At 48.2% G+C, this 57671-nt stretch carries 47 protein-coding genes (2 of these 47 cut by a window edge); 12 read left to right on the forward strand and 35 right to left on the reverse strand.

Annotated elements, in window-relative coordinates; translation table 11 throughout:
* The 7 genes from ABIE27_RS23280 to ABIE27_RS23310 all read right to left on the reverse strand — a co-directional run.
* Positions 1-1149: the 5' portion of an amidohydrolase gene (locus ABIE27_RS23280; RefSeq protein WP_429351630.1), read on the reverse strand. Its footprint begins 132 nt before the window's first position; 1149 of the gene's 1281 nt are visible here — the first part of the coding sequence; it begins with the start codon at positions 1147-1149; its stop codon lies off the left edge, out of view.
* Positions 1150-1220: 71 nt separating this feature from the next.
* Entirely contained in the window at positions 1221-2093 is an 873-nt protein-coding gene (locus tag ABIE27_RS23285; RefSeq protein WP_123064643.1) for a LysR family transcriptional regulator, read from the reverse strand.
* 45 nt (positions 2094-2138) lie between these two features.
* Positions 2139-2687, reverse strand: coding sequence for an NADPH-dependent FMN reductase (ssuE, locus tag ABIE27_RS23290; RefSeq protein ID WP_429351631.1), 549 nt, complete (start codon positions 2685-2687; stop codon positions 2139-2141).
* Between the two features lie 25 nt (positions 2688-2712).
* On the reverse strand, positions 2713-3654 hold the full coding sequence (locus ABIE27_RS23295; RefSeq protein ID WP_192895108.1) for an ABC transporter permease: 942 nt from the start codon (positions 3652-3654) through the stop codon (positions 2713-2715).
* Positions 3655-3724: 70 nt separating this feature from the next.
* Positions 3725-4657, reverse strand: coding sequence for an ABC transporter permease (locus ABIE27_RS23300; protein ID WP_429351632.1), 933 nt, complete (start codon positions 4655-4657; stop codon positions 3725-3727).
* Between the two features lie 78 nt (positions 4658-4735).
* On the reverse strand, positions 4736-6385 hold the full coding sequence (locus ABIE27_RS23305; protein WP_429351633.1) for an ABC transporter substrate-binding protein: 1650 nt from the start codon (positions 6383-6385) through the stop codon (positions 4736-4738).
* 241 nt (positions 6386-6626) lie between these two features.
* Positions 6627-7970 (reverse strand): LLM class flavin-dependent oxidoreductase, encoded by a 1344-nt coding sequence (locus ABIE27_RS23310; protein ID WP_123064647.1) that lies wholly within the window; start codon positions 7968-7970, stop codon positions 6627-6629.
* A 1170-nt stretch (positions 7971-9140) separates the two neighbouring features.
* On the opposite strand from ABIE27_RS23310, the gene ABIE27_RS23315 reads away from it, so the two are divergent.
* Positions 9141-9476, forward strand: coding sequence for a hypothetical protein (locus ABIE27_RS23315; protein WP_429351634.1), 336 nt, complete (start codon positions 9141-9143; stop codon positions 9474-9476).
* A 206-nt stretch (positions 9477-9682) separates the two neighbouring features.
* Here ABIE27_RS23315 and ABIE27_RS23320 read toward each other — a convergent pair whose 3' ends face one another.
* From ABIE27_RS23320 to ABIE27_RS23345, 6 genes are all read right to left on the reverse strand, one after another.
* On the reverse strand, positions 9683-11329 hold the full coding sequence (locus ABIE27_RS23320; protein WP_429351635.1) for a glycosyltransferase family 2 protein: 1647 nt from the start codon (positions 11327-11329) through the stop codon (positions 9683-9685).
* A gap of 64 nt (positions 11330-11393) precedes the next feature.
* The gene (locus tag ABIE27_RS23325; RefSeq protein WP_429351636.1) at positions 11394-12155 is read right to left on the reverse strand and encodes a GT-D fold domain-containing glycosyltransferase; all 762 of its coding nucleotides are present in this window, start codon (positions 12153-12155) and stop codon (positions 11394-11396) included.
* 983 nt (positions 12156-13138) lie between these two features.
* Positions 13139-13870 carry a sugar phosphate nucleotidyltransferase gene (locus ABIE27_RS23330; RefSeq protein WP_429351637.1) on the reverse strand — a complete coding sequence of 244 codons (732 nt, stop codon included), beginning with the start codon at positions 13868-13870 and terminating at the stop codon, positions 13139-13141.
* Positions 13867-14640 carry a glycosyltransferase family 2 protein gene (locus tag ABIE27_RS23335; RefSeq protein ID WP_429351638.1) on the reverse strand — a complete coding sequence of 258 codons (774 nt, stop codon included), beginning with the start codon at positions 14638-14640 and terminating at the stop codon, positions 13867-13869. Before ABIE27_RS23335 ends, ABIE27_RS23330 begins: the two co-directional genes overlap by 4 nt.
* On the reverse strand, positions 14637-15755 hold the full coding sequence (locus tag ABIE27_RS23340) for a glycosyltransferase family A protein (protein ID WP_429351639.1): 1119 nt from the start codon (positions 15753-15755) through the stop codon (positions 14637-14639). The genes ABIE27_RS23335 and ABIE27_RS23340 overlap by 4 nt, the downstream gene beginning before the upstream one ends.
* 58 nt (positions 15756-15813) lie before the next feature.
* Positions 15814-16638, reverse strand: coding sequence for a glycosyltransferase family 2 protein (locus ABIE27_RS23345; protein ID WP_429351640.1), 825 nt, complete (start codon positions 16636-16638; stop codon positions 15814-15816).
* A 764-nt stretch (positions 16639-17402) separates the two neighbouring features.
* Between ABIE27_RS23345 and ABIE27_RS23350 the strand changes: the two genes are divergently transcribed.
* Entirely contained in the window at positions 17403-18965 is a 1563-nt protein-coding gene (locus tag ABIE27_RS23350) for a M4 family metallopeptidase (RefSeq protein WP_429351641.1), read from the forward strand.
* A 189-nt stretch (positions 18966-19154) separates the two neighbouring features.
* Here the strand turns inward: ABIE27_RS23350 and ABIE27_RS23355 are convergent, their stop codons facing one another.
* Complete coding sequence (locus ABIE27_RS23355; RefSeq protein WP_429351642.1) at positions 19155-23921, reverse strand: WIAG-tail domain; 4767 nt, start codon at positions 23919-23921, stop codon at positions 19155-19157.
* A 348-nt stretch (positions 23922-24269) separates the two neighbouring features.
* Here ABIE27_RS23355 and ABIE27_RS23360 point away from each other — a divergent pair, with 348 nt between their 5' ends.
* The gene (locus ABIE27_RS23360; protein WP_123064654.1) at positions 24270-25400 is read left to right on the forward strand and encodes a YheC/YheD family protein; all 1131 of its coding nucleotides are present in this window, start codon (positions 24270-24272) and stop codon (positions 25398-25400) included.
* An 84-nt stretch (positions 25401-25484) separates the two neighbouring features.
* Positions 25485-26279 carry an archaetidylserine decarboxylase gene (gene asd / locus ABIE27_RS23365; protein ID WP_123064655.1) on the forward strand — a complete coding sequence of 265 codons (795 nt, stop codon included), beginning with the start codon at positions 25485-25487 and terminating at the stop codon, positions 26277-26279.
* A gap of 435 nt (positions 26280-26714) precedes the next feature.
* Here asd and ABIE27_RS23370 read toward each other — a convergent pair whose 3' ends face one another.
* Both ABIE27_RS23370 and ABIE27_RS23375 read right to left on the reverse strand, forming a co-directional pair.
* The gene (locus ABIE27_RS23370; protein WP_090919385.1) at positions 26715-27500 is read right to left on the reverse strand and encodes an AraC family transcriptional regulator; all 786 of its coding nucleotides are present in this window, start codon (positions 27498-27500) and stop codon (positions 26715-26717) included.
* Positions 27501-27560: 60 nt separating this feature from the next.
* Positions 27561-29018 (reverse strand): PLP-dependent aminotransferase family protein, encoded by a 1458-nt coding sequence (locus ABIE27_RS23375; protein WP_429351643.1) that lies wholly within the window; start codon positions 29016-29018, stop codon positions 27561-27563.
* Positions 29019-29275: 257 nt separating this feature from the next.
* Here ABIE27_RS23375 and ABIE27_RS23380 point away from each other — a divergent pair, with 257 nt between their 5' ends.
* The 3 genes from ABIE27_RS23380 to ABIE27_RS23390 all read left to right on the forward strand — a co-directional run bounded on the left by ABIE27_RS23380 (position 29276) and on the right by ABIE27_RS23390 (position 31764).
* Positions 29276-29893 (forward strand): pyridoxamine 5'-phosphate oxidase family protein, encoded by a 618-nt coding sequence (locus ABIE27_RS23380; protein WP_429351644.1) that lies wholly within the window; start codon positions 29276-29278, stop codon positions 29891-29893.
* A gap of 166 nt (positions 29894-30059) precedes the next feature.
* Positions 30060-31358: an aminotransferase class I/II-fold pyridoxal phosphate-dependent enzyme gene (locus ABIE27_RS23385; RefSeq protein ID WP_429351645.1), complete on the forward strand. Its 1299-nt coding sequence runs from the start codon at positions 30060-30062 to the stop codon at positions 31356-31358.
* Positions 31359-31638: 280 nt separating this feature from the next.
* Positions 31639-31764: a sporulation protein YjcZ gene (locus ABIE27_RS23390; RefSeq protein ID WP_192895109.1), complete on the forward strand. Its 126-nt coding sequence runs from the start codon at positions 31639-31641 to the stop codon at positions 31762-31764.
* Between the two features lie 171 nt (positions 31765-31935).
* On the opposite strand, the gene ABIE27_RS23395 is transcribed toward ABIE27_RS23390, so the two are convergent.
* The 5 genes from ABIE27_RS23395 to ABIE27_RS23415 all read right to left on the reverse strand — a co-directional run bounded on the left by ABIE27_RS23395 (position 31936) and on the right by ABIE27_RS23415 (position 36784).
* On the reverse strand, positions 31936-33153 hold the full coding sequence (locus tag ABIE27_RS23395) for an ABC transporter permease (protein WP_123064659.1): 1218 nt from the start codon (positions 33151-33153) through the stop codon (positions 31936-31938).
* Between the two features lies 1 nt (position 33154).
* Positions 33155-33907, reverse strand: coding sequence for an ABC transporter ATP-binding protein (locus ABIE27_RS23400; RefSeq protein WP_123064660.1), 753 nt, complete (start codon positions 33905-33907; stop codon positions 33155-33157).
* 25 nt (positions 33908-33932) lie between these two features.
* Positions 33933-35312, reverse strand: coding sequence for a DEAD/DEAH box helicase (locus ABIE27_RS23405; protein ID WP_429351646.1), 1380 nt, complete (start codon positions 35310-35312; stop codon positions 33933-33935).
* A 181-nt stretch (positions 35313-35493) separates the two neighbouring features.
* Positions 35494-36267 carry an SDR family NAD(P)-dependent oxidoreductase gene (locus tag ABIE27_RS23410; RefSeq protein WP_123064662.1) on the reverse strand — a complete coding sequence of 258 codons (774 nt, stop codon included), beginning with the start codon at positions 36265-36267 and terminating at the stop codon, positions 35494-35496.
* Positions 36268-36325: 58 nt separating this feature from the next.
* On the reverse strand, positions 36326-36784 hold the full coding sequence (locus ABIE27_RS23415) for a chemotaxis protein CheX (RefSeq protein ID WP_123064663.1): 459 nt from the start codon (positions 36782-36784) through the stop codon (positions 36326-36328).
* A gap of 450 nt (positions 36785-37234) precedes the next feature.
* On the opposite strand from ABIE27_RS23415, the gene ABIE27_RS23420 reads away from it, so the two are divergent.
* Together ABIE27_RS23420 and ABIE27_RS23425 are read left to right on the forward strand one after the other, a co-directional pair.
* Positions 37235-38137, forward strand: a complete 903-nt coding sequence (locus ABIE27_RS23420) for a LysR family transcriptional regulator (protein ID WP_090919420.1) — start codon at positions 37235-37237, stop codon at positions 38135-38137.
* Between the two features lie 32 nt (positions 38138-38169).
* Positions 38170-38979 (forward strand): histidinol-phosphatase, encoded by an 810-nt coding sequence (locus ABIE27_RS23425; RefSeq protein ID WP_123064664.1) that lies wholly within the window; start codon positions 38170-38172, stop codon positions 38977-38979.
* Positions 38980-39249: 270 nt separating this feature from the next.
* On the opposite strand, the gene ABIE27_RS23430 is transcribed toward ABIE27_RS23425, so the two are convergent.
* The 6 genes from ABIE27_RS23430 to ABIE27_RS23455 form a co-directional block, all read right to left on the reverse strand.
* Positions 39250-39888 (reverse strand): GNAT family N-acetyltransferase, encoded by a 639-nt coding sequence (locus ABIE27_RS23430; protein WP_123064665.1) that lies wholly within the window; start codon positions 39886-39888, stop codon positions 39250-39252.
* A gap of 144 nt (positions 39889-40032) precedes the next feature.
* Complete coding sequence (locus ABIE27_RS23435) at positions 40033-40764, reverse strand: metallophosphoesterase family protein (RefSeq protein WP_123064666.1); 732 nt, start codon at positions 40762-40764, stop codon at positions 40033-40035.
* 31 nt (positions 40765-40795) lie between these two features.
* On the reverse strand, positions 40796-41752 hold the full coding sequence (locus tag ABIE27_RS23440; RefSeq protein WP_123064667.1) for a metallophosphoesterase: 957 nt from the start codon (positions 41750-41752) through the stop codon (positions 40796-40798).
* 190 nt (positions 41753-41942) lie between these two features.
* Entirely contained in the window at positions 41943-42707 is a 765-nt protein-coding gene (gene sdhB, locus ABIE27_RS23445) for a succinate dehydrogenase iron-sulfur subunit (protein WP_123064668.1), read from the reverse strand.
* Positions 42708-42983: 276 nt separating this feature from the next.
* Positions 42984-44726, reverse strand: a complete 1743-nt coding sequence (gene sdhA, locus ABIE27_RS23450; RefSeq protein WP_123064669.1) for a succinate dehydrogenase flavoprotein subunit — start codon at positions 44724-44726, stop codon at positions 42984-42986.
* A 128-nt stretch (positions 44727-44854) separates the two neighbouring features.
* A complete protein-coding gene (locus ABIE27_RS23455) occupies positions 44855-45523 on the reverse strand; it encodes a succinate dehydrogenase cytochrome b558 subunit (RefSeq protein ID WP_123064670.1) in 669 nt (222 codons plus the stop codon).
* A 362-nt stretch (positions 45524-45885) separates the two neighbouring features.
* Between ABIE27_RS23455 and ABIE27_RS23460 the strand changes: the two genes are divergently transcribed.
* Positions 45886-46809: a LysR family transcriptional regulator gene (locus ABIE27_RS23460; RefSeq protein ID WP_123064671.1), complete on the forward strand. Its 924-nt coding sequence runs from the start codon at positions 45886-45888 to the stop codon at positions 46807-46809.
* A gap of 97 nt (positions 46810-46906) precedes the next feature.
* Here ABIE27_RS23460 and ABIE27_RS23465 read toward each other — a convergent pair whose 3' ends face one another.
* Entirely contained in the window at positions 46907-47578 is a 672-nt protein-coding gene (locus ABIE27_RS23465) for a potassium channel family protein (RefSeq protein ID WP_123064672.1), read from the reverse strand.
* A gap of 33 nt (positions 47579-47611) precedes the next feature.
* Positions 47612-48931 carry a TrkH family potassium uptake protein gene (locus ABIE27_RS23470; RefSeq protein ID WP_429351689.1) on the reverse strand — a complete coding sequence of 440 codons (1320 nt, stop codon included), beginning with the start codon at positions 48929-48931 and terminating at the stop codon, positions 47612-47614.
* Between the two features lie 482 nt (positions 48932-49413).
* Here ABIE27_RS23470 and ABIE27_RS23475 point away from each other — a divergent pair, with 482 nt between their 5' ends.
* The gene (locus tag ABIE27_RS23475; RefSeq protein ID WP_429351647.1) at positions 49414-51111 is read left to right on the forward strand and encodes a CPBP family intramembrane glutamic endopeptidase; all 1698 of its coding nucleotides are present in this window, start codon (positions 49414-49416) and stop codon (positions 51109-51111) included.
* Here the strand turns inward: ABIE27_RS23475 and uvrC are convergent.
* Positions 51080-53167 carry an excinuclease ABC subunit UvrC gene (uvrC, locus tag ABIE27_RS23480; protein ID WP_429351648.1) on the reverse strand — a complete coding sequence of 696 codons (2088 nt, stop codon included), beginning with the start codon at positions 53165-53167 and terminating at the stop codon, positions 51080-51082. The two genes, ABIE27_RS23475 and uvrC, sit on opposite strands and share 32 nt — an antisense overlap.
* Before the next feature lie 394 nt (positions 53168-53561).
* Positions 53562-53879, reverse strand: coding sequence for a thioredoxin (gene trxA, locus ABIE27_RS23485; RefSeq protein WP_090919457.1), 318 nt, complete (start codon positions 53877-53879; stop codon positions 53562-53564).
* A 264-nt stretch (positions 53880-54143) separates the two neighbouring features.
* Between trxA and ABIE27_RS23490 the strand changes: the two genes are divergently transcribed.
* A complete protein-coding gene (locus ABIE27_RS23490) occupies positions 54144-54299 on the forward strand; it encodes a YqzM family protein (RefSeq protein WP_090919461.1) in 156 nt (51 codons plus the stop codon).
* A 171-nt stretch (positions 54300-54470) separates the two neighbouring features.
* Here ABIE27_RS23490 and dnaI read toward each other — a convergent pair whose 3' ends face one another.
* From dnaI to ABIE27_RS23510, 4 genes are all read right to left on the reverse strand, one after another.
* Positions 54471-55421, reverse strand: coding sequence for a primosomal protein DnaI (gene dnaI / locus ABIE27_RS23495; RefSeq protein WP_090919464.1), 951 nt, complete (start codon positions 55419-55421; stop codon positions 54471-54473).
* 276 nt (positions 55422-55697) lie between these two features.
* A complete protein-coding gene (locus ABIE27_RS23500; protein ID WP_429351690.1) occupies positions 55698-56552 on the reverse strand; it encodes a carbohydrate ABC transporter permease in 855 nt (284 codons plus the stop codon).
* A 90-nt stretch (positions 56553-56642) separates the two neighbouring features.
* Positions 56643-57572, reverse strand: a complete 930-nt coding sequence (locus tag ABIE27_RS23505) for an ABC transporter permease (protein WP_123064676.1) — start codon at positions 57570-57572, stop codon at positions 56643-56645.
* An 80-nt stretch (positions 57573-57652) separates the two neighbouring features.
* On the reverse strand, positions 57653-57671 hold the 3' end of the coding sequence (locus ABIE27_RS23510) for an ABC transporter substrate-binding protein (protein WP_429351649.1). It continues 1454 nt past the right edge of the window; only the last 19 of its 1473 coding nucleotides appear in the window; its start codon lies beyond the right edge, outside the window — the gene reads right to left on this strand; its stop codon occupies positions 57653-57655.

Raw genomic sequence — 57671 nt, forward strand, 5'->3', positions numbered from 1 at the left:
AAACAGGCCCGGCACTTCTTTTTGATAAAAGGAAAAATCCTCTCCTGCCGGCGAAGGCAGCGGTCTGACATGATTCAACTCCAGCTCACGCACGACTTGTTCCGCATCAAGTACCAGCGATTCATCATTGACCACAGCAGGTGGCCCCTGAATCCAGCGTACCGTCGCCGTTGTGCCGTAGGCTGCGGCCACACCGGATACGACCTGGTTGAAACGTTCCCGGATACGGGCGCGTACCTTCTCATCAAATGTACGTACTGTGCCGTCAAGTATCGCTTCCTCCGGAATGACGTTCCAGGCCGTACCGCTGTTCAATTTCGTAACGCTAAGTACAGCACTCTCCTGAGCGCCTACATTCCGGCTGACAATGGCCTGCAACGCGATGACGATATGCGAAGCAACCACAATCGGATCAATACCTGCCTCAGGTACAGCCGCATGAGTGCCCACACCTTGCACTTTAACTACAAATCCATCCGCTGCCGCCATCAGTGCCCCCTCACGAATGCCCACTGTGCCTACTCGCAGATCCGGTTTATTGTGCAAACCAAATATAGCCTGAACATTGGCGAGTGCGCCGCTCTGAATGACTTGCCGTGCACCTGTTGCTTTCTCCTCTGAAGGTTGAAAAATAAACCGCACCTTCCCGGGCAAACTGGATTCACGCTGTTTCAGCAACCTTGCAGCTCCAATCAGAATAGCTGTGTGCGCATCGTGCCCGCATGCATGCATTCGGCCCGCGATCTGTGAAGCAAACTCCAGCCTGGTTTCCTCCTGGATTGGCAAGGCATCAATGTCCGCTCGCAACGCAACGACTGGGCCATTTCCCTGCCCTACCTCAGCAACAAGCCCTGTCCGCAGTTTATACTCATCGGCAAGGTGAACACCTTCCTCATCCAGCCAGCTGCGAATGGCTGCTGTCGTTTCCTTTTCCTCACCAGAAAGCTCCGGGTTGCGATGAAGATGCCGCCGAATCGCGGTCAGATGTGCCGCGAACTCCTGCTCTTGCTCCGCATTCTGTACCCATGGCAACACATATTGGTGATCCAAAGTCTGCGCTGCTTCCTGTTGCACTCTCTGCTCAACTTGCTGTTGCTCTTCCTCCCGCTGCACAAGCTGTCCTCTCGTCTGCTCCAGATCACTTTTCATCCTGGGCCCTCCTTTCAAGCTTAATTTATCCGATTTATAACGGTGAAATCTGATTCGACTTGTCAGTCCATCTATAATTGCCGCAGCAGTTCTCCAAATGGCTCTGCAAATGGCGAATATTCTTCTTTTAAGGTCACCACACTGATCTGTAGCGACACACCTGCCACCTCATGGACTTGAATCGGGAACAGTTCCTGGCGCTGTACCTCTTTCTTCACCGTTAACCCCGGGAGGAAAGCGATGCCCGCACCTTGCATGACCAGTTTTTTCGCTGTTTCCGAATTATCCACATGATATGTAATATCCGGCGGATACTCCAGGGAGTCGAAGGCCCGGTGAATCCGAAGCCAGTCCAGTGAGCCACATTCAAAAAAGACCAGCTGTTCATTCCGGATTGCCTCCATGCTGACATGTCCGCTTTCAATGAAAGGATGCCCCCTGTATACGTACAGCTGTATCGGATCTTCATAAAAAGCAACGGTACGGATCGCAGGGTGCATGACCTTGCGTACAAACGCCAGATCGATCTCCTGACCGAGCAGCTTCGCAATCAGTTGATCCGTTGTTGCTGTTGTCAGTTTAATGTTGACTTCGGGGTACGACTCCTTGATTCGGGGCAGAAAATCGGGGATGACATAATTGGACACCGACACGGTACTTCCGAGGCGCAGCGCCTCAGGTGTTGTTCTCCGCTGCTGAATTTTCTGTTTACCCTTCTGGATCACTTGAAGCACCTGCTGTGCATACGGCAAAAATTTGCGTCCTTCATCCGTCAGCACGATCTGCTTGCCCAGTCGGTCAAACAGCTTGCACCCCAGCTCCCTTTCGAGTGATTGAATACGTGCTGTAACTGAAGGCTGGGACAAGAAGAGTACTTCAGCCGCCTTATTGAAGCTTCCGTAGTGATTGATATATACAAACGCTTCAATGTTCTCTATATTCATGGGCGCCTCCGTATCCACTTATTTTTCCTATATAAAAACTCGGTTTTAGGATATCGTAATCCCATCCTTTTCCAGTGTCAATCTTAATTCTTCCAAAGAACGATCCAGACGTGCGGTAATGTCTGCCGCCAGTGTAAATGTTCCGTCCTCATTGCGTTCAATCGCCTGATCCACTGCGTATACGCCGCCAAGAATATGGCGTCCGCCGAGTGCTGTAAGCACAGGCTTCAATGCATAATCAATGGCAAGCAAATGTGCAATTGAACCTCCTATGACAAGGGGCAGAGTCACCTTATCTCGTAATCCTTCCTGTGGAATCAAGTCGAGAAAAAGCTTGAGCACACCGGAATAGGCTGCCTTATATACAGGGGTAGCCACAATAACGGCATCCGCTGCTTCGATAATGGCAAGTGCATCCTGAATGGCCGGGCTGTCGAACTTGGCCTGCACCAGGTCTTCAGCCGGCAAATCGGTCACCTGAATCACTTCAACGGAAATACCCGCTTTGCTTAACGTATGGCTGCTATAATCCGTAAGTCCCGTCAAACGTGATCGTTTGGACGGGGTTCCAGCAATGATAACAACATGAGACATCCTGTTCTCCTCCTTGGAATAGCGGTCAAGCCGCTCCTTTTACTTTTGGATCAAGCCTGTCGCGAATATCGTCCCCAATCAGATTTACAGCCAGAACAAACAGCGTAATGGCCAGACCCGGGAATGTACATATCCACCAGGCTACCGTCAAATAACCTCTGCCTTGGGACAGCAACGCACCCCAATCCGGAATTTCTTTCAGTACCCCGAGCCCGAGGAAACTGAGTCCAGACCCAGTCAGGATGGATGTACCTACACCCAGCGTTGCCATCACGAGCAGCGGTGACAAGGAGTGTGGCAGGACATGTTTCCAGAAAATGCGGGCATTGGAACCGCCCAGTGAACGTGTTGCTGTAATGAAGGGTAGATTTTTGACGGACATCACCTGACCACGCATCACCCTTGCATAGCCTGGTATCGAGGCTACTGCAACAGCCAGTGCAATATTCAGCAGTCCTGGCCCAAGCGCAGCAGCAACAGATAGGGCGAGTAATACACCTGGTACGGCCATAAGAATATCTACCGCCCGCATCGTTATCGTATCAACCAGTCCTCCTGCATATCCCGCAAGGATGCCAAGAGCACTGCCGACGAGACCGCCAACAAGCACGGAAGCAAAACCGATCAGTAACGAATCCCGGCTGCCATGCACAACCACACTGAAAATGTCCCGGCCGAAATAGTCTGTACCGAACAGGTGCGCAGCAGAAGGAGCCTGTAGAATGGCATCCGTCATCATCTGTGTTGGTTCATAAGGAGCAATCCAGCCAGGCACGATGGCACAAGCCACAATGAAAATGACGATAAGCAGGGCGGTATACAAAAACAACTGCGATACTGCGGATGAAACACGGCGCCGCCAAGGCAGGCGATTCCATCTCCACAGACGAGCTTTCCCGGCACTTCCAGCACTTCCGGTATTTCCTGCCCATGCCTTTTTGTCACCAACCAAAGGTTTCATACTCATAAAAATGAACGCCTCCTTCTCCTGCCTCTTCACATTTTGCAAGCTCCTGACGTGGTGTTCCTGATCTGGATCATGTGCGGACAGCTCGCCGAACCCGAGGATCAATGTACGAATACGAGATGTCTACAAACAAATTCAACACGACATAGATGATGGATGTAAAAAACACAACGCCCTGCACCACCGGCAGATCCTTCGCCATCAGCGCGTCAGCGATAATACGACCGATCCCCTGTCTGGAGAATACCGTTTCTACCACCACGGTTCCTGCCAGCAAATCCCCAATTAGCATACCGATGACCGTTACGGCGGGGATCAGTGCATTACGGAGCGCATGACCATACATGATGGCCCGTTCAGACAATCCTTTGGCCCGTAAAGCAACGATAAACGGTTCATTGATCACTTCAAGCATACTGTTACGCACCATCCGCACAATAAATCCTGCACCGACAAGTCCAAGCGTGGCTGCCGGAAGCACCAAGGTACTGAATCCGTCCGAACCCATCGCCGGGAACCAGCCGAGCTGCACGGAAAACAACAGAATGAGCAGAATACCGGTCCAGAAGGTTGGCATCGAGATACCGAACAAACCAACGAGCCGAGCCACAACATCAATCACACCATTCCGGTGAATGGCCGACAGAACGCCAAGTGTAATGCCGATGGTGATGGCAATTAGCGAGCTGAGTGCCGTTAATGCCAGTGTTGCCGGGAAGTGCTCCACAATCTTGGGCAGTACCGGATCGGAGTTGACCATGGATTGACCAAAATCCCCGCGCAGCATATCGCCAAAATAGTTCGCAAACTGGATATAAAATGGTTGATCCAGCCCAAGCTGTGCCCGGAGATTGGCAATCATCTCCGGGGTAGCCGAGGATGGGTCCAGCATTAGCAGCACCGGATCACCCGGCAGAAGATACATGATGCAGTACACCAGCACCGAAGCTCCAAATATAACGAGAAGCGACGTTGCTAATCTTGACAAGATCAGTTGAATCATACCGGGATGGCTCCTTTCTGAAACCGGAACAGGCTGTACGCCGTGTTGGAATGATGAGACTGGATAACGCAATTTGCATTATGGCTGGATACGCACATCATTGAAGAGTGGATAACCGAGTGAATCGAACTTGATGCCTTCAACGTTTTTGGATGCAGCCACAGTATACGGAAATACGTATATTGGCAAAATAACCGCCTGTTCAATGAGATATTTCTGAATCTGACTGTAGATCTCTACCCTTTTCGCCGAATCCGTCTCTACCGCTCCCTGCTCCAGCAATTGGTCGATCTTTGGATCTGATAAACCGGATAATGTCGGACGTTCCCCTTCCGCACTGGTATGATAGAAGGCGTACAAGGCATTCGGATCTGAATTGACCTGGCTGTTGCCATACAGATCATAATCCCAGTTCTGATAGATCACGGTAGCAATGTCTTTGGTAATCACCACTTCTACCGCAATGCCCAGCGGTTTCAGCTGTTGCTGGATGATGGCAGCAATGTCATTGCGTTTCTCCCGGTTAGGGGAGCCATCTACATAACGAAGGGTCAGCTTCTTCCCGTCTTTGACACGAATCCCGTCAGTCCCCTTAACCCAGCCCTGCTCTTCCAGTAGCTGGTTCGCGCGGTTGATATCCGGTGTGATGCTTCCTTCAAGCGCCTTGTCATAGCCGAGAATGCCTGGAGACAATGCAGACCATGCGCGCTCGTAGTTACCCAGGTACAAGGTTTTCACAATGGACTCTACGTCTACGGCGGATTGTACCGCTTGCCTTACTTTTACATCATCCCACGGTGCCTTGCGCAGATTGAAAAAGAGGGTATACGGCAAACCAACCGTGTTGGCTTGCAGCAATTGCTGGTTCGGATCACTTTTGAGCGCAGCGATATTTTGCGGCGGTACGGTCTCTGCGGCAAGCACCTGCTTGCTTTGTACACTTCCGATGCGTGTTGCTTCTTCCGGTACAATTTTAAACGTGATTGTATCGATATAAGGAGCGCCTTTGTTTTCGACTGTATCCGGGCCCCAGTTATAATCCTTGTTTTTGGCTACAACGATATCCGCATTTTCATCCCATTTCACAAAGGTATACGGACCTGTGCCTACCGGATTTTTGCCCAATTGATCCCCATATTTCTTCGCAGCGGTTGGAGACACGATCCCCAGCAATGCCTGACTCAAGTTACCGAGAAATGCCTGCGAAGGCGCACTCAGATTGACTTTGATCGTATATTCATCAATGACCTCGGAGGAGCTATAAGGTCTAATCAGGGCAAGGGAATTGGCAGCTTTGGTGGCCGGATCAATGACCCGATCCAGATTGTACTTCACCGCTTCGGCGTTAAACGGGGTTCCGTCATGGAATTTCACGTCTTCACGCAGCTTGAAGGTATAACTTTTGCCGTCCTTCGATACACTCCAATCCTTGGCAAGCCAAGGTTTGATGGAACCATCGGACAGCTGAACCACCAGATTGTCGTAGATCGTGCGAATCGCTCGTACGGCTACGGCAAGACCGCTGCGATGCGGGTCGAGCGTATCCGGTGAAGTCGCCAGCGCAAAGGTGAGGTTACCCCCTTCCGCTTTTCCGGCCTGCCCCCCGCCGGCGGAAGCCTGTGCCGCACCGCTCGTTTTGCCTCCTGATGCTGCTCCGCATCCGGACAAAACCATCACCAATGCTACTGCCAACGCCACCACTTTTGTCCATGAGATAGACCTGTTCATATCGCTTCCCCCTCTGTGTATACAGGTGTCATTAATGTGTTACGCTAAGCAAACTTGTATATATTTTATATTTCCTATGAGAAAAGTAGGTTTTAAGGCAAGAAGGATTCCTTAACTTCATTAACCCTATGATTCAAAAGAATTCGTGCTTCAATTTACGCAGGTTTGAGTCACCGCATTTAATTAACATGAAATAAAACCATTGAATGATGTTCGATTTAGAGGACATTCGGTATTCGTTTTAGATAACGTTAGGCTGTTCCTGTGTTCTGGCTGCTGTATAGCGGTTCACAGGCACCTGAACACCCAGATTGCCACGCAATGTGTCATGCTCATACTCCGTACGATAGATACCGCGTTCCTGTAGTATGGGTACCACCAACTCCACAAAGTCGGACAATCCGCTAGGCAGCTCCGAAGCAATAATGAATCCGTCTGCCGCTTCCGCCTCGAACCATTCCTGGACTTTGTCTGCCACCTGCTCCGGTGTGCCCAGGAATTGACTTCGTGGCGTTGCCGCCCGCAAAGCGACTTCGCGCAGGGTTAACCCCTGTTCTTTGGCATCTTTTTTAATCTTGTCTGTTCCACTGCGGAAGCTGTTGCTGCCTATGCCATCCAGTTCAGGGAACGGTTCATCCAGCGGATACTGGGAGAAATCATGATGCTCGAAGAAACGTCCCAAGTAGTCAAGTGCTTTATCAATAGTTACAAGGCTTGCGATCTCCTGATATTTCTGTTCCGCTTCCTCTGCCGTCCGTCCCACAATCGGGTTAATGCCTGGCAAAATAACAATATCTTGTGCTGAACGCCCATAGGAAGCTGCCCGTGTTTTGACGTCTTTATAAAATGCCTGTGCATCTTCAATGTTATCGTGTCCAGTGAATACGGCATCGGCTTCCTGTGCCGCCAGCGTTTTGCCATCCTCCGAAGAACCTGCCTGGAAAATAACCGGCTGTCCCTGCCGTGAACGAGCGATATTCAATGGCCCCTGTACAGAGAAGAATTCCCCTTCATGGTTCAGGGTGTGCAGTTTGGAAGGATCGAAGAACACACCGCTCTCCTTGTCTCTTACAAATGCATCGTCTTCCCAGGAATCCCACAATCCTTTGGTCACTTGTAAATATTCCTTTGCAATACGGTAACGCTCCGGATGTGTTGGATGATGACTTTTGCTGTAATTTTTCGCGGTACCTTCCAAGGGGGATGTCACCACGTTCCAGCCCGCACGACCGTCACTGATCAGATCAAGAGAACCGAACTGTCTGGCGACTGTAAATGGATCACTGTAGGATGTGGAGAGTGTGCCCACAAGACCAATGCGTGAAGTTACCGCAGCAAGAGCGGAAAGAATGCTGATCGGCTCGAAGCGATTCAGGAAGTGAGGAATGGATTTTTCCGTAATATAGAGACCGTCTGCAATGAATACCAGATCAAACTTGCCTTCTTCTGCCTTCAGCGCCTGACGTTTGTAAAATCCAAAGTTGACACTGGCATCGGATAGAACCTCCGGGTGCCTCCAGGTTGTGTTGCTTCCTCCAACGCCATGAATGATGGCTCCAAACTTCAAACTCCGTTTTGCTGTCATGTGCACTCCGCCTTCCTTGAAATAAGGTGATTTTATGAAACTATAATGTAGCGCATCTAAATCAATGATTGAGCATCAAAATCGAAAAATCGATTATTCCTATGAGTTTGGTTTGTTTTAATTTCACACAGCTTATCACTGCCCCGGCGAACCGGTCAACCGTGCTTCTAATAGATTTTTTCTATAACGATATCAGAGGTGTAAATAAGCGTTCATATAAGCTTTCCTTAAAAGAGAATGAGCATGATTGAAGGAAGACTGGTCGCCGATCTCTAAACAAGCAGACCTATCTGAATTGAGCTGACTGATATGGTCAGGACTTACATCATGCCGCCCATATCATCCATAGCACTCATGTAAAAAAACCGCTACGATCCTACTCCATTAGCCCTGTTAGACTTAATCCATTCCGTTCAGAGAGCCACTGCTTCATCCTGCCGCCCCAGAAGTTCTGCAGAAATGGCAACCCTTTTTACTCCATAACACTACTTTTTTAGCTGATGACATCGACATACCTCCGATTTCCATAATGGAGTCCTAGGTGCTCAGACAGACCAGCTCCACCTAGACCATGAATTCCTATCTGTTAAATAAGGATTACGGCTATAAATGTACTCCCGACCCTTTACATCGTCAATGGTTCTGCTAATAGAACAATCCTATAACAAAATAGAAAAAATAAATTTAAATTTTGAAATTAGGTAATGTCAGAGAGAGGGATCACAAAAGATGTTTAATGTTATTCTTTGAATTGCTTGGAGTAGTGCAGTGGAACACACTCCATCACAATAAACCTATCTATCAATAAAAAATGCTTTTATTATGTAATATAAACTTTTCATTTAAACAAAGGAGTGAGCTCAGACTCAATCCAATGCTTTTAATCTCTTCTCAAATCTTTTTTTCTGTAAACTTGATGCAAGAGAAACTTATAACCAAACGTTCATTCTTTCATTTTTCATTCTTTATTTTTGTATATAGTTCAGTGATACGTTTTACTGAATATGTTCTCTTCCTTTCTTTATTGAAATATCAATTTTATTATTGCGAATCTAAATAAAGTTCACATATTTTTCATATAACATAGTAATTCCAATCTTAAATGTCATATACATTTGGATTATTTTTATATATTATGTAAATGTATTCCAAAAAGAGAGGATGATAGAAATGAAGAAAAAATTAATTACCGGCTTGTTAACTGTCGTTGCTTGCTTTACCGTAGCCTCAACGTCTTTGGCGTCTAGTCCTGTCATCATTAACACTGGTAACCATACATCTGAGACATCTAACATTGTATCTCCACATTCTTCTTCAAAGTGGGTTGAGCAGTATGTAACATATAATAAGCTACATTATCCAAATAGTTCTGATGTTCCTTCCACTTACTATTATGATGATGACCCATATTATGGATATATTACGCTTATCTCACTTGTGACAAGAACTACGGAAACAGATCAGTTTTGGATTGCTAAGTACCAAGGATTCATCTACAACTGGTAAACATTCTATGCCCTCCTGTTACAGGGGGGCTTTTCCCTTCTCCAATTAGTAGTATCACACTTCCCAAGTGCGTTTGAAAAATTGATCCTGCTAAAACTTCATGCGGAATAAACAGATCCGTGCGAACGTTTTGTAAAAGCTGCATAGCGTGCCGCGTTATTCATTCCGCATGTTTACATGTTGCTTCAAACCACGAACGGTAATCATCACAGATCCTGGTTCAGCAATTGAGGCGGAGCAATAATCGGCCATCCTTCCGGGATCGAATGGAGTTGTTCGGTTGATATTTGATGCACATGTCTGGAGCTTATCCCCCAACGTTCCGCTGCATAGGTGGATACAAATTTCCTGCGTTTTCCTTCGGTTACCAGATACCAAACTTCCGGTGCATCGGCAGCAGCTACAATGCTTGCGTGCATAGTTGCCATGTCGGGATCAGAAGAAGCTACAGCAAAAGGAAGGTCAGGTTCATGCGATTCGTTCCATATGTCTCCGGCGGACACCAGTGGTTCACCCGCAGGTATGCCCAGCAGATCAGGTTTGGCTACCAGCACCGGCGAGATGCCGCGTGGAACAGGAACGTTCAGTTTTCGGCGCTGATCACCTCTTAGTACGTAAACATCCCCCTTAAGATCAACAAGGAATGCACCTTCGGGATAGAAATCACCGCTTCGTCTGAACGGTGATGTTGCAGGACTGTTTTCAGAAGAGAAACCCGCGGCCCGCTGGTGTCGCTCTCCCTTTCCCACTGACGAAGATACGCTCGCTTGAGCTCGAGTTTGAGAGTATGAGTACTGAGTCTGTGCCAATCTGGAGGTTTCCAGGATGAGTGCTTGGGGATCTCCCCATTTTTGACTGTACAATTGTTCATTGCTCTTATTCACTGTATTAAAGTCCTGCTCCCCGAGCGCCTTCATGCTGACACTTCCGAAATGATGGATAAAGGCGTCACCTGCTACAGCAAGCTGGTATCCCAACATACGCACCCGTACAATCCAATCGTCATCCTCAAAGTTACCTACGGCGTAACCCTCATCCAGATACCCTACACGCTCAAACAGATCTCTGGAAAACAGCCAGCAAAATCCGACGAGCCGATCTGTCACTCGATGTTTCTCTGCGTCGGGACGATTGTGGTTGGCAGCGAAAGACCACATCTCCTCTACTTCACGATAAGGCACTTCAATCTGCTGATCTCCGCCAATGTAGTTCGTGACAGGACCCACGACACCAATCTGTGGATCGCTGTTAAGACACGTCATCATATTTTCCAGCCAGCCCGGGGTAACCAAGGTATCATTGTTCAGCACAACGATATGCCGTCCCTTTGCCATCATCAGACCCTGATTAACTCCTCCAGCGAATCCCCGATTTTCATCCAATGCAGCCACCCTCACCATACCGCCTTTGCGAAGCAGTGCGTCGGCCGTACCATCTTGAGAAGCATTGTCTACAACGATGATTTCGTAAGGAGCCGGGGTATATTTCTCAATGCTTGACACACATTGCAGTACATAATCCCGCTGATTGTAGGTCGGAATAATGATGCTGACCCCTTCAAACACAATTCCGAATGAATTCTGTCCCTGAAGAACACCATCTTCGTAACCTCGGTTATATCCCTGCTTGTATAACTTGGTGTTTCGAAGGATACGATGACTTCTTTTGCCTTTCCGTGAGGCGTTACGCCGATTACGACCACCGGCTGCATGAAGAAAAACCTTAGCAGATGTACCCGTACGATGAGGATGGCTACCCGATAATTGTGTACCCACTCTAAGCTGACTGCTCTTCTGTAAGCTGCTCTGACTATTTTTCCGTACACGATGAGGCTGTATTTCCGATTTCTTCATGTTGCTTCCTCCATTCCACTCGTGCCAGAGGCAGGGTTCTGGTACCCCCGCCCCATACGACTCACTAGAATTGAAGCTCCCCTGTCACTAATTTGTCTGCCAAATGTCCGAAATCGAAGGCAACGCTGCCAAGTTCTCCCGCAATACGCCTGCATAACACGACCGCTGGAATGCCCGCTGCCACCAGAGCGATATCAAAGGTATGCTCGGCCGTTAGCTGCATCACCCTCGGAATATCCGCCATGCCTGATACTACAGGGATGATGCCCGTAACCTGTACCCCATGCAGTTGTAGCAAGGCTCCAAGCTCTGCCGCTTGGCTGCCGATAAGCAGCACACGCCGTCCTTGCAGAATCGGCAGCAACAGTCGGGACTGATGCAGACTGTAATTGATCGTGGAACTGGTCAATTTCAGATGGGACCAGTCGATCCCGAAATGGCGCAGCACCGGGAATAATAGTCCCTGAAACGTCGGAGCACGTGAGATGGGCACACCCACCCAGTCTGCACCCCGAATAGCTTCCGCAAGCGTCGCGCGGATGTCTGGCGTGGAGCACGGCACCCCTGCATAGGGCAGAAACGGTGCCAGCTCCTGCACTTCTGCAGCTGGCAGCACTGTATCTGCTGCCAGCGTAAGCAGTTCGCCATCCCCGAGGCGAACGACAGACAGGGGGCGCTGTGCATCCAGCGCCGCCATGATATGACCAGCCATCTCATGAGGGCTGGTTAGCCGGGTTAGGCTGGGCGCATACTGGCGGAAGCCCGCCGCGATCAAATCTGCCGCCGCTGCGGGCAGAATATGATCCGGCGGGATGTGCTGCGCCACCAGCGCCTCGCCCCCGGCGAATACGCCGTCGCGGTAGCCCGCGGCGTAACCGCCGGGCCCTGCCGCCTGCACGGCATGCTCCGCAGCCGGCAGCGGCACGCCGTTTGCGCTGCCCGCACTCGCGGCAGCGCCTTCCCGCCCCGCGGGCACGACGACACCCTGCGGGTGTGTCGTCTGGCGCGGGGCGGGGCCAGCACCGCTGGCAGGCATCGCCTGTGGCGAGCTTGCGTGCGGTGCTGGCTTGGGCGCACGGCGCATCGCCGTGCGCTGCTTGGCGCGGGCCGCGGCGCGCCGGCCCAGCGCAGAAGCGCGCCTGCGCGGGGCGGGGCCTTGGCGCAGGCGGCCTTGGGCAGAGCCAGCCAGGGCTGCCCCGCTTGCCTGGCTCGCTCTATCACCTGCGGCTCTGCTGCTTCTTCGCGCTTTGTCCGCCTTTCCCTCTCCACGGGCTCTCGCAGCTTTGCCCGCCCTAATCCCGCCTCCGGGCCGACTTGCCTTGCCCACATTGACCCTATTTCCAACCCTGTCTGCTTTGCCAGCGACTATCACACTTCCAGCCATACTGCCCTTTCCCACTCTTCCAGCCGTACTTGCCGTGCCCCTACTCAACACAGCTCCAGTCCGGCCTGCCTTACTTATTCTGATCCCACCACCCGCACGGTCTCCGCCCTTCCTGCTCCCTGCTCTTACGGTACCTTTCACATGCCCCACTTCCCTGCATTATTCACTTGCACCGCTCTGCCTCCACTCTTCACAACACTCGCATTACCCAGACCTCTTCTATTCTCTACTCTCCCCTACCTTGCACATCCGACATCACTTCCCTGTAATCTGCACCTTCACTGTCTTGCCCGAATGGCCGCTGTCGCTGCACAAAACGCCGGAGCTTACTTCAAGGCTCCGGCGAGGATTCTGTTTCCATCATTTGCTTCAATCATCGGTTTCGATCCACGCACCGCACCGCGGCTGTATCGTGTTATTTCCGGTTAAGGCAGCTGCCCTTTCATACGTACAGCGGCCTCCTGGAGCGATTCAAATGTCCCGGCATCGCTCCAATAGTTTTGCAAAATGTCATACTCCAATCCACCGCCGGATGCATAATGGTTGTTTACATCGGTAATCTCCAGCTCTCCACGTGCAGACGGTACAATGTTATGAATCAGGCTAAACACATAATCATCATACATGTATATGCCCGTTACACAGTAAGAGGTCTTCGGCTGGCTTGGCTTTTCTTCGATGTACGCGATACGTTCCGGATGGTGTTCATCAAAGACAGGCACCCCGTAGCGACGTGCATCGTCCACCCCTTTAAGCAGTACTCGCGCCGTCCCCGCAGGTTGCTGCATATATCGTTCTACATACGGTTTCAAATCATCGCTGAACAGATTATCACCAAGCAGCACCACAAATTTTTCGCCCGGCAGAATAAACGATGATGCCAGATCAAGCGCTTCGGCAATGCCACCAGCCTTTTCCTGGATACGATACGTTAACCTGACCCCATGATCCGCTCCGCCACCAAGATACTCGGTATACAAACCAGCGGAATGTTTATTGATGACAATCAGAATATCCTCAATCCCTGCCTGACGAAGCCTGTCGATGCCATACATAATCATCGGATGTTTACCGACGGGAAGCAGATGTTTGTTAATAAGCCGGGTCAGAGGGTACAACCTGGTCCCTGTGCCACCAGCAAGAATTACACCTTTCATTCCTTGTTCCCTCCTTCATCGGATATGTCCATAAATTCACGCGGATCGACTTGCCACTTATTTATGAAAATGGAACGGTTACGCTCCAACAATTGTTTCCATTCCGTATGATCTGTCTTTTGAAAACTCGCACTGCCTTGATGATGTACAAGGACATCACTGCATACCAGCAAACGGAAACCCTGCAGCCTTGCCCGATAACAATAGTCGTCATCTTCATAGTGTCCAGGGGAATACGCTTCGTCAAACCATCCTACGGCCTCCACTACACTTCGTTTCATCAGCATACACAGCCCTACGATTCGGCGTACTTCCTTCCACCTGGACACATCCGAAACATTATTGCCAGCCGCTAGCTCCTGAAAATGCTGCACATCCCGAAACGTCATATGCACCTGCTGAATACCACTGGCATAGTTCGTGACTGGACCGATGATGCCAATATGCTCATCACTGTACAGTGCTATGCGCATATTTTCCAGCCAGCATGATGTAACGGTAACATCGTTGTTCAGCAACAGCAGCTCATCTCCGCAGGCAATCCGAAGCCCAGCATTACAAGCGGCAGGGAATCCCCGATTTTCGGGTAAACGGACAAACCGGATGCGCTCCTTGGCACAATATTCGGCAGTACCGTCCCTCGAACCATTATCCACAACGATGATCTCGTACGATGTCGCTTCTCCTGTGTATGTTCGGATGGCCTCGACACAAGGCTTCAGCAATGAGAGTCCGTTATAAGTGGGTATAATGATGCTTGTCAGCGTCATCTCACATTCCTCCTGTACGCTACCTCTGCGCGGGAAGGAAGGTTGGTCCGAAGAGCATGTTCACTTGTACCCATCCACGACGCGAGTGCCTCCAGATGATCCCCAAGAATCAGTCTGGCAACATCATTACCGCTACCCGTGTTTCCGGCACGCAGTCGGTTTGAGCGAATGACATCCACCTGGCATGGAGCGGATACCTTGAGTCCCTGCTTGATTGCAAGCATCTGTGCCTTCGGCGGAACGACCAGCGAAGCAGGTTTTACAGCCTGAATCATTCGTCTCGATAGGGCATGGGGCACAGCGGTCATCGAATTCGAGCCAAGGTCCCGCCGACCTAAAGTATGATTCAAATAAGCTTTGATACGGCTGACTTCGTCCTGCTTGGCAAAAGGAGGAAGCAAAGAAGTCAGGTCATTTAACGCTACATCCTGCCCCCGGTCAATCGCGAACAGGAACGGCGCCAGTTGTTCCGCAGGTATAACCATATCTCCATCCACAAACAAAACGCTCTCCGCATCTGTCATTTTGGCTCCAAGCGCCCGCCCCACATCATGCCCGGCTCGTTCCGGTTCATATACAAGTGTAATGCCGGGTTGCTCCAGCACGCGTTCCAGGCTGTTATCCGTCGTGCCGTTTAATACAACTACAATATCACGGAGGGGTAGACGCCCTAGTTGTACCAACACTTGCCCAAGTGTGCTTTCCTCATTACAGGCACAGACTACGGCAGCAGCAACATGTCGGAGGGGTAGCGGTACAATCTCTGGTAAATGGCCGGAGGACTTCGCATAGCCTTGAACAAACGCCCTGCCTGCCTGCAGTGCAGATTCGTAGCTGATCTGTTCCGGCAGATTCGCCGCGTGTACTTGCCACGTATCAGAAGCATGTTTATTCAGGTTGTCAGCATCTTCCCTGAATTGGTTGCCTGCAAGCTGGCCTGCCCGCCAAAATGGACGCAGATCCGGCATCACCTTCCGGACATTCCGCCGGCTCCGCCCGAAATTCGTACGTGGCGCGCGTTTCCCCTCAGCCTGATTTCTGCTTAGGGGTCTACTCGCCGCCATTCGCTTGGCTCGCGTCTGTCTCTTTGCCCTTACTCCTGGTCTTGTTTTCATCGCTGTCACCTCCGATGTTGCCGTTTCTATCGTATAATCCCCCATTTCTTACAACTTCCTATTGAGCCAGACTGCGAACACGCTGCAGATCAGGGTAACCCCCCCGTGGCCCCCGTGTATCTGTAATCCAGCGGATCGCCTCCAGATGATCGTTCAGTACGACTTGGCTAAGTGGATCAGCGCCGCCTCGTTCCCTCGTGCGCACAGCATTCCATTTGCCTACAGGCACATGATGAACAGCGTGCACCCGAAGGCCGCCAAATATCGCTTTGGCATGAGCAAGTGGCGGGGTTTCCAGCGAAGATACGCCAATGATCTCAAGTGCCTTACGGCTGAGCGCATGAGGAATGGCTGTCATAGAAGCACCGCCAAGATCGGATCTGGAGAGCAGACTGTTCAACATATGTTTTGCTTCAACGACCGGATGAACAGGGCTCCGTGTCACCGGACCGTTGTAATTGTTCAGTGCAACATCGACTCCGTTTAGCACAGCCTGAACGTACGGTGCCAGGTGTTCGGCCGGGATCGGAATGTCTGCATCCGTGAACAGCAGGATCTGCCCGCGGGCTGCTGCTGCCCCTATTCTTCGTCCTGCATCATGTCCCAGCGCTTCAGGATAATGGAGTACACGTGCCCCAGCCCGGTCAGCTTCATTCGCTGTGCCATCGGTTGACCCGTTTACAATAACCAGCACTTCCGCATTGCGGCATATACGTTTCGCTTCACGGACTACAGCAGCAATGGTGCGTTCCTCGTTCATCGCTGGAATAATTACCGACAGCACAGGTTGCCGGGGAACTTCTCTGTCTTGTTGAACAACTTCCCCAATCATCTCATGGGCTTCTCTCCGATCGTTCGCATGAAATGAATGGTTAGGAGGCAAGGAGATGACATAGGTCTTTGTACCCTTTTTCCTTCTCGATTGGATTCGTCTTTTTCCAGATATCCATCTGGTACGCTTTTTTCTTGTTTTTGTTGCAAAACTGGCTCTATTACGTTGTTTCCGCAACAAATTCACCTCCCACAGTCCATCCTGATCATGCCAAGGGAGTACACGTTATTCTATGTATTCGTGGAGCAGTGGAAACGGCGTATGTCCTTATCTTACTTAGGTTCTGGGCGAGAGTGTAAGCACACCTATTCTGTAGCCCGACAAGATTCGTCAATATTTTCAAAAATGACATCTCTTCCCTGTCTTTAGACACAATTTTCAAAAAAAATTAAAATTGCATCTTTTCCAATCTTTTACACTGTGATACTATACGATTCAAGCCACACAATTTACATTTTTAACCTTGTTAAGAACTTACGTTCCCAAAACCTCTTTCTGTCCATTTATTGACCTTCGGTTAGTTCAGACGTTTGATCTCCCCATTTAGTATCACAAACAGACCATGAACTTGAAAGGAGTGATGCCGTTCCCAACCCGGCTTCTTCTTCCCGCATTCCACACACGGATTGAACATCCCGGTTCTCCGTAGAACCTTCGGTTTGCCGCAATCACTAGGGGGACAACCCCTGCTTCTTAAACATACTTCTGTTTGAGCCCCTCACTCCGCCCTGCCAGATGCAGACGGAAATCCAGCCGAGTTAGGCATAAACCCTTTTTTTCCAAGCAAAATCTAAATGAGAATGGGAGAGTTAACAATGAAATTTGCCAAAGTTATGCCAACAATTCTTGGAGGAGCTCTTTTGCTCGCTTCCGTATCCTCTGCCGCTGCAGCGCCATCTGATCTATCCAATCCGCTTGAGGCCCCTTATGCCTCCGAGGAGAGTATCCTTTTGAACAACAATCCTGACGAAACGATCTACAATTACCTTGGACAACAGGAAGAGTTCCTGAACTCTGATGTCAGAGGCCAACTCAAAATCATTAAACGTAACACGGATACTTCCGGCGTAAGGCACTTCCGTCTGCAACAGTACATCAAAGGTATTCCGGTCTACGGTGCTGAACAGACCCTTCATCTGGACAAAACGGGAGCTGTGACTTCTGCTCTTGGTGAACTTCCGCCTGTTGAAGAACAAGCGATTCCTAATGACGGAATCCCTAGTATCAGTGCAGAAGACGCGATTAAAGTAGCTTCGGAAGAAGCGACTTCCCGGATCGGCGAGTTAGGTGCACCGGAGCTTGAGCCGAAGGCTGAACTCCAAATTTATCACCATGAAGATGACGGCCAGACCTATCTGGTTTACATTACCGAAGTGAACGTGCTTGAACCTGCACCGCTGCGAACCAAATATTTTATTAACGCCGTGGACGGAAGCATCGTATCTCAGTTTGATATCATTAACTTTGCCACTGGTACAGGTACAGGCGTACTGGGTGACACCAAAACGCTGACGACAACGCAATCCGGCAGTACCTACCAACTGCAAGATACCACTCGGGGCAAGGGCATCCTAACCTACACAGCGAATAATCGCTCCTCTCTGCCAGGCACGCTGCTTACAGATTCCGATAATGTATGGACAGACCGCGCAGCTGTAGATGCACATGCTTATGCTGCCGCTACTTACGATTTTTACAAAAATAAATTTAACCGCAACAGCCTGGATGGTAATGGACTTTTGATTCGTTCCACAGTACATTACGGTTCCAACTATAATAATGCCTTCTGGAACGGGGCACAGATTGTATTTGGTGACGGCGACGGCTCGTTGTTCCGCTCATTCTCTGCTGACCTGGACGTTGTCGGTCATGAATTAACTCACGGGGTCATCGAATATACGGCCAACCTGGAATATCGCAATGAATCGGGCGCTTTGAATGAAGCGTTTGCCGATATTATGGGGAACACCATTGAAAGCAAAAACTGGCTGCTGGGCGATGATATCTATACCCCTAACATCCCAGGTGACGCACTGCGCTCCCTGTCCAACCCTACGCTGTATAATCAGCCCGACAAATATAGTGACCGCTACACAGGTAGTGCGGATAACGGCGGTGTGCATACCAACAGCGGTATCATCAACAAAGCTTATTACCTTGCAGCCCAAGGGGGCACTCATAACGGTGTAACCGTTAGCGGCATCGGCCGGGATAAAGCAGTACGTATCTTCTACAGCACACTGGTGAATTACCTGACACCGACATCCAAATTTGCAGCAGCCAAAACGGCAACCATTCAGGCGGCCAAAGACCTCTACGGTGCGAATTCTGCCGAGGCTACTGCCATCACCAAAGCTTATCAAGCTGTAGGACTGTAATCGTTAACCGATTATGTGCAACGTCTGCGTCCATTCCTAAAAAGTAAAGTCGAACTAATTATTATCTCATCTATATTTGTGTTAAAAAAAGCAGTATCGTTCCGACACCCCTTATGTCCGAACGGTCAGGCTCGCCAAGCAAAAGCGGTGTCCGGGGGACATACTCTGGACACCGCTTTTGTATATTTTTTAAGCCGATGGCCCCGCTGCGATCCAGGACAGCAAGCCATACGTATGCTTGCATTCCGCTGTTCGCGTTACTTCCAGCACCGCCTCATCCTCGCTTTGGGATAACAGCGACACCTGGAATCCACGGTCATTGCTCATCGCGACAATGACATAATGCTCCGAAACAAATGACTCTTCAAACACAATCGTCACTTCGGTACACGTCTCATTCTCTGGCAAAACAAAAGCTTCCATGCCAAACTGCTGCACAGCAGGCTGTTTACTCACACTGCGTACCGGCTGGAATGCCAGATGTTCGGCTTGAACAGCACCAGTCTGCAACTGTTCACTGCCTACAGAACCATCACACAAATGCTCTTGTTTTACCGACTGAGGCTCAAGGGTATAGGAGACTGGCACCTCCATATTAGACCCTTGAGGGGTGATAGCGTTGGATAAGTCTGTGACAGCTACATCCAGCGATAATGCATTTTCTCCATCCAATGCATTTTCAGCTTCAGTGACTTCCGTAGCAAACTCGCCTTCTGTTAATACGGCATCTATTTCCGAATCATTGTGCAGTCCAAGCAGTTCTTGAAGATTAAGAGTTCCGGCTTGGAACTGAGCAGGCGCATCCGGCGACGATTCCGCATCATCTCCCCAGGCAAACAGACCTTCGTTAGGCAGGCCAACCGACTGTATAAACTGCTGGACTTCCTGCATCGCTTCCTGCCTTTTGAACTCGGCAAGCTGTTCCAGCGTTTCTGCACTGACCTGGCGAATCGCATTCCAGATCTCTTCACTTAGATGCGATGTGCCCACGATTCCATCATTTAAGTGACTGGACGTGATACTTTGCTCACTTAATTTGCTGCCATCAATAGCACGATCAGCCAGATGCACAGACGATATCGTGCCTTCTGTCAGTTTACTGCCGTCCACACTGCCATCCGCCAATTTAGACGCAGTGACTGCACCATCTTGCAGATGAGCTGTGCTTACAGCTTCTTCGCTCAAATGGCTTGCCGTGATGCTGCCATCCTCTATATGATCCGCACGAACGGCACCTTCTGCGATATGCGCAGACTGCACACTCGCTTCGGTCAAATGAATGCTGGATACCGCTCCTTCTGTCAGTTTACTGCCGTCCACACTGCCATCCGCCAATTTAGACGCAGTGACTGCACCATCTTGCAGATGAGCGGTATTTACAGCTTCTTCGTTCAAATGGCTTGCCGTGATGCTGCCATCCTCTATATGATCCGCACGAACGGCACCTTCTGCGATATGTGCAGACTGCACACTCGCTTCGGTTAAATGAATGCTGGATACCGCTCCTTCTGCCAGTTTACTGCCGTCCACACTGCCATCCGCCAATTTAGACGCAGTGACTGCACCATCTTGCAGATGAGCTGTGCTTACAGCTTCTTCGTTCAAATGGCTTGCCGTGATGCTGCCATCCTCTATATGATCCGCACGAACGGCACCTTCTGCGATATGTGCAGACTGCACACTCGCTTCGGTCAAATGAATGCTGGATACCGCTCCTTCTGCCAGTTTACTGCCGTCCACACTGCCATCCGCCAATTTAGACGCAGTGACTGCACCATCTTGCAGATGAGCTGTGCTTACAGCTCCTTCGTTCAAATGGCTTGCCGTGATGCTGCCATCCTCTATATGATCCGCACGAACGGCACCTTCTGCGATATGCGCAGACTGCACACTCGCTTCGGTTAAATGAATGCTGGATACCGCTCCTTCTGTCAGTTTACTGCCATCCACACTGCCATCCGCCAATTTAGACGCAGTGACTGCACTATCTTGCAGATGAGCGGTATTTACAGCTTCTTCGTTCAAATGGCTTGCCGTGATGCTGCCGTCCTCTATATGATCCGCACGAACGGCACCTTCTGCGATATGCGCAGACTGCACACTCTCATCGGTCAAATGAATGCTGGATACCGCTCCTTCTGCCAGTTTACTGCCGTCCACACTGCTATCCGCCAATTTTGACGTAGTAACTGCACCATCTTGCAAAATGACGGATCGGACAGACTCTTCCTCCAGATGCTCTGTTCCAATACTCCGCTCCTGAATATGGTGGGAGAAAACAGCTCCATCCTGGATATGACGAGATTGAACTGCACCTTGCTGCAGGTGTGCAGCGCCCAGGGATTCCCCTTGCAGATGCAGTCCGCTGATCAGCCCTGGCTGCAGATGCGCTTCTGTTATGCAGAGTGGAGACAAATGTTCTGTCTGCACCGCTCCGGCCATCAGATGATTGGAAGATATCGCCTGCTCGGTGATATGCTCACTGCGAATCACCTCTTCTCTCAGATGAGCACTATGGACAGCCTGAGCAGTCAAATGATCTGATTTTATACTGCCTTCAGCGAGATGTATGGAATCAACGGATGCTCGTTGCAGATGTTCGCTCCCCACTGCCCCGTACTGTAATTCCTCGCCGGATACCGAGTCGGTGGCCAGATGTTCTGTCGTCACTGTTCTTTGACGAAGCTTGCTGCCAGGGATGCTGCCGTTTGCAAATAATTCTGGCGTACGCACCTCATCGGACAGATGCTCCAGCGAGATTGTATGCTGCTTCAGATGATATCCACGAATCGTTTCAGCAGGGATATGTTTTGCAACGATGCTTTCTGCCATAATCTTGGCGGAAGTGATACTGCCGTCAGCCAGTTTGGCCGAGGTGACCGATAGATCAGCCAGCTTATCTGTAGAGACACTTTCCGGTGAGAGTTTAGGTGATGTCACAGCATGATCTGTAAGATGTGGTGGAAAAATGGAACCGCCTGCCATCTGTGCTGAAGTCACGCTGCCCGGAGCTATTTTGTCCGTAGTAATTGCCGCACGTGATATGGCATCGGTCTGAACGCTGCCCGGCTGCAGGTGAGGAGCACCCACGGCATGCTCTGTCAGGTGCTCGGCTTTCACTGCATACGGCCTTAGCGCTTCGGAATCAACACTGCCGGGAGCCAGATGAGTCGTTGATACGGCTGCTTTGGCCAAGTGGGACGAATTGACCGTACCTGAGGCTATAGCTTTGCTTGTAACCGCACTTGGAGCAAGTTTATCAGCCGTTACACTTTCTGATGCCAGCTTTGCGGTTGTGACTGCTTCATCCTGTAATTGGAATGATCCTACAGAAGATTCTGCCAGATGTTTTTCCAGCACAACACCTGAAGCCAGCGCATCTGCAGATACACTTCCCTCGGATAGATGTGTTGTCTCGATGCTGCCACTCGCAAGATGTATCGAATGTATAGCACCATTATCAACATGAACTGGTGTAATGCCTCGATTGGCAATATGTTCCCCGCGAATCGCACCTTTGGCCAGATGTTTTCCAAGCACAGCTTCATCTGATATTTTGGAAGCGACAACGCTTTGATCTGCCAGTTTCGAAGCCGTCACTGCCTGCTCCAGCAATTTCGCTGTTCCCACCGATTGGTCCGCCAGTTTGCTGCTAATGATGGCTCCATCGACCAGATGCTCACTGCCAATTTCGGCATTGCCAATCTGTTCGCTGCCTACAGCAGCAGCTCGAATCTGTACTGAACCGATCGAACCATCCACCAGATGTCGCCCATTCAAGGCATGTTCCGCAATATGCCGTGTATGAATCGAGCCATCCTCAATCTGTTCACTGCCGATGCTGCTTGCCAGCAATTGATTACGTCCAACGGACCCTTCAGCCAAATGAGACTGTTTCACCGAACCGGCCTGAATATGGCGTGCATCAATAGATTGCTCTTCAATCTTGCTGCCTGTCACCGCTCCATCACGAATCTTGGCACTGGTGACCGCATCATCCGCCAATTTCGAGGTATGGACGGCCCCACCTGCTAAATGACGGGTCTCAATCCCGCTAATCGCGATTTTCTCAGCAGTAACAGCTTGATTCTGAATTAATTCCTCCGTGACGAGCAAGCGACTCAGATGCCTTGTGCCGATGGAGCCATCCGCTATTTTGGCTGCATCAATGACCTGATTGCCCAGCTTCTGTGAGGTAATACTACCATCCCGGATTTTGTCTCCAGCGATAGATGCATTTCTGATTTTGTGACCTGATACAGAGCCGTCAATCAGATGTTCTTCTGCAATCGAAGCCTCAGCCAGCTTTGCAGAAACAATCGCACCGTCCGCAATATGAATGCTCGTTACTGCATAATCCTGGAGAGCCTCACTCCCTACGGCACCGGATTTCAACTTGGAGGCATCCACCGAAAAAGGAGCAAGCTTACTTTCCGTGACAGCAAAATCACTGAGGTCATCTGTATAAATATACTGTCCTTCATAGCCTGGCATCTGGTTCTGGTTTAATTGTTCAAGCCGCCGCTTGCCTGTTAAATGGCTGTCGTTATCCTGTTCTTTTAATGGAAGGTGAGCAATGCTTCTGATCTGAAACTCTTTTTCTACGCTTTCTTTTTCCACACTATTCTTTTCTGCATTTAACGGGGAAATTTGCTGCTCCTGCACCTGGTTCCGGTCTTGGGCTTGCTTTTGCTCCTGCTCCACATCTTGCACTTCCACAACCACGTCGGGTTTATTCATTAATGATTCGGACGTGATTTGTTCGGATGTTGCTGCGGTATCAGCAATAACTTCCTTGGAGGCAGCACTATCCGAAGTCGAAACCTCCTCTTTTTCCACTGTTTTTTCCGGCTTGCTGAATTCCAGCCGCCGATCCATCAGATCCAGCTCCCTGAATTTGGGACTGATATGACGCAGTTTAGGCGTCATAACCTTTTTTTTGCCTTTTTTACTCATGAGGCCAGCTCCTTCCCCTAACGTTCATCTCCGGCATCATATGCTTTGAGCTGGGCATCTGCCACTTTTCCGGCCTACTTTTGCACATCGTTGATCAGATTCATGCCTATTTAGGTTAACGTTATATCTGCTCTGACGTAATTAGGCAGTACGAAGTGAAGAGACAAGGCAGCTGTCCACGCCCCGTTTCCGCTCCTTTCATAAGATATGATGTCTGAACATTAACGGATGTATAAAAGTGCGTCTGCACACCGGTCTGCGTTATCGCGATGTTACAGCCATGCATTGACAGGCCGGCATACTAAAAAAGATTCATGGTTGCGCGATAACAACGAAGGAGGAACGGTCATGCTCCAAGAAACGATCGGCATTATGTTCGATTCACGCATGTACCGGGGGATACCGGCCGGAAGGACCGGTCAGGAATCACTCGCCAATTATGAACAGGCTGCAGCCTGTTACGGATTAACGCCTTGTTTTTTAAGGCTGGAGGATATCGATCTGGATCGCAAAACATGCGTGGCTTATGTGAAAAAAGAAGGTCGTTACGTCCGTGAGCGTATACCGCTTCCTTCCGTAATCCATAACCGTTCGCTCCAGCTTCGCCGTACGGAGCAACGACAGATTACACGTTTGCTCCTGCAAGGCATTCAAGTGTATAACGTGCGTAATCGCTATCGGAAGGACCATGTGCATGATATGTTGCGGCAAGACCCTTTTTTAAAAGATCATCTGCCGCACGCAGTCAAAGCAACGCCCGAATCCCTCACTTACATGATGGAACATTATCAAGATCTCGTCATTAAACCGTGTAGCGGCAGCATCGGTCATGGCATTATGCGGCTTTTCCAGCAGGAGGGAAATTGGAAACTAACCTGTGAAACCAGAGCATCGCGCAAAGGCTGGGCAACCTTCAAGTTAAGCCGGGGACAATTGCCTTCCGCTACACTAAGAAGGATATTCCGCCATGCTTATCTGATTGAAGAACGGATTCCACTAATCCGGTATGAGGGAAGGCCCGTTGATCTGAGAGTATCCGTGCAGCGCGGGGTAGATGGGGTATGGAGTGTCACTGGCATGTTTGCCAAGGCAGCTCCGGCACATACGTTTGTCACAAACATTGCGCAAGGCGGCAAAGTCATGACTGTTGCTGGAGCACTTGGTCTGGCTGAACCAAGTACGGAGCTGTTCCAGCTACAAGCCCGAATAACTATGGTTGCCCTTCGTATTGCTCACACGCTGGCTTCCAATTTGCCTCATCTGGCTGATCTGGGCCTCGACCTCGGCGTGACCCAAAACGGAGGAATTTACTTTATTGAATGCAATGGCAGAGATCAGCGATATGGTTTTCGTAAGGCTGGCATGCAGGAACATTGGCAGATGACATATAACAAACCAATGGCGTACGGACGTCTGCTGGTCAATCACAACTCCAGCATTCCAAGACAGCCACAAACCTATGATCGTGGATTGTATTGATTTCATTCGTGATTTGTGTCAATATTATGCAGAATGGCCGCTTTTGCGGCCTTGAAGTTTGTATTAACCCTAAGGGGGATATTCATGGCAAAAACGCTGTTGCGATTAATGACTGAGCTTTCTTCGCGCAAATGGATCTCCCGGACCGTGGGAGCTTTCTCCAAAAGCCGGGGAAGCAAAGCATTTATCCCTTATTTTGTCCGGACCTACAACATCCCTGTACAGGAAGCCGAGAAGGATTGGAAAGAATATCGTTCCCTGAATGATTTCTTCACTCGCAAATTAAAACCCGGGATGCGCCCGCTAGACCTTTCGGAACATGCGTTGATCAGCCCTGTCGACGCCAAAATTACGGCAGCAGGCCCGATTTCCGCAGGAACCATTCTGAATGTAAAGGGACAAGATTATACACTAGCTGAATTGTTAAACCACTCTCCTCATCTGGAGAAGTACAAGCATGGTTATGTGTTTGTGCTCTATCTCAGTCCGCGCGACTACCACCGCATTCATGCACCTGTCAGCGGTCGTAAGATGGAGAGCGAACATATCAAAGGCAAAGTTTATCCTGTGAATGATTTCGGACTCACCCATATGAAGTCCGTGCTCAGCCGCAATGAACGGCTTATTACGTATATTCAGCATGATTATGGTGAAGTAGCTGTCGTCAAAGTGGGTGCAATGAATGTCAGCAGCATTCAATATGCCGATATCGACACCCAAGCTTGGGCTCAAGGAGATGATCTGGCTTATTTTGAGTTCGGTTCTACCGTTGTACTGCTTATGCAGAGCGATACCTTCGAACCGCTCCCTGATTTGAAACCTGGAGATTCTGTTAAAATGGGCGCTCTACTTGGTCGTCTGAAACCCAAACAACCCTAATCTCATACGTAAATAAAGAGGATGGCTCAGCACCTGCAATCAGGTGTTATGCCATCCTCTTTATTCTTTATCTTTCATGCCTATCATTCATGATATGAAATGTTGCCATTCTGAATTACCAACGAAATATCATTTCATGTATACATGCATGGCGTAGCCTCTCTCCGGCTGGCTCGCCAGTTCATTATAAGGTAATAGCCATATCTCCAATCGTCAGAACCATACGTCCTGCAGTTCTTCAACGGGTCTCAGCCGGCGCATACGTTTCCGAAAAACACTGCATCCCTTAATGGAATTTCTGCGGCTACGAACCCGTCTTTTTCCGTTCATCATCACATGTTCCTCCTTGTAAGGTCATCTGGAATGCTAGTTACTTACCCTAGCCATCCAGCATTGAAACGTTGTGATGTTTGCGAACGAGACGCTGACGTGTCTTTAACGAATCTCTGACGGACTTTTGCCCGTATATTGCTTGAACTGACGACTGAAGAAAAAGATATCCCGATAACCTAGTGCATCCGCAACTTCGGTCACATTCATACCGGTATGTACCAGAAGATGTTCTGCCCGTTCAATACGCATACGAATAATGTAGGATTGTACCGATGATCCGACAAGTTCCTTGAACTTGATCGAAAAATAACGCGGTGACAGACCGGCTCGTGCAGCCAGATCCTCTACGCGATGTGTAATTCCGGGATGCTGGCGAACATAATTCGCCACCTCCTGAATCACATCGGACAACTGATTACTTACCTTTTTCTCCACAGGTTCTTCCGTATCCGCCCGCAGCAAATGGATCATCAACTGCTTCAGAATCAGCCTGCTCTCTTCATCACGCCCGTACACATCGGACAAAAACAGCCTTACGTACCGTGCAAGCAAATGCTCAAACTCCACGGTCTCCTGCACTTCACGGTAAGACTGAGGCACATCCACAACAGGCTCGTCCACATCAAAATGAATATACGTCAGCACCAGTGGTTTCTGCCTGTTATGCGTTGCGCTTGTATGGTCTCCCGGACGAAACAGGAAACAGCTTCCTTTGCCAACCTCGTAAGGCTGATCATTCAAAATAACCGTGCCTTCACCGCTCCACACGTAAAATAAATCATAATTTTGCATCGGTTTTTCCCGCTTCTGCCATTTCCAGCCCGGTTCACAGACTATTTTGGCGACAGCGGGCAAAATTACAAATGATGACGGCGATGCCTGCAGCATGTCGCCACTCCCCCTTGACAGTTAATCTCTTTAAACACTTATCCCATTATACAGCGGAATTCACTGAAACGAAAATGTACACTTCTCCCACGCGGCTTGCATCCGCTTTATCCCTTCGCGAATCTCCTCTTTTTGCAGATGAGCAAACCCGAAACAAATCGCTGAATGCCCCGGAATCAAGCGATACTGCTCTACATCCCGGAACAAAACTCCTTGCTTATGGAGCTCTTTGGTAAACCGTTCATAACTTGCTTGGTCACCGTTCCAGATCGCATAAATGGTCAAACCAGCATCCCCTGGCTGCATCGTGAATGCTTGTGGCAACCACCGATTCATCTCCTCCACAAAAAAGTCATGACGCTCCCCATATAGCCGGGTTAACCGACGTAAATGCCGCATATATCCACCTCGTGTCATAAATCGGGCTAGTGCACGCTGTTCCAGTAGCGCAGGTGAAACCGGTTCATACAGAGCTTTGGCAGCCAGCAATGGTTCGACCAGACTGCTTGGCAATACCGCATAACCGAGCCGGAACGAAGCTGGCATCGTTTGGGAGAAGGAACCAATGTATACCACGCGTTGCTCACGATCAAGCACCTTAAGTGGTTCAATCGGTCGTCCGCCCCAGCGGAACTCACTGTCGTAATCATCTTCCACAATAACGGCATTTTGTTTTGATGCCCAGTTCAATAAGGCTCGCCTTCGTTCCAGCCCTAGCACCGCTCCGGTCGGGAACTGACGAGTCGGCGTGACAAATAACGTCTGTGCTTTCCAATGCTGCGGGATAATACCTCCTTCATCAACCTCTGCGGGTATCACCTGACCACCGCAAGATCTGACCGCATGTACAATGCCTTGATAACCCGGACTTTCCAGCACCACCGGGCTTCCCTCATCAATTAGTAACTGGGACAAAAGCGTAATGCCTTGTATCGATCCACTGAACAGTACGATCTGGGAAGCTTCCGTTTGAATGCCACGTGTCCAGCGAAGATGTGCGGCAATCGCTTCCCGCAGCTCGGGATAACCGGCTGCACCACCTACATCTCGCCAGCCACTGCGATGAACCGCAGCGAGTGCACTTTTCCACTCGGCTTTTGGAAAATGTTCTGGAAGCAACCGCTGCATCCGAAAATTGATGACCGATTCCTGTGCCAGTTGCACCTCTTCACGTAAACGTTTGTGTTCTGTAGTTAATGCGCGAAGACGCTCTCCCCATGGAGATAAAGACAACACCGCTTCGCTTTGATCGTTGTGATGCACGGACAAGGATTCCGTTACATAGGTTCCTTTTCCCGGATAAGCATGGACATATCCATCCGCAAGCAACATATCGTATACCTGGGCTACCGACCCGCGCGACATGTCGTACTGTTTCGCCAGTAAACGCGTAGACGGCAACCGCGCTCCTGCTTCCAGTGTACCTGAATGAATCGCATCACGCAGTGCGTGATATAACGCTTGATATTTGTATCGATATTGGAGCTCGTATGAATCAAGTGGCAGCCATAATTCCATGTGATTCTCCCCCTTCGTTAACAAGCCTTCTTTAATCTTTACTTCTATCTTTTCTTCGTCTTACTTCTAATTTACGATGATCACTCATTCCAATTGGCCTATAAAAATGAATCTAAATTGGATCTATTTTACTGTCAATATTCGTTTTATGGTTATCTTCATGGAATGACAATGCTGGAATCATATTTCTGACATGTTCTAATGGTTTCTACATTCAGACCTGTCCTAACAATTTCTAAAATAATGGGGGAAATCACATGAGACGCAAAGAATTTTCAATAGAAGAGGAACAGGAAATCATTACATTTCTGGATAAGTGCTCTTTCGGATTTCTGGGTACCGTCAGCCCGGATGGAGAACCGAGAGTCACACCGCTGAATTTTGTATATATGGATGGTTGCTTTTATTTTCATGGAAGTTTAGCCGGGGAAAAAATGAAACAGATCAAACAGCACTCGTCCGTCAGCTTTACCGTAGCGGAGGAGTTCTCGCTGATTCCTTCTTTTTTCAGTGACCCCGAACTGGCCTGTCCTGCAACCTCTTTTTTCAAAAGTGTCATGGCTTCAGGTCTGGCAGAGCCTGTAGAAGATCTTGATATTAAAGGCAAGGTTCTGCAGCGATTTATGGAGAAACTCCAGCCGCAAGGCGGTTATGCACCGATTGATGCACAAGACTCCCGGTACACCGGAAGGCTTAAGGCTGTTGCTGTCGTTCGAATCGTACCAGAGCGACTCAGCGCCAAGTTTAAATTCGGGCAGAATTTGACCCCTGAACGATTTGATCATATCAGCGGTGAATTGCATAAACGAAACGAAGGCCGGGATCATGAAACGGCTGAAATGATGCGAAAATATTGCCCGTACCACCAGGAGTAACTCGGCCAGATCCGGCCTTAAATTCATGCTAATGTTGCATTCTTTCCCTGCGCAACAACGCGGTGAAGTGATATAACTGTCATATTGCGTAATTTCCGTGACGGGGCCATGTCAAGGTGTTATAATGTTAGGCAGTGAATCACAAAGACTTGGAAGGATGAAAAAAATGAATCCACTGGCTGAACAGTTGAACGAAAGTATTCAGGCCGGCAGCAGTCACGTCTACTCCATGCTGTCACAACTCGGCAAAGAAATTTATTTTCCTAAAGAAGGTATCTTAAGTCAATCTGCGGAAGCAGCAAGCTTGGCTAAGACCTATAATGCAACGATCGGTATCGCTCTGGAGGGTGGAGTGCCAATGCATCTTCCGGTGATTCAGGAAAAGTTGTCCGCATTCCAGCCGAAGGATCTGTATCCTTACGCGCCGCCTGCAGGCAAACCTGAATTAAGAACCGTTTGGAGAGATAAGATGCTGAAAGAAACTCCTTCTCTCGAAGGTAAATCTTTCGGGAATCCAATTGTAACGAACGCACTGACTCATGGACTCAGCATCGTAGCCGATCTGTTCACTGAAGAAGGGGACGCTGTTATATATCCGGATAAAAACTGGGAGAATTACGAGCTGACTTTCGGAATTCGTCGACACGGCCAGTTGATCCATTATCCATTGTTTGATGATCAAATGAACTTTAACAGCAACGGGTTGCTTCAGGCGTTGCTTGCACAGAAGGACAAAGGGAAAGCCATTGTTCTGCTTAACTTCCCGAACAATCCGACGGGTTACACACCAGGCGGTGCAGAAGCAGATGCCATCGTAGATGCCATTCGTCAAGCTGCAGAAGCGGGTGTAAACGTCGTGGTGGTTACAGATGATGCATACTTTGGCCTCTTCTTTGAAGATTCCATTCATGAGTCTCTTTTTGGTAAACTGGCCAATATTCATCCACGTGTATTAACGGTGAAGATCGACGGTGCAACGAAAGAAGAATTCGTATGGGGCTTCCGTGTAGGATTCATTACATTTGCTCATGAAGATGCTGCTGTTTTGCATGCATTAGAGCAAAAAACACTTGGCATCATCCGTGCAACGATTTCAAGCGGTCCACATCCTTCACAGACTTTTGTTCTGGATGCGCTGAAAGCACCGGAGTTTGAAGCACAGAAACAAGAAAAGTTTGAGATTATGAAAGGGCGCGCCAACAAAGTTAAAGCGATTCTAGACAGCGGTAAGTATGGAGACGTATGGGATTATTATCCATTCAACTCAGGTTACTTCATGTGTCTGAAGCTGAAACAAGTCGGTGCTGAAGCGCTCCGTAGCCATCTGTTGCACCAATATGGTGTAGGCACGATTGCACTCGGTGAATCCGATCTGCGGATTGCCTTCTCTTGTATCGAGGAAAATGGTCTCGAAGAACTGTTCGATACGATCTATCGTGGCGTACAGGATCTGCAAACGACATAAAATATAAATATTAACCGTCTAAATTAGACGGGTTCAAGAATAGAACCCTTTGCGGCACATTGCGAAAGCTAATGTCATTGCCGAAGGGTTCTTTCGTTTTATTTCATTCATATTTTCAGAAAACTTCAATCAGCGTCCACTAAGTACTTCTCCTCTCCTACTGGACAGATGCCCAAAACACACATGCACGGGCAGAGGCCCAATCAGCCTAACGCCATGGCACATAATATACGATGTACGCAAGGGCGTGCCAAACCATCACTCGAAAGGGGTATGACCCATGTCCCAAGTTGAAGATACAAGAGGCGGATACGGATACTGTGGCGTTGGAGGATTCACAAACATTGGTGCCATTCTCGTACTGTTTATCCTGCTCGTAATCATCACAAAATCCTTTCTGTGCTAATACGCCTTCGCTATGTATACGCGCATGACATCACGAGTTACATCACACATTAAAAAGAAGGGTATTTCGGGATTCAGCCCGAAATACCCTTCTTCTCTTGCTCCTACGCATGATTCACTTGTGTTGAATAAACCTGATAGCTCAACGAAGGCTTAAGCTAACTTGGTTCTTCTACTCATCCTCTTCCTCTTTGAGCCATTTACTGCCCTGCGAACGACGCATCAGCACGATGACAAGTACACCGAGTACGAGTGCAACGCCTGTCATGCTCAGTCCCTCCATTCCTGCTGCCAGCATCGGCAACCACATGAGCAGCGCCCCTATAGCATGCAGTTGGAAGATAAAACCGAGTACCTGTGAACGGCGGCTCTCTCCTGAGATCGGATAGATCATGATCCAGAAGGATTCACTGTGACTGCGGCGCAGCACCCCCAGTTGAATGCCTGTAAGCAGCAGGAAGAACAGATATACCCCGATTCCGAAGTAACTGCCTGCCGTCCACCAGGAAAGCAGCATACCCAGGATGATCAGACGCAGAACAATAGTGAATACTTCCGTTCGAATAAATGTTTTAGTCATGAGATATCGGTAAGCCTGCCCCGCATTCCATGGAAGACCATTGCCCCATTTACTGAGCCAGCGGCGAGAGTTTACCTTTTGCCCAGAAGATGGCACATCGACAAACCAGCCTAATGTACGCATCACTCTGCCTCCCTGCGTCTGCTCCACCTGAATCAGACGTTCCCAAGCAACTCGGTGTTTAACAGGTACACGCAGTGCAACGATATAAACAGCGGCCAGCAGCAACAGAAACCAAAGGCTGCGTAGTGGCGGCTGCCATAACCAGGCGGCAACGGCAAGGATAGCCAGTGCCCAGCGTAGTATCCGATATCCCTTGGACGCCCCGGCTTGAACCATCCTTAGTTCTTGCCATGCACCATAACTGGACAACACTTTCCATAATACGAGGAACAACATCGACCAGCCCAATGGTTTGGCATCTACATCTGCCCTTACATAGAGTGGCCACAAGGTAAGAAAGACGAAAAGCAGCAACAGCATTTTATAAATAACGCCACGCACGAAGCTGTTTTTCAAATAATCCTGCATTCGGTACTCCTGCGGCCGCAGGAAGACAATATCTGCCGGAAGCAAATATGTACGATAACTGCTAAACAGTGCAAGCGGAGCCAGCAATAATAAAGCAATCCAGCGAATAGGAAATCCCGCAGGAATATTCTGTACAAAGGATGTATACCAAGCGGAGAAAGCGATAACGAGAAACAGAAAAACCATCGCTACACCGCTCTGGATGACATAGCCCACATAAGGTAAAATTCCATTCCAGAAACCTGTCCGACGTTGCTTCCATAACAGCTTGAGATCCATACTAATCCCTGCCTTGCACGAGGGAGTAGAACATATGCTCCAGCGGTGTATCTGGCTCCCCGAACTTCGTACGCAGTTCGTTCAGTGTTCCTTGAGCAATGACCTGTCCGCGATGCAATACAACGAAGCGGTCACAATAATTTTCAATCGTGGACAAAATGTGTGAACTCAGCAGAATGGAAGACCCGGCTGCTTTCATCTCCAGCATAAAATCAAGCAGTGAACGAATACCCAGCGGGTCGAGTCCAAGAAATGGTTCATCGATAATATAGAGTGGCGGTCCTGCTACAAAAGCACACATAATCATGACCTTTTGACGCATCCCTTTGGACAGATGTGTGGACAGACTTGTACTTTTCTCATTCATGCGGAACAAGTCCAGTAACTTCTCTGTCCGTTGTTTAAAATCCGCTTCGGACACATTGTACGCCCTTGCCGTAAACTCCAGATGCTCCATGACGGTCATTTCATCATATAATTCGGGAGATTCCGGTACAAAGGCCATCGCAGATTGGTAGATCTGTGCATCCTCATCCCGTTTTTTGCCCATTACCCGAACTTCTCCCTGTTGCGGAGTCATCAGACCGAGAATATGTTTCATCGTTGTACTCTTGCCAGCACCGTTTAATCCGATCAATCCGACCATTTCTCCGCGGCCTACTTCCAGATTCACGTCATGAAGCACTGGCCGTTTGGCACTGTATCCACCACTAAGCCCGCTGATTTGCAGCACAGGCGATTGAACATTTTCCATCTATCCCTGCACCCCTTTCATCCGATTATTCCTCAGAGCGCGGCGCTCTGTCTTTTCTCCATTTGGGTGCTCCCTTGTTTTTGCGGTTCTGGTCACTATCTGTGCGGCCTCCATTACCACTAGGTTTGCCGCTTGCGGGACGCTGACCCGAATTCGAAATGGTTGCTCTCGTACCCGGTTTCCGGTTCCCTTGAGCTGGCTTGCGATCACGAGACTGGCCCGGTTTCCGCGAGAACGAATGTCCTTCAGGACGCGTATCCGGCCGTGGATCAGCCACCAACACTTTACCGCCGAAGAGTGTACGCTCCTGCAATTCAATACCGAGTTCCCGTGCAAATTTGCGCATGATGAAAATTTGCGTTTCATCGACGATGGACAGCACAATTCCTGAACGCCCCATCCGGCCTGTCCGGCCTGCGCGATGAACATAGTGCTCTGAGTCAAAAGCAGGGTCGTAGTTGATGACCATTGGCAACCCTTCAATGTCCAGTCCTCTTGCCGCTACCTCGGAGGCAATCAGCAATTGAATTTTGCCGTTACGGAAGGCGGCGAGTACGTTGCTGCGAGTCACTTTGTCGGCATCTCCGTACAGCGCAGCTGCGTTCAGCCCGAGGTGATTCATTTTTGCCTCAACCTCACCGATGTCCTCCGTTGCATTCACAAAGACGATAGCCCGATCCGGGTTATATTGTCTAACAAGACGACGCAACATATCGATCTTGTTGCGACTCTCTTCTACAAAATAATAATGTTCGAGTCCGGCAGCCGTCGCACGATCCGGTTCAATACCGATATGAACAGGCTCTTTCATCTCGCGCTTAGCAAGCGTAGCCGTATGTTCGTCAATTGTAGCTGACAGGAAGATTAACTGACGGTCGCGCAGAGCACTTTTGAGCACAAATTCCACGTCACTTACACCGCCGAGCTGGAACACCTGATCCGCCTCGTCGATAACAATGGTGGATACATTGTGCATTTTCAGCTTTTTAAGTGTGATCAGTTCCTTCAACCGTCCAGGCGTACCAACAACCAGTTCTGGATGCTCACGCAATTTCTCGATCTGACGTTTCACCGCCGCGCCACCAATAAGACCTTGTACACCGATGCCACGATCCGCACCGTAACGCTGCGCCTCACGTACGATTTGCATTGCAAGTTCCTGCGTTGGTGCAATAATCAGTTTTTGGGTTCCTTTAATATCACTTTTGATGGATTGCAGCAGCGGCAGCAGATACGCCAGCGTTTTGCCTGTTCCCGTCTGCGACTTGGACACCACATCTTTCCCTTCCAAAATAACTGGAATGGTCTGTGCCTGTACCGGGGAAGGCTCGTTAATGCCGTGCCCAGCTAACAAAGCTTCCAGATCCTCTGCTACGCCAATTGATGCAAAAGTTTGATTCGTCATGTATTCCATCCTTTAAATTTATTCGTAAAAAACAAAGCCTGTCATCACATTACCTTTCATTATATGCGAAAAAAGCCCGCTTACCAAATCTTATTGCCGAAATGTTCAAGTCTGCGCAAAAAAAAGAAAAGCCCCTCGGCGGAGCCCTTCTTCATCCGATATATAGTGCACTCGTTACATTCTACTTCTGATTCATTACACCGTGAGACAATCGATCGGCAAGCCGCGGGAATAATTGATATAGCCAGATGCCAGCTGATGCGAGCCGCGGCAGATTCACTTCTTCCTTGCGTTTCTTCATAGCCCGAATCATGTGGCCTGCTACATTCTGAGGTGTCAGCATGAGCCAGCGCACATTGTTCACGTAATGCCCTGAAGGATCAGCACGATCAAAGAACGGTGTATCTATAGGGCCTGGATTAATCGTCGTGACGGTAACTCCTGTCTTGCGCAGTTCCTGACGTAAAGCATTGCTGAATCCAAGTACAGCATGCTTTGTGGCCGTATATGATGCTGATTTGGCTGTCCCTATTTTACCAGCCATCGAAGCAACGTTTACAATCTGGCCTTTGCCCCGTTCCAGCATATGTGGAAGCACCGCTTTGGTACAACGGACAATGCCCATGTAATTTACGTCCATCATCTCATCGAATTCTTGTACAGACATGTCTGCCATCGCAGCAAATTTTCCGTATCCGGCGTTATTCAGTAAAATATCGATTCGTCCGTATTTATGTAACATTTCATCTACAGCCGTTTGAACCTGCTCACTGTCTGTAACATCCAGCGTAAGCAGTTCATGCCGTCCCTGTAATGAAGCACCAATCTGATCCAGCTTATCCCGCGAACGGGCAGCCAAAATCGGGATGGCTCCTTCCTCGATCAGCATTTGTGCACAGAGCGCACCAATTCCACTTGATGCTCCTGTTATAAAAACAACCTGATCTTTCAGCATGGTTGATGTCCTCCCGTAATAAAACACATTGGGCCTCCTGAAGGCCTATGCTTCTATTTTACGAGATCATCACCTGAATATCCATCTCGCCAATCCCATCCATCAACAAAGGAATGCTAAGCGCCTTCGTTGCAGTAAATGTGGCTAAAATTTCAGATTGCATAACCTGAGGAGGCGTAATATCCACGACAACGCCTTGGTTGGACAAAATTGTACTTGCATTGCCACTGATCATGTTACCGAGCTCAGAGATCGCACTTTTGCTCATATCGTCCATCTCGGTGATTACAAAACCACCCATCATAGCTGAAACGATTTTCAATGCCACCGTTTCTTGTATACCAAAAACAATATTTCCGCTCAACTGTCCCGTCATTCCAATCACGATCCATACATGGTCAGCAATGTACTCTACATTCTTGACGCCAAGATTCCCGGTGGAAGGCGAAACCTGGATGAGCTGTTCAAAAACGTTGCGTGCAGATTCCAGGAATGGGTTAATTACTTCCGCTTTCACTGTATATGTCCTCCTCACACTGGGTTATTGGTCACACACCAAAAGTCCCATATTCATTAAATTTATTATACTTTATCACGTACGAGAATTCATCAAGAATTCAGGAAACCTTGTGTACTATAATTTATCGTCATTAGAATAGCAAATGTTTATAGCTGTTTTTGTCGCTTTACACTTTTGGAAAGAAATATTATTCCTTCGTTGACACTGTAAAAGGGGTATAGGACTTTTATACCGGTTGTGTATATAGTTAAAATTTAAAATTTTGGCTTGCTACACATTTATTCCATTTATTTAGTCCGTTAGTCTACTTTCTAATAGGCGCATGCCCTTCATTGCTCTGATCTCCGTAATCCCCTATAATTTAAGATAAAAGAAACATAACCCGTCACGGAATTCACTGCATGACACATGACATACAGAGGATATTTTGTTGCAAGGAGGCCGTATATGAACATCAGCCAACTCGAAACGCTGATTACTATTTCCAAAACGATGAGTTTTCGTAAAGCGGGAGAACTTCTTAACCTGACACAGCCGGCTGTCTCCGCTCAGATCAAAAGTCTGGAAGACGAATTCAACACCGTTCTCGTCGATCGGAATCAACCCGTAACCCTCACAGATCGCGGACAGGTTTTTCTGGAACATGCTGAACGGATGCTCGATATTGTAGACGAATTGAAACAAAAGCTGTCCGATCTTGATGAAACGCCACAAGGACGTATTGTACTCGGAACAACAACGTCCATTGCGATTCAAATATTGCCAAGGGTGCTCTCTTACTTTCAGGATCAATTTCCACTCATTAAAACAAGCATACAATCTCTGCCTTCCGCGCAGATTTATACACAGGTCGAGAACGGTCTGGTGGATATCGGAATTGGATATCTTACCGAACGGAATCCTAACCTCAGTACATCGGTGCTGTACTACGATACATTCGAACTCGTTGTATCCCCTTCCCACCCGCTGGCGAAGAAAAAACATGCCGCAGTTGATGTACTGCGAAGCACACCTCTGATTCTACTGTCTCCGGATACGGTTGGGCGCAGGTTCACAGAAGCCGTGTTCAAAAAATATAACATCGAACCCAATGTTGTCATGGAGTTGTCGAGTAGTGAAGAAGTGAAACGAATGGTTGAGATTGATCTGGGTGCAGCCATTATCTCCAAACAATCTGTTGCACAGGAGCTGCGGCAAGGTACACTCCGCATGATTCCTTTAAGTGAGCTGGAGGTCAGCCACCCTGTAGGTGTCATCTATAAATCCAGTCGTTATCTGAATTCGGCGATGCATCAGTTTCTGAGTGATCTCAAAGGCATGCCGGAGACTCAATTTATCAGTTCGGAATAAAAACATAGGATAAGAAAGGGTAGGGATTCCATATGAAATTTGATCTTCATACACACCATTTTCGCTGCGGTCATGCGGACGGCAACATCAGGGATTACATTGAAGCAGGGATTGAGGCAGGACTTCAGGCTATTGGAATCTCGGATCACACCCCTTACTTTGGAAGTGAACTGGAGCAGGCGCATCCACGGATTGCAATGGGTAAATCTGAATTACAACATTATGTAGCTGAAGTGCTCGCGTTAAAAGAAAAATATGCCGGTAAAATTGACGTTTTGCTCGGAATCGAATCCGACTACTTTCCAACTCATGCTGAATTGTACCGGACAACGTTGGGACAGTACCCGTTTGACTACATTATCGGTTCCGTTCATCACACGGAAGATATCAGTATTTTCAACAAAACCCGTTGGAACGGACTAAGTAATGCTCGTAAAATTGAAGTGAAAGAAGGCTACTATGCGTTAATCGCAGAATCGGCCCGCAGCGGCATGTTCCAGATTCTCGGACATATTGATGCGATGAAAGGCAATTATCCGCCATTCTCCGAAATTGTTGCAGACCATGCGATTGACGAAGCTCTTCAGGTGATAGCCGATGCAAACGTTGCGATTGAGATCAACACCTCAGGCAAGACCAAGCTTAGTGGCGGTTGGTATCCATCCGATGCTATTCTGGAACGTGCCAATCATTTCGGTGTAAAAGTCACCTTTGGTTCAGATGCTCATATCCCCGGCCGGGTAGGAGATGAGCTTGACCTTGTACGCACACGTCTGCGGGAGATCGGTTTCACCGAGTGGGTATATTTCAAACAAAAGCAAATGCAGATTGTTCCTCTATAAAAGTTAACGAAACACAAAGATCCCCACGTAACATGAATATGCGTGAGGATCTTTTCTTTTCTTGTTTTATCTATTCCCTAGTAGATCAGGCACAATAACTTTAAACAAAAAAATGAACCCGCTCATCGCGGGTTCCAACAGCATTATCTATTATCAAAAAGGGGGTCATGAGATAAGTTTACCCCTTGTCTGTTAGAGTTCAATTGCAACTATATTTCAATTGTGTAACAAATGATTGAAGTTTGTTTCAGTTCCTTATCCTCTATTACGTTATGATATTCCTGGCTTGTTCGATGCCAGTTTATGAAGCTGTCCCCGATACAGATCATGCTGGAACTGTTCGCGGTACATGCCATACACCTTAACATCCATGGGGCTTTCGAATGACTTGTCTTCTCCATCGTTCAGGCCATATGACGGAAGATTCCGCTCATAGGTCATACCCATTTTAAGCAGTACCCGTTCAGAGGAACCATTGGCCTCATAACAGCGTGCTTCAACTCTCCACAGATGAAGCTCATCAAAACCGAATGTCAGCAGGCGATGCACCGCTTCTGTTGCCACACCTTTCCCCCAGCACGCCTTGTCCAAGATGTAACCGATCTGTGCGGTCCCTTTTTGATCATTCCAATGTTGAAAAGAGGTAATGCCGATTACTTGCTCTCTGCCTTTCCAACAGATACCGTAATGCAATGAATCCAGTTTGGCACTGCTGCTCCGAATCTGGTTTAGTAGTTTTCTCGCCCGAATGGGTGGAGGTTGACTCCCTCGATTGACGTAACGAATCACCTGAGGATCGGATAAGAGTTCAGATAAAGTGATATAATCACTTTGACGTAATGACCGAAGTACAAGACGCTCTGTCCATAAGGCTGGCAGCCCTTGAATTAGCATATTTCGATTAAGCATGACAATCACTCCTTTGCCTAACGGGCTCTAGTCCGGTAAGACAAGCAAGCTCTAAGGATGATCCGGCATGATACTACTGATCGAATGACATAAATTGTAGTATGTCCTGTAATTGTTCAGCTTTATTCGGTCAAGATACTACATTTACTCTTGTAATCCGCGATAAATACCTGAGCGTATTTCACGAATATATGCCTCAAGTGCCGGTACTTCTGCTTTTTGTGCAATCCGTACTTCATGTTCAATGTCGTAAGGAACCCGAACAAACTGAAGGTTAAACGGTTTTTGGCTATCCTCGCCGTATTCCCCTTCAAGAATACAATATGAGGCTTGTGGCAGATCAAGCGGATTCCCTACGCTTCCTGTGTTAAACAGCATTTTCCCTTCAAGATATTGAAGGAAAGCATTATGGACATCACCATACCCGACCACCTCAGCCACACCTGTCCCTGAATCATCCGTTGGAGGATCAAACATGGCCAGCCGCTTATCCATCTCATCCCATGGCTGTACGCGATGGTAGACACTTTGCGGTGAAGCATGGACTAATCGAACGGTCCGTCCGCTTAATTTGAACTCATAACTGAAAGGAAGACTCGCCAAATAAGCCACTCTGTCGGCTCCCAGTCGCTCAGCTTGCCATGTGAAATCACGGACATCCTGATTCACTGCGATCAGTTCATCCCAGTTGCCACGAATGACCACTTCACATGTTGCTCTGACCTGATCCACCACTTCGGCTGGTTGCGGCCCTTTGCCCACAAGATCACCCAGACAAAATATCCTGTTCAAACCACGACGCTGCATATCTTTCATCACAGCTTCCCAGGCAGTCATGTTGCCATGAATGTCGGATACAATCGCTATACGTTCCATCTGATTAACCCCCATTCATGTTTGTTAAGCCTTATCTTTCACTTACATCATCCCGGCTTAAACGAAGCACGGTCAGTTCAGGTCTGCATAGAAAACGAATGGGAAGCTGCGTCATGCCAAATCCCCGATTCACGTAAACGGGCATCTGGGGCTTAGATGTATAATGCAATCCCTGAACATATTTGCGTGACCCCCGTGGAGTTGTCATTGCACCGAACCAGGGAAAACGAACTTGACCACCATGACTGTGACCGGAGAGTTGCAACCCAAATCCATGCGGAGCGGCATAATCGGCATAATCCGGTTCATGCATAAGTAGCAGTTTCCATGCACCCTCACTTAACCCTGTAACGGCCTCGTCCAAGTTGGGCTCGCCTGTTAACGCATCATCCAGACCTACTACTGCAAACTTCCCGTTTCCACGTTCGATAACGGCATGCTCATTCAGTAACAGGGTAAAGCCCGCTTCACGGAACATAGCTATCACGTCCTGTTGTTGCCGTCCTCGATAATCATGATTCCCGAGCACAGCAAACTTTCCGTACCTTGCTGTCATAGAGGCTAGAATCGGTACGCACTCACGCATCGGCTCGGATTGTCTCTCAACGATATCTCCGGTAAAACAGATGAGATCCGGTTGCTGATCCTTGATCTGTCCTGCCAGCTTGCTCAACTTTTTCTGCCCTGTATGAAAACCAAGGTGTACATCACTGAAATGAACGACACGCAGTCCATCAAACGCTTCGGGAAATGACGGGAACTTAAGATCAATATGATTGACTTGTAAACGCCGAGGTTCCCAAAGTGCGTATCCCAGTGTCAGCACACTCGCTACTAAAGTCATCACATGTTTTCGTAGTTGGAACATTCGACGAGAAGGGTCATGATCCTTTTCTTTTCCAGGAAAAAGAGGTTCATTCGAACCGTTTGGCCTGTTTAAGTGCCGGGACGGCGAGCTGCCGCTGTTCAAACGTGGTGTCTTTCCCATCATTCCCCTCCTCGGGTCGGTTTTCTTAATAGTTGTTATAGGCTATATCCATCCCTGTAGTATACCATATTTTGCACAGGATGCCCGCTTACTTCGGTTGATGACAAAAGAAGCCGTGACCCGCCAAACTCTGCGCGGGACCACGACTTCTCCGAGAAGCAGCGTGAACCTCTGCTTCGCTATTACACCATTATACACCCAGCCAACGTTTGAACATATGCTTGGTGGTTTGTTTATTCATCTCAGCGATAGACGTAGTGAGCGGGATGCCTTTTGGACATGAACGCACACAGTTCTGGGAGTTTCCGCAACCTTCAATACCGCCATCGTCCATCAACGCTTCCAGACGTTCTTCTGCGTTCATCTCACCTGTAGGGTGAGCGTTAAACAGACGTACCTGGGACAGCGCCGCTGGACCAATAAAGTCGGTTTTTTCGTTAACGTTCGGACAAGCTTCGAGACATACGCCACAAGTCATACATTTGGACAGCTCGTAAGCCCACTGACGTTTCTTCTCAGGCATCCGAGGCCCTGGACCAAGGTCATACGTGCCATCGATAGGAATCCATGCTTTAACGCGTTTTAGAGCGTTAAACATCCGAGTGCGGTCAATGACAAGGTCACGTACCACCGGGAAAGTTTTCATCGGTTCAATACGAACGGGTTGTTCAAGCTTGTCGATCAAAGCTGCACACGCTTGACGCGGTTTGCCATTAATAATCATGGAGCAGGCGCCGCACACTTCTTCAAGACAGTTGGATTCCCAGCACACCGGAGCGATGGACTTTCCATCTTTATTTACCGGGTTCCGCTGGATTTCCATTAGGGCACTGATCACGTTCATGTTCGGACGGTACGGAAGCTCAAACTCTTCGGTGTACGAAGATGACTCCGGGCTGTCTTGACGGGTGATAATAAACTTGACGGTTTTGCTTGCTGTTGCTTGTTCCGCCATATCGTTGTCCCCTCCTCTGGTGACGATGATTGTATTGCTGGTGCGCAAAGCTATGTTGGTACTCGGGGTAGGCGCTCCAGTCGTGGAATGCCCTTTGGATCGCCATTATCCTCGAATTTGTTTGATCCACCCTTACTAGGTTGAAAATTCGATGATAAACGCGAACGCTTCGCTTCTTTCGGGCATTTCCACTCCCTACGCTACGCCGTGCACCTCGTGCTGCTTTGCTGGAAACTGCAATCCATTCATCTGGATTGCTGTAATTTTTGTGGAAGCTTAGTCTTTTGAGTAGTCCCGGATACGCGGTGGAATCAGGGATACGTCAACAGGCTCGTACGAGATTTGCGGGCCTTCTTTTGACCAGCTCGCGATAGTTGTTTTTAGGAACTCTTCATCGTTACGCTCTGTGAATTCCGGTTTGTAGTGCGCTCCGCGGCTCTCATTACGCAGCAATGCGCCGAGTGTCATCGCTTCAGCAAGTTCAAGCATGTTCCACAACTGGCGAGTAAATGCCGCACCCGGATTGTTCCAGCCGGAGTTGTCATACATGTTGATTTTGCCATAACGCTCTTTCAATTCCTTGATTTTGCCAATGGTTGCTTCAAGCTTGTCATTGTAGCGAACCACCGTCATGTTGGCTGTCATCCACTCACCCAACTCTTTGTGAATCACATAAGCATTTTCCGTACCTTGCATTTTCATGATGCCTTCGTATTTGTCGGTTTGACGCTTCGTATAACCATCAAATACGGAAGAAGAGATATCCGCAGAGGACTTCTTAAGTCCTTTGATATATTCAGCCGCTTTTGGCCCTGCCACCATACCACCATAAATTGCGGATACGAGTGAGTTTGCACCCAAGCGGTTTGCACCGTGATATTGATATTCACATTCGCCAGCTGCAAACAGCCCTGGAATGTTAGTCATTTGATTATAATCTACCCACATGCCACCCATGGAATAGTGAACAGCCGGGAAGATTTTCATCGGAATTTTACGCGGATCGTCACCCATGAATTTCTCATAGATTTCAATGATTCCGCCCAGTTTGACATCCAGTTCCTTCGGATCTTTGTGAGAGAGGTCGAGATATACCATGTTCTCGCCATTCACACCTAGTCCCATGTCTACGCAGACGCTGAAGATTTCACGTGTCGCGATATCACGCGGAACAAGGTTACCGTAGGATGGATATTTCTCCTCAAGGAAATACCAAGGTTTGCCGTCTTTGTATGTCCAGATCCGTCCACCTTCACCACGCGCCGATTCGGACATCAGACGCAGCTTATCATCTCCTGGAATCGCTGTCGGGTGAATCTGAATGAACTCACCGTTGGCATAATTCACGCCTTGCTGATATACCGCACTTGCAGCTGTACCTGTATTGATAACGGAGTTTGTTGTTTTACCGAAAATGATACCCGGACCACCGCTCGCCAGAATAACGGCTTCGGCTGGGAACGTTTGTACCTTCATCGTTTTCAGATCCTGCGCGACGATACCGCGGCATACCCCTTCATCGTCCACAACGGCTTGAAGGAACTCCCAGTTCTCATACTTGGTCACGAGACCCGCTGCTTCCCAGCGGCGTACTTGCTCATCCAATGCGTAAAGCAGTTGCTGCCCTGTTGTTGCTCCAGCAAATGCTGTACGGTGATGCTTCGTTCCTCCGAAACGGCGGAAATCGAGCAAACCTTCCGGCGTACGGTTGAACATAACGCCCATCCGGTCCATCAGGTGAATGATGCCTGGTGCTGCTTCACACATCGCTTTAACGGGTGGTTGGTTGGCAAGGAAGTCTCCGCCATAAACCGTATCGTCAAAGTGTACCCATGGAGAGTCGCCTTCCCCTTTCGTATTTACCGCACCGTTGATACCGCCCTGGGCACATACGGAGTGGGATCTTTTAACAGGAACCAGTGAAAATAAATGAACATGGACTCCGGCTTCAGCCGATTTGATCGCCGCCATCAATCCCGCGAGACCGCCGCCCACAATAATTACATTCGATGATGCCATTGCTAGTTCACTCCCTTATAAGTAAGCATTATTCATTAAGATTTAAGATCTCAGAAAGTGTTCATTCATAGACTCAATCTCTACTTGTTAATTCAAAAATCGAGTCTATAAGTATTCATTCTCCAAATTTAAACCAAAACAGATTTTACCGCATCAATCATTGACGTAGCTGTCTGGAAATCTACATTCCGGAAAGCAAACAATGAAGCGATAAACATGATGGATACCAGTGCGAACAAGCTCATGCACACATACGAGGACACGCGCTGTGCACGAGGCCCCACTGTAATTCCCCAGCTAACGAGGAACGACCAGAGTCCGTTAGCAAAGTGATATGATGCCGCCACAACACTGATTAAATATAGAATAAATGTTACCGGATTCATCACGATGTTATGGATAACACCGCCCAACTCTTCGTGAGTTACGTTGCCGAGAGCCACTTGTACGCGCGTCTCCCATACGTGCCAGATCACAAATACAAACGTGATGACACCACTGATCCGCTGCAACGTATAACGCCAGTTGCGCTCATTACCGTAACGACCCACGTTAGGCTTGGCCTGATAAGCAATGTACAGACCATATACACCGTGATAGAACAGCGGCAGCCAGATCAGAAACGTTTCCAAAACAATGACGAGCGGAAGGCTGTTCAAGAAGGCAACCGCACCGTTAAAAGCTTCTTTGCCGCCTTCAACTGCCGAGAAGTTCGTCACCAGATGCTCTAGAAAAAACAGACTGAGCGGAATGACGCCAAGCAAGGAGTGCAGCTTTCTGGAGTAAAACCCTTTCATAAAATGTCGATCCCCTTTCGCTAAATACAACGTTTTCATAAAACCATTCGTATATCATGACACGTATCCTTCTTGCATGAGAAGGTTCGACAAATTGTTCCGTTTTGATCAGGTGTGAACAACTTGTGTCACGATTCATGTTACTCCTTTTTTTCTTATAAGGGAATTGCAATATAATTATTAAATGTTATAACCTATAGGTATAAGTGTTGAAACAAAGGTTTTGTAAGGGTTATACCATCGCAACGATGCGATTGTAACCTAATATATCAATGAAGGCAGCAAGTTGAAGTGCCATACAATAAGGCAAACGATTAATCAAGGGCAAGAATCACACTCATAATGAAAAGAGGTTTGTGTTCATGTTCGAAGACTTAAACGCATTTGCAGCGGTTGTAGAGCAGTCCAGTCTAAACCGAGCATCCAAGTTACTGAATCTGTCTCAGCCTGCACTCTCTCGTAAAATTTCCAAGCTGGAAGATGAACTGGGCGTATCCCTCTTTCATCGCCGCGGCAAACGACTGGAATTAACCAGCGTAGGCCAACTCGCCTACACCTTTGCCGTCGAGCAGAAACAACAACAGCAGAAATTTCTCACCATGTTATCTCAATACAAGGATGAGGAACAGAGCACTATTACGCTAGGAGCGAGCCTGACGACACTTCAGACCACCTTACCCCCACTCGTCAACGCTTTTATGGAGAAGCATCCTCATGCAGAATTAAAGTTGCTAACAGGCAAGACCCATGAGATCGTTTCTTTTGTACGTGATAAAAAAGCCGATGTGGGCATTGTAGCCTCGTCCATTAGCGAAACGGGACTCAATTGCGTTCCACTATTTGATGATCATTTGGAGCTGGTTGTGCCGCTAACGCACCCTCTTGCAGGTAAGGAAGCAGGTATGGAGCATCTGCAGGACCTGCCCATGATTACGTTTTCCAAAGGAACATGGTACCGCAAGCTCACAGACGATCTGTTCCAGCGCTGCACCGTAATGCCTGACATTCGCATGGAGATTGATTCATTTGAAGCCATTATCCGTCTTCTGCCGACCTGTAAAGCCGCTGCCCTGCTTCCCAAATCTTATCTTCGTCCACAGCTGCTGGCAGATAACGATCTCGTTGCCGTGCATTTACCTCAGTTGAAACAGACCCGAAGAACAACTTGCATGATCTATGGGGAAAAGGAAAATCTCAGCGAAACCGCGAGACAATGGGTCAGGGAGACTGCTGCATTTTTTACAGCAAAGGCGTCATTGCCCTCACGAAGGACAACAACGCCTTGATTTCATTAAGAAGGAGTAGCTTTTCTATTGATCAGGACAAGCTTTTAAAGCTGTTTATTCTCTTGAAGGAGGATAACGATCAACATAACTGAGCTACTCAACTCTCCTCACTAATGACTTCTTCTTCAAACCGGTCGATGTCATCATTATTGCCAATAATGACCATAATATCCCCCATTTGCAGCGAATCCATTGCCGTCGGGGCAATAATGACCCCGGCTTCTTTTTGCAGGGCTACAATGCTGCAGTTAAAGCGTACACGTGCATTCAAGCTGGAGAGGGTTTTATTGTGCAGACATGCAGGTACTTTCATCTCTACAATACTGTAGTCATTGGACAATTCGATGTAATCCAGCAGGTTTGGCGTAACCAATTGGTGAGCGACCCGGATGCCCATATCCCGTTCAGGGTACACGACACGGTCTATGCCCAGCTTGTCGAGTGCTCGTCCGTGAAGAACAGAGATGGCTTTAGCGACAACCGTTTTGACCCCCAGCTCTTTGAGCAGAATCGCGGTAAGGATACTCGTCTGAATATCGTCACCAATGGCAACGATGCCACAATCAAAATTACGAATGCCCAGTGAGCGGAGCACTTCTTCATCCGTAGCATCCGCTACGACAGCGTGAGTGACCAGGTCACTCATGTCTTCGACGAGCTCTTCATTTTTATCAATGCCGAGCACCTCATAACCTAGTTCCATTAATTCCTGTGCCAGACTGGAGCCAAACCGCCCAAGTCCAATGACCGCAAACTGCTGTTTTTTCATCGTTCTTCACGAACCCCTCTATCCTAGTAATCACTAACCAATTATCATTTTGCCTTCCGGATACCTGTATAAATCCTTACCCTTTTTCTGCCCCAGTGCATACGCCAGCGTGATGGGTCCAAGCCGTCCTGCAAACATGGTAAAACAGATCATTAACTTGCCAAATGTGGTGAGTTTAAGCGTCAAGCCAAGAGATAGTCCTACGGTACCAAAAGCGGATGTCGTTTCAAATAATATCATCAGAAAATTACTGTCCTCCGTCGTACTCAATATCATCGTTACCGTGATAATGAATAACAGTGCCAGTAGTGTAATGGTGAGTGCTTTGAAAATCCGTTCCTGCACAAGCCGGTATCGGAAAAAAACGATGTCCTCCCGGCCGCGCATCATGGCAATGACTGCTCCGGCCATAATCAGAAACGTTGTTGTTTTGATGCCGCCCCCGGTTGACCCTGGCGATGCACCGATAAACATCAATATAATCATGAAAAATTGCGTAGCCTGCCGCAGTCCGGCGATATCCACCGTGTTTGCCCCGGCCGTTCTTGGTGTCACAGATTGGAAGAAAGACCCGAGTAACTTACCGCCCCAGTTCAAGCCGCCCAGCGTTCGCGGGTTGCTGAACTCGAACACAAAAATGACCAGTGCACCAAACATAATTAACAAAGCCGTCATCAGCAAAACAACTTTGGAATGCAACGATAACTTCTTTGTTTTATGATATTCCACCAAATCGGACAACACCACAAAACCGATCCCACCCGAAACAATGAGAAACATGGCGGTAAAATTAACAAGCGGATCATAGACATAACCCGTCAGACTGCTGAAATGACCAAACATATCAAACCCGGCATTATTAAACATGGAGATGGCGTGCCAATAACCGTAATACATAGCCTGCCCAATCGGCATATCAAGTGACCAGCGCAGTGCAAACAATGTACCGCAAATCCCCTCCAAAATAAGCGAGTAGATCACAACCTTGCGAATCAGCCTCACAATGCCTTCCATCGTGCTCTGATTCATCGCTTCCTGTAAGATCAATCGCTCCTTGAGCGAGATTTTCCGTTTGAACGCAATCGCAACCAGCGTAGACATGGTCATAAAGCCGAGTCCGCCGATCTGAATCAGAATGGCAATAATCACCTGACCCAGCACTGTAAAATAGGTTCCCGTATCCACAACAACGAGCCCGGTTACACAGACGGCCGACGTTGCTGTGAAAAGTGCATCGATGAATGCAAGACTTTCACCACTTCGGCTCGATACCGGCAACATCAACAGCAGTGTGCCTAACATAATAATGCCAGCAAATCCTAATACCAGAATACGCGGCGGCGATAATCGCATCCATTGAACATTTGCTTTCACTTCTGTATCATCCACCTCTGCTAAAAAAAGAAAATAACTCCACCCTGTGGAGCTCAAGTATGATTCATAAAAAACATCATATAATTGGAATTGATATGCACCCAACTGGAGTTAGTATCCACCCTTGTATATGATGATATCTCAGTTAGCTCTAGCTCTGTTAGTTCTTTCCGTTCTATTCGTTCCCTTGTTAGACCCTAGACATGCGGATTTTTGCATATTTGCTTCAAAATTATAAGCGCTGCAGCGAATGCACACAAAACGATTTTCGGGTAAATAACATCGAATTTGTTCAAAACGGGAAAAACACCTACACCCGGACGGCAAGATCAGATTTTTTCGATCATTTTCATGCATTTTCAAAGATTTACACCTGTTTTCGCCCTGTCATTAGCATTAAGGACATACCCTGTGCTATCTTTACATTACGATGTAATTGAAAAAAGGAGGAACACCATTCCATGAATCCCTTAGGGCAACCTTTGCAACTTAAGGCTAACTTCAAGCGTTTGGGGTTGCTTGCGGTGATCGGCCTGATTTTATTTTTTGTCTTTCAGATCTTTCCTGCGACTTCATCACAAACGACAGAAATTTCGTCAACATCCTTCATTAGCAAGGATCAAGCGATCCAATCTGCACGTTCATTCGCGGCTTCTGTTGATGACTATACGCTCCCCAGCAATGCCAGTAAACCCCTTGTAACGTATCAGACCCATTCCGATATTTACGGTTATATGGCGAAGACGAAACAGCTTGCCACGTACAATAAAAAATGGGAAGCAACCTATCCTTACGATGTGTACCGCGTACGTTTGCTTGATCAGAACAGCGGGGGTTACCTTAACGTTGACGTACATATGAAAACAGGCAAGGTAGTCGCTTTCAAACGGGTATTACCTTCCTCCCTGTATACGGCCGTTGAATCAGAGCAAGAACAGGGCATTAGAAGCACTTCAGAGTCGCTTGCAGAAGGCAATATGCCATTGAACGAAAAAGAAGAAATCGCGGCTGGAGTTTTGAAAGAATTCGGATATGACATCCCAACGCTCCAACTGGATACACGAGATGGCGAGCCGGGTCTGAAGTACACGGATACAAGTAAAACGATTGGCAACTCCAAGCTAGAATTGAATTTTACATTTGAAAATGGAGCTGTCCGTTCGTTCGATTCGGAGTTCTCCGTACCGGAATCCCACACGGATTATGTTAAAGACCAGACCCAACTGGCTAATTGGTTAACTTACGGTGGTTACGCTTTTCTGACGTTTGTTCTTGGTGTACTTGCCATCATATACAGCATTCTGGCTCGTGCAAATACATCGTTCAAACGAGGTATAGTCTTGTCACTGGTGTACTTTGCAGCTTCTATGATCGGTACACTGAACATGCTGCCTCTCTTCCAGGCACAGGGGCTCTCAAGCTTCATGTTAGTGTTCCTCATGCTCATTCAGACCGGCATAACCATCGTGATGAGTGCTACGATCTATCTGTCGCTTGTCGCTGGGGACGGCATGTGGCGCAAAATCGGATTGAATCCATGGCCTCGTGCCAAGGAGCCGGGTTATGGCAAGTATGTGCTGCATAGCATGTACACCGGTTATCTATGGGCTTTTATTCTGCTAGGTGTACAATCGGTTCTGTTCTTTATTCTGGAACGCAGCATCGGTACATGGTCTACAACCTCGGCAGATCAATCGACGTATAACATGACATATGCCTGGATCTTCCCGATTATGGCATGGATGGCCGGTATTGGCGAAGAAGCGGTATACCGACTGTTTGGTATTCGAATGATGCAAAAGGTTGTGCGGAACACGTTCATCGCCTGTCTGATTCCTACAATTATTTGGGCACTCGGACACACGCTTTATCCGATCTATCCGGTCATTACACGCCCGATTGAACTGACTGTCATCGGATTGCTGTTCAGCCTGATCATGTTGCGTCACGGCTTTATTGCCGTCGTTTTTGCACATGTCATCTTCGACAGCCTGCTGATGGGACTCAGCTTGATTTTCATGGGAGACGCGCTGAACATCGGAGCCGGAATCTTTTGGATTGTGCTGCCGGCTATTGTTGGATACATGGTCTACCGTTTCAATCCAAAACAAAAAGAGAAGCCGTATGTCACGACTCCTCATCACGAAGTGCTGCAATAATTTGATTTGCCAGTTTATCACCAATCGACAGAGGCCGGAAGTCTTCGACGCTGGCCTCTTTTATTTTGCGCAGAGAGCCAAAATGCTTCAAAAGCAGCTTACGCCGCTTCTCCCCGATACCCGGAATCGCATCGAGCCTAGACGTAACCATCGACTTACCGCGTTGCTCACGGTGAAACGAGATGGCGAACCGGTGAACCTCTTCTTGAATCCGCTGTAACAGATAAAACTCCTGACTGTCCCGCGGCAGAGCAATCACCTCTGGTGGATTACCAATCATCAGTTGTGATGTTTTGTGTTTGGCGTCCTTCACCAATCCACACACCGGAATGAATAGCCCAAGCTCGTTCTCAAGCACGTCCACAGCTGCGGAAATCTGTCCTTTACCACCATCGACTACAATCAAGTCAGGCTGGGTCAAGTTTTCCTTAAGCACTCGCTCATAACGACGACGAATAACTTCACGCATCGTTTCATAATCATCCGGCCCCTCGACAGAGCGGACTTTATATTTACGATATTCCTTCTTATCCGGTTTACCGTCGGTAAACACAATCATGGCAGACACCGGATTCGTACCCTGAATGTTCGAGTTATCAAAAGCTTCAATTCGTCTTAACTGCTCCAGACCGATCCAGCGCCCCAATCCCTCGGAAGCCTTAGATGTCCGCTCTTCATTACGCTCAATAAGACGGAACTTCTCCTCCAATGCCACCCGTGCATTGTCGAGTGCCATCGTAATCATCTGGCGTTTCAGTCCGCGTTGCGGGATGTGTACTTTAATGTCCAACCACTCTTGCAGAGAAGCAGCCATCTGGGAAGGGTCCTCCATCTCGGATGGCAGTTTGGTATTGGATGTATCCTGCAATTCGTCTGTATTGTTCTTTTCTTCCTCGGTTGCATCCGCCCCATAAGCTGCAAGTGTCTCGGCAACAACTGGCATCGAAGCAGCGGTCTGATTCATCCCGACTTGTAATTCCTCCTGCATGGATTCAACCGTTTCCTCCGAATGTTTGTCCTCGGATGTATTCGCATGATCCACTTTTGCGGAATCGTTTGTTGCCTCGTCAGAGAGCAGTTCTTTCGGCATCTCCGGTAGTAATATTTCCTGTGGCAACGCCGGATTATCACTGTAATACTGGGTTACATAGGACATGAAGTCATTGTAGGCCTCACCGTAGAACGGGAAGGTGGATACATGACGTTCAATCATTTTTCCCTGACGCATATATAGAATCTGGACACACATCCAGCCTTTATCAATCGCAAATCCAAAGACGTCGCGGTCTCTGGCATCCGCCATCGTAATTTTCTGTTTTTCCATGATCGCATCAATCGCAATCACCTGGTCACGCAGCTCTTTGGCACGTTCAAAATACAAATCTTCAGCGGCTTCCTGCATCTTGCGTTGCAAGTCCTTTTTAATCTCTTCATGCCCGCCGCTCAGAAATGACCCGATCTCCTGCGAAATCTCGTCATACTGCTCTTTGCCAACTTCCTTCACACAAGGAGCAAGGCATTGGCCCATATGGTAATAGAGGCAAACTTCCTTTGGCATTACACCGCATTTGCGGAGCGGATACATCCGATCCAGCAGTTTTTTCGTTTGGTGTGCCGCATACGAGTTCGGATATGGACCGAAGTATTTGGCTTTATCTTTCAGCACTCGGCGAGTCACTTCGAGCCGCGGATGCTTTTCATTCGTTATTTTAAGATAAGGAAACGTTTTATCATCTTTAAGCAATACGTTGTAACGAGGCATATGTTTTTTGATCAGGTTACACTCCAGAATCAGTGCTTCCATATTGCTGCCTGTCACGATGTATTCAAAATCACGGATTTCGGATACAAGACGCTGTGTTTTTCCATTATGACTGCCAATAAAATAAGAGCGCACGCGATTTTTAAGCACTTTGGCTTTACCGACGTAAATAATCGTACCCTCACTGTTTTTCATCAAATAACAGCCCGGCAGGTCTGGAAGCAATGCAAGCTTGTGACGAATCTGCTCCAATGCCTTCTCCTGTGCGTCTAACTCCTGCATAAATGGATCCATAATTCGGTGGGTCCTCCCTTCCGAAAAATTGAAGCCTTCACCTTACATGTTACACTCCAATGACAGAAGAACCTGGAGAGTAGCTGTTATCCCCAGATTTTTTTGATCCCTTTTCAAAGGGAAAATCCGGTGATAAAGGCTAAAGCGTATGCTTCCGATGCAGCTTTCTTTCAGAAAGCTTTTAGCTTCGCTTCTCCTGTTCATTTCTGTCCTCTCCGTTAATCATGTAAATTTCCAGTTTCATTTTATATTCAATTATATAATATAAATAATTTATCACATCATTTATATATTACTTTTATATTGTCCTACATATCGCTTATCGACGCAAAACGCCCCCGGCATGTAAACCGGAGGCGATGTGTCAGCCTGCACTTATAAAGTGTTTTACATCTTATTGATGTTTTTCGATGATTCCTTTAAGTGCTTCTTTGGAGTTCAAACCAACCACTTTATCAACCGGTTGACCATCTTTGAAGAAGATCAGTGTTGGAATGCTCATTACGCCGAAACGGGAAGCAGACTCTGGATTCTCATCCACGTTTACTTTAGCAATTTTTACGGAATCGCCAACTTCTGTGGACAGCTCTTCCAGGATTGGAGCGAGCATTTTGCAAGGACCACACCAAGGCGCCCAGAAATCAACCAGAACCGTTCCTTCTCCTTCGACTTCTGTGTTAAAGGATTGATCGGATACGTTAACAATAGCCATGAAATTGTCCTCCTTATATATACTTACGGTTTTATTTTAACCTGTAACGTCGTGAACGACACTTCCAGTATAACACATGTGCGTTTGACATGTGAAATGAACAGCTAATGTTCATCTTCCCAACATGAAATCTTCACAATTACAGGTATAGCAGGTCGTCTGCAAAATCTTTACAAACGCTTTCTTTTCCAAGTATACTAAAATTACTCCGGATTGTAGCCCTGCTTGCAGGTCAAGCTGTCAATCCTCAAAGGAGGCAACACAATGGACGCTAATATTCGGATGACCGACCCGCGTGAACATGTGAACGAAGAGCCGCGTAGCGATCTCTTTGATCTGATTATGGGCGTTGTCGGCATGGGCGGCCTGATGACTGTTATCTTTTTTGGTATGGTAATTTTTAAATTCCTGACCGAATAGGATGTTCAAGGCAGTTTCAGGCTCTCGCAGACCAAAAAAGCCCGGTTCTCGCATATTGCGAAAGCCAGGCTTTTTTGGTTCATCTATTTTTAACGTAAGATCACAATGATTCCAGCTGTTAATGCAATGTAACTTTCCGGCATGAGGACTTGTCTTAAAAAGAAAAATGACTTAACTCTTCCCCCGCTGATTTTCGCCCCGTACCTGAATAACATCCACAAATGGACGAATCCGATCCATCAGACGTTGACCTTTGTTCGATTCCTCGCCATCCCGGTTCGTAAAGCTCAAGTGTTTCTCAAGCCCTTCCAGATTGTAATTGGACGTATAGAACGTTGGCTTGCGATTCATCCTATAGTTGAGAATAGAGCCCATCACATGATCCCGTACCCATGGGTTCAGGTTCTCTGCACCAATATCGTCAAAGATGAGCAGGTCACAGCTTTTCAGAACATCCGTCATTTCCTTGAGCTTCTGTCCTTCACTGATCATGGATTTCAAATCCTCTACAAAGTCAGGCATATAAATGATGACACCTGTATGCCCCGCAACCGCGAGTTCATGTAGCAAATAACACATCAGAAACGTTTTGCCCGTTCCAAACGAACCTTCCAGATATAACCCCTGCGTTGAAAGTCCATTGGCCTTGGTCTCGCTAATGTAACGAAGCACACGGTTCACCGCTGGCGCACGCATACGATCTTTACCCATAATTTCCACATCATTATATCCAGCACTTAGGGCACGTTCATCCACGTAAAAACTGCGAATCCGCTGTTTGATGATATGTTCATTTTGCCGGGCGATCTGTTTCGAGCAAGGTGCTTTAATATCTATAATTTCGGGTTTACCGTTGAAGTTCTCTACTTCCAGTTTGCAGAAATGACCCTGAAAATCGTTGGGACAGTTGTCGAGTCCCGGACAATTCGCGCAGTTCTTCGAATCTTTGGCATACTGAAACAGCTTGCTCAGATCGGGCATGAGCTGTGTATCTTTCAGTTCAGGATGACCTGCGCGGAACTCGCGCACGTACGGGTCTTCCAACAAATCCGCCATAATTCGCCGCGACTGCTCACGAAAGGAAGGGTTCAGCTGCTGAAGCAGTCCTCCCAAGGATTCCATGGCTTCAAGCCCCCTTTTGGTTGTTTAATACTGTTCATTCTATAGAAAAGCCACCAATAACTCAACAGATACATCTGGAAAATCGTCGAACTCTATAATTGGCGTAACCTCTCGGTTACAATCTCACTCGGGTTGGATTTTGATTGTGTCGTAGCGGTAGTCCCCCTCTTTCAAATCTTGTTGTATAGTCTCCTGCCCGACTCATTCGGTAACGTTTCTTCTTTCATACTTGTATAACATCAATTTATAACTCTCCATTTCTTAAGAGGACTCCGGTTATTCTTTCACTGCACCCACCGTCAGCCCCTGCACGAAATAACGCTGGAAGAACGGATAAGCGAATATGATCGGCAGTGTGGCTAGCACAACCATGGCCATCCGGGATGTATCCTGCGGAATGGACTGCATGGCAGCCAGACTCATCGAGCTGCTAGCCGAGTTCTGCTGAATAAATTGAATGCTCGACTCAATTCGCATCAGCATCGATTGCAGCGGCACCAGATTGGGATTATCAATATATAAAAGGGCATTGAACCAGTCGTTCCAATAGCCGAGTGTACTAAACAAACCAATCGTGGCCAGACCCGGCAGCGACAAAGGAATGACGATTTTCAGAAACGTATAAAATTCTCCGGCACCATCAATTCTCGCCGATTCGATAATTGCATCCGGTACACTGGTCGAGTAGAACGTACGCAAGATCATGATGTAAAAAGCGTTCATCGCCAGCGGCAGAATTAATGCCCAGATCGTATCCTTCATGCCAAGTAGCTGAGAAACCACCATATATGTCGGGATCATGCCGCCGTTGAACAGCATCGTCAGGATGGCAAAGATGGAGAAAAACCTCCGATAACGGAAACTCTTGCGAGAGATCGCATAGGCATACAGTGACATCAGAACTAGACTTATGATCATGCCCAGTACCGTCACCAGAATGGTCACGCCATACGCCCGCAACAGCGTATCCCCGCTCTGCCACACAAACTGATAGGCCGCGAGGCTCCATTCCGCCGGAATCAGACGATACCCGTCACGAGCCAGCACCTTTTCATCCGTAAACGAGATGATGACAACAAAGACAAACGGAAATACACAGATTAATGCAAAGAGTCCGGCGATGATATTCATAATCACGTTCCAGGCAGCAGATACGTGGTGGAAGTCGCGTTTTTTGACAAGCCTAGCATGAGCCACAGAAGTTCACACCTTTCTTGTTTCCTAGAATAAGCTGCTGTCTTTATCGATTTTGCGAACCACATAGTTGGAGATGATGACAAGCACAAAGCCTACAACGGATTGATACAAACCTGCTGCCGTGCTCATGCCGATCTCGCCGCTTGTTTTCAGACCGCGATACACATACGTATCGATCACGTTTGTAACGGAATACAGCGTTCCCGAATCTCTCGGCACTTGATAAAAGAGGCCAAAATCCGCGTAGAAAATACGTCCCACAGCGAGCAGGGTCATAATCGTAATAATTGGAGACAGCAACGGTATCGTAATGTTGCGAATCTGCTGCCATTTGCTCGCACCGTCAATCATGGCGGCTTCATACAGCGACTTGTCGATACCCAGAATGGAGGCGAGGTAGACGATACTGCTGTATCCGATCGTTTTCCACAACGCCACAAAAATCAGAATATACGGCCAATACTTGGCCTCCGAATACCACTGAATCGGTTCGAATCCGAACCAGCCAATCATCTGATTCAACATGCCGCGATCCATACTCAGGAAGCTGAATACGAAGTAACCAACAATGACCCAGGATAGAAAATACGGCAGGAACATCCCGGTTTGATACAGCTTGGCAAGACGTTTGTTGATCAGTTCGGAGAGCAGGATTGCAAGTCCAACCGCACAGACCAGACCCAGAAAAATGATGGCGATATTATACAAAAGCGTATTGCGTGTAATCAGCCAGGCATCATTGGTGCTGAACAAAAATTTAAAGTTGTCCCACCCTACCCACTCACTCTTCCTCAGGCTGGCCCAGAAGCCTTCACGACTGAAGCGGTATTGCTTAAAGGCTGCGACGGTGCCTACAAGCGGCAGGTACGAGAAGAAGAAAAACCAGATAGCGCCGGGTAGCACCATGAGCAGCATGACTCGGTTTTTGATCAGATGTTTAAAAAATGTACTCATTGCGGGGATCCTCCTTCAGGCTATGAATGAGAAAAGGATCGAACGCTACAAACAGCCGCCCGATCCCTCCTCTCATTTTCTTACTTGTTTTCTGCTCTC

The sequence above is a fragment of the Paenibacillus sp. 4624 genome (genome assembly GCF_050435065.1).
GTDB lineage: Bacteria > Bacillota > Bacilli > Paenibacillales > Paenibacillaceae > Paenibacillus > Paenibacillus amylolyticus_D.

Coding starts and splice junctions, on each gene's coding strand:
- ABIE27_RS23375 (WP_429351643.1), bottom strand. CDS start 29,018: ATGGAATTATGGCTGCCACTTGATTCATACGAGCTCCAATATCGATAC.
- ABIE27_RS23370 (WP_090919385.1), bottom strand. CDS start 27,500: ATGCTGCAGGCATCGCCGTCATCATTTGTAATTTTGCCCGCTGTCGCC.
- ABIE27_RS23460 (WP_123064671.1), top strand. CDS start 45,886: ATGTTCGAAGACTTAAACGCATTTGCAGCGGTTGTAGAGCAGTCCAGT.
- asd (WP_123064655.1), top strand. CDS start 25,485: ATGGCAAAAACGCTGTTGCGATTAATGACTGAGCTTTCTTCGCGCAAA.
- ABIE27_RS23300 (WP_429351632.1), bottom strand. CDS start 4,657: ATGATTCAACTGATCTTGTCAAGATTAGCAACGTCGCTTCTCGTTATA.
- ABIE27_RS23320 (WP_429351635.1), bottom strand. CDS start 11,329: ATGAAGAAATCGGAAATACAGCCTCATCGTGTACGGAAAAATAGTCAG.
- ssuE (WP_429351631.1), bottom strand. CDS start 2,687: ATGTCTCATGTTGTTATCATTGCTGGAACCCCGTCCAAACGATCACGT.
- sdhB (WP_123064668.1), bottom strand. CDS start 42,707: ATGGCGGAACAAGCAACAGCAAGCAAAACCGTCAAGTTTATTATCACC.
- ABIE27_RS23435 (WP_123064666.1), bottom strand. CDS start 40,764: ATGGAACGTATAGCGATTGTATCCGACATTCATGGCAACATGACTGCC.
- ABIE27_RS23420 (WP_090919420.1), top strand. CDS start 37,235: ATGAACATCAGCCAACTCGAAACGCTGATTACTATTTCCAAAACGATG.
- ABIE27_RS23500 (WP_429351690.1), bottom strand. CDS start 56,552: ATGAATATCATCGCCGGACTCTTTGCATTAATCTGTGTATTTCCGTTT.
- ABIE27_RS23490 (WP_090919461.1), top strand. CDS start 54,144: ATGGACGCTAATATTCGGATGACCGACCCGCGTGAACATGTGAACGAA.
- ABIE27_RS23405 (WP_429351646.1), bottom strand. CDS start 35,312: ATGACGAATCAAACTTTTGCATCAATTGGCGTAGCAGAGGATCTGGAA.
- ABIE27_RS23440 (WP_123064667.1), bottom strand. CDS start 41,752: ATGGGAAAGACACCACGTTTGAACAGCGGCAGCTCGCCGTCCCGGCAC.
- ABIE27_RS23335 (WP_429351638.1), bottom strand. CDS start 14,640: ATGACGCTGACAAGCATCATTATACCCACTTATAACGGACTCTCATTG.
- ABIE27_RS23505 (WP_123064676.1), bottom strand. CDS start 57,572: ATGAGTACATTTTTTAAACATCTGATCAAAAACCGAGTCATGCTGCTC.
- ABIE27_RS23465 (WP_123064672.1), bottom strand. CDS start 47,578: ATGAAAAAACAGCAGTTTGCGGTCATTGGACTTGGGCGGTTTGGCTCC.
- ABIE27_RS23305 (WP_429351633.1), bottom strand. CDS start 6,385: ATGAACAGGTCTATCTCATGGACAAAAGTGGTGGCGTTGGCAGTAGCA.
- ABIE27_RS23315 (WP_429351634.1), top strand. CDS start 9,141: ATGAAGAAAAAATTAATTACCGGCTTGTTAACTGTCGTTGCTTGCTTT.
- ABIE27_RS23295 (WP_192895108.1), bottom strand. CDS start 3,654: ATGAGTATGAAACCTTTGGTTGGTGACAAAAAGGCATGGGCAGGAAAT.
- ABIE27_RS23385 (WP_429351645.1), top strand. CDS start 30,060: ATGAATCCACTGGCTGAACAGTTGAACGAAAGTATTCAGGCCGGCAGC.
- ABIE27_RS23350 (WP_429351641.1), top strand. CDS start 17,403: ATGAAATTTGCCAAAGTTATGCCAACAATTCTTGGAGGAGCTCTTTTG.
- dnaI (WP_090919464.1), bottom strand. CDS start 55,421: ATGGAATCCTTGGGAGGACTGCTTCAGCAGCTGAACCCTTCCTTTCGT.
- ABIE27_RS23380 (WP_429351644.1), top strand. CDS start 29,276: ATGAGACGCAAAGAATTTTCAATAGAAGAGGAACAGGAAATCATTACA.
- ABIE27_RS23455 (WP_123064670.1), bottom strand. CDS start 45,523: ATGAAAGGGTTTTACTCCAGAAAGCTGCACTCCTTGCTTGGCGTCATT.
- ABIE27_RS23360 (WP_123064654.1), top strand. CDS start 24,270: ATGCTCCAAGAAACGATCGGCATTATGTTCGATTCACGCATGTACCGG.
- ABIE27_RS23355 (WP_429351642.1), bottom strand. CDS start 23,921: ATGAGTAAAAAAGGCAAAAAAAAGGTTATGACGCCTAAACTGCGTCAT.
- uvrC (WP_429351648.1), bottom strand. CDS start 53,167: ATGGATCCATTTATGCAGGAGTTAGACGCACAGGAGAAGGCATTGGAG.
- ABIE27_RS23470 (WP_429351689.1), bottom strand. CDS start 48,931: ATGCGATTATCGCCGCCGCGTATTCTGGTATTAGGATTTGCTGGCATT.
- ABIE27_RS23475 (WP_429351647.1), top strand. CDS start 49,414: ATGAATCCCTTAGGGCAACCTTTGCAACTTAAGGCTAACTTCAAGCGT.
- ABIE27_RS23430 (WP_123064665.1), bottom strand. CDS start 39,888: ATGCTTAATCGAAATATGCTAATTCAAGGGCTGCCAGCCTTATGGACA.
- ABIE27_RS23285 (WP_123064643.1), bottom strand. CDS start 2,093: ATGAATATAGAGAACATTGAAGCGTTTGTATATATCAATCACTACGGA.
- ABIE27_RS23340 (WP_429351639.1), bottom strand. CDS start 15,755: ATGAAAACAAGACCAGGAGTAAGGGCAAAGAGACAGACGCGAGCCAAG.
- sdhA (WP_123064669.1), bottom strand. CDS start 44,726: ATGGCATCATCGAATGTAATTATTGTGGGCGGCGGTCTCGCGGGATTG.
- ABIE27_RS23400 (WP_123064660.1), bottom strand. CDS start 33,907: ATGGAAAATGTTCAATCGCCTGTGCTGCAAATCAGCGGGCTTAGTGGT.
- ABIE27_RS23425 (WP_123064664.1), top strand. CDS start 38,170: ATGAAATTTGATCTTCATACACACCATTTTCGCTGCGGTCATGCGGAC.
- ABIE27_RS23395 (WP_123064659.1), bottom strand. CDS start 33,153: ATGGATCTCAAGCTGTTATGGAAGCAACGTCGGACAGGTTTCTGGAAT.
- trxA (WP_090919457.1), bottom strand. CDS start 53,879: ATGGCTATTGTTAACGTATCCGATCAATCCTTTAACACAGAAGTCGAA.
- ABIE27_RS23390 (WP_192895109.1), top strand. CDS start 31,639: ATGTCCCAAGTTGAAGATACAAGAGGCGGATACGGATACTGTGGCGTT.
- ABIE27_RS23310 (WP_123064647.1), bottom strand. CDS start 7,970: ATGACAGCAAAACGGAGTTTGAAGTTTGGAGCCATCATTCATGGCGTT.
- ABIE27_RS23410 (WP_123064662.1), bottom strand. CDS start 36,267: ATGCTGAAAGATCAGGTTGTTTTTATAACAGGAGCATCAAGTGGAATT.
- ABIE27_RS23330 (WP_429351637.1), bottom strand. CDS start 13,870: ATGAAAGGTGTAATTCTTGCTGGTGGCACAGGGACCAGGTTGTACCCT.